Annotated in this window: 57 protein-coding genes; 13 read left to right on the plus strand and 44 right to left on the minus strand. The window is 52.9% G+C overall.

Annotated elements, in window-relative coordinates; translation table 11 throughout:
- Positions 1–32 precede the first annotated feature (32 nt).
- A complete protein-coding gene (gene arnE / locus NNO08_RS03385) occupies positions 33–263 on the plus strand; it encodes a 4-amino-4-deoxy-L-arabinose-phosphoundecaprenol flippase subunit ArnE (RefSeq protein WP_142879317.1) in 231 nt (76 codons plus the stop codon).
- Positions 263–649 carry a 4-amino-4-deoxy-L-arabinose-phosphoundecaprenol flippase subunit ArnF gene (gene arnF, locus NNO08_RS03390; protein WP_271456194.1) on the plus strand — a complete coding sequence of 129 codons (387 nt, stop codon included), beginning with the start codon at positions 263–265 and terminating at the stop codon, positions 647–649. Before arnE ends, arnF begins: the two co-directional genes overlap by 1 nt.
- A gap of 2 nt (positions 650–651) precedes the next feature.
- Here arnF and pmrD read toward each other — a convergent pair whose 3' ends face one another.
- The 9 genes from pmrD to NNO08_RS03435 all read right to left on the minus strand — a co-directional run bounded on the left by pmrD (position 652) and on the right by NNO08_RS03435 (position 9,009).
- On the minus strand, positions 652–915 hold the full coding sequence (gene pmrD / locus NNO08_RS03395) for a signal transduction protein PmrD (RefSeq protein ID WP_271456195.1): 264 nt from the start codon (positions 913–915) through the stop codon (positions 652–654).
- Positions 916–1,021: 106 nt separating this feature from the next.
- Positions 1,022–2,452, minus strand: coding sequence for an o-succinylbenzoate--CoA ligase (gene menE / locus NNO08_RS03400; RefSeq protein ID WP_271456196.1), 1,431 nt, complete (start codon positions 2,450–2,452; stop codon positions 1,022–1,024).
- Complete coding sequence (gene menC, locus NNO08_RS03405; protein WP_271440135.1) at positions 2,449–3,411, minus strand: o-succinylbenzoate synthase; 963 nt, start codon at positions 3,409–3,411, stop codon at positions 2,449–2,451. The genes menE and menC overlap by 4 nt, the downstream gene beginning before the upstream one ends.
- A complete protein-coding gene (gene menB, locus NNO08_RS03410; protein ID WP_137384147.1) occupies positions 3,411–4,268 on the minus strand; it encodes a 1,4-dihydroxy-2-naphthoyl-CoA synthase in 858 nt (285 codons plus the stop codon). The genes menC and menB overlap by 1 nt, the downstream gene beginning before the upstream one ends.
- A gap of 14 nt (positions 4,269–4,282) precedes the next feature.
- Entirely contained in the window at positions 4,283–5,041 is a 759-nt protein-coding gene (gene menH, locus NNO08_RS03415) for a 2-succinyl-6-hydroxy-2,4-cyclohexadiene-1-carboxylate synthase (RefSeq protein WP_271456197.1), read from the minus strand.
- Positions 5,038–6,708 carry a 2-succinyl-5-enolpyruvyl-6-hydroxy-3-cyclohexene-1-carboxylic-acid synthase gene (gene menD / locus NNO08_RS03420; protein WP_271456198.1) on the minus strand — a complete coding sequence of 557 codons (1,671 nt, stop codon included), beginning with the start codon at positions 6,706–6,708 and terminating at the stop codon, positions 5,038–5,040. The genes menH and menD overlap by 4 nt, the downstream gene beginning before the upstream one ends.
- Positions 6,709–6,795: 87 nt before the next feature.
- A complete protein-coding gene (gene menF, locus NNO08_RS03425) occupies positions 6,796–8,094 on the minus strand; it encodes an isochorismate synthase MenF (protein ID WP_271455128.1) in 1,299 nt (432 codons plus the stop codon).
- Between the two features lie 94 nt (positions 8,095–8,188).
- Entirely contained in the window at positions 8,189–8,494 is a 306-nt protein-coding gene (gene elaB / locus NNO08_RS03430; RefSeq protein WP_271456199.1) for a stress response protein ElaB, read from the minus strand.
- A gap of 53 nt (positions 8,495–8,547) precedes the next feature.
- Positions 8,548–9,009 carry a GNAT family N-acetyltransferase gene (locus NNO08_RS03435; protein ID WP_271455129.1) on the minus strand — a complete coding sequence of 154 codons (462 nt, stop codon included), beginning with the start codon at positions 9,007–9,009 and terminating at the stop codon, positions 8,548–8,550.
- Between the two features lie 67 nt (positions 9,010–9,076).
- Here NNO08_RS03435 and rbn point away from each other — a divergent pair, with 67 nt between their 5' ends.
- Entirely contained in the window at positions 9,077–9,994 is a 918-nt protein-coding gene (gene rbn / locus NNO08_RS03440; RefSeq protein WP_271456200.1) for a ribonuclease BN, read from the plus strand.
- A 64-nt stretch (positions 9,995–10,058) separates the two neighbouring features.
- Positions 10,059–11,063, plus strand: a complete 1,005-nt coding sequence (locus NNO08_RS03445) for a chemotaxis protein (RefSeq protein WP_271440141.1) — start codon at positions 10,059–10,061, stop codon at positions 11,061–11,063.
- 58 nt (positions 11,064–11,121) lie between these two features.
- Here the strand turns inward: NNO08_RS03445 and nuoN are convergent, their stop codons facing one another.
- The 14 genes from nuoN to lrhA all read right to left on the minus strand — a co-directional run bounded on the left by nuoN (position 11,122) and on the right by lrhA (position 27,946).
- The gene (nuoN, locus tag NNO08_RS03450; RefSeq protein ID WP_003027689.1) at positions 11,122–12,579 is read right to left on the minus strand and encodes an NADH-quinone oxidoreductase subunit NuoN; all 1,458 of its coding nucleotides are present in this window, start codon (positions 12,577–12,579) and stop codon (positions 11,122–11,124) included.
- Between the two features lie 6 nt (positions 12,580–12,585).
- Positions 12,586–14,115, minus strand: coding sequence for an NADH-quinone oxidoreductase subunit M (gene nuoM / locus NNO08_RS03455; protein WP_005129465.1), 1,530 nt, complete (start codon positions 14,113–14,115; stop codon positions 12,586–12,588).
- Between the two features lie 251 nt (positions 14,116–14,366).
- Positions 14,367–16,208: an NADH-quinone oxidoreductase subunit L gene (gene nuoL / locus NNO08_RS03460; protein ID WP_271456201.1), complete on the minus strand. Its 1,842-nt coding sequence runs from the start codon at positions 16,206–16,208 to the stop codon at positions 14,367–14,369.
- Positions 16,205–16,507, minus strand: a complete 303-nt coding sequence (gene nuoK / locus NNO08_RS03465) for an NADH-quinone oxidoreductase subunit NuoK (RefSeq protein WP_006683663.1) — start codon at positions 16,505–16,507, stop codon at positions 16,205–16,207. Before nuoK ends, nuoL begins: the two co-directional genes overlap by 4 nt.
- On the minus strand, positions 16,504–17,058 hold the full coding sequence (gene nuoJ / locus NNO08_RS03470; RefSeq protein WP_003028059.1) for an NADH-quinone oxidoreductase subunit J: 555 nt from the start codon (positions 17,056–17,058) through the stop codon (positions 16,504–16,506). The genes nuoK and nuoJ overlap by 4 nt, the downstream gene beginning before the upstream one ends.
- 11 nt (positions 17,059–17,069) lie before the next feature.
- A complete protein-coding gene (gene nuoI / locus NNO08_RS03475) occupies positions 17,070–17,612 on the minus strand; it encodes an NADH-quinone oxidoreductase subunit NuoI (RefSeq protein ID WP_005129470.1) in 543 nt (180 codons plus the stop codon).
- A gap of 14 nt (positions 17,613–17,626) precedes the next feature.
- A complete protein-coding gene (gene nuoH / locus NNO08_RS03480; protein ID WP_003028063.1) occupies positions 17,627–18,604 on the minus strand; it encodes an NADH-quinone oxidoreductase subunit NuoH in 978 nt (325 codons plus the stop codon).
- Positions 18,601–21,327, minus strand: coding sequence for an NADH-quinone oxidoreductase subunit NuoG (nuoG, locus tag NNO08_RS03485; RefSeq protein WP_271455131.1), 2,727 nt, complete (start codon positions 21,325–21,327; stop codon positions 18,601–18,603). The genes nuoH and nuoG overlap by 4 nt, the downstream gene beginning before the upstream one ends.
- 81 nt (positions 21,328–21,408) lie before the next feature.
- Positions 21,409–22,746 carry an NADH-quinone oxidoreductase subunit NuoF gene (gene nuoF / locus NNO08_RS03490; RefSeq protein ID WP_202038192.1) on the minus strand — a complete coding sequence of 446 codons (1,338 nt, stop codon included), beginning with the start codon at positions 22,744–22,746 and terminating at the stop codon, positions 21,409–21,411.
- Positions 22,743–23,243: an NADH-quinone oxidoreductase subunit NuoE gene (gene nuoE, locus NNO08_RS03495; protein ID WP_271456202.1), complete on the minus strand. Its 501-nt coding sequence runs from the start codon at positions 23,241–23,243 to the stop codon at positions 22,743–22,745. Before nuoE ends, nuoF begins: the two co-directional genes overlap by 4 nt.
- Before the next feature lie 2 nt (positions 23,244–23,245).
- Positions 23,246–25,048: an NADH-quinone oxidoreductase subunit C/D gene (gene nuoC / locus NNO08_RS03500; protein ID WP_137384160.1), complete on the minus strand. Its 1,803-nt coding sequence runs from the start codon at positions 25,046–25,048 to the stop codon at positions 23,246–23,248.
- Positions 25,049–25,259: 211 nt separating this feature from the next.
- On the minus strand, positions 25,260–25,922 hold the full coding sequence (gene nuoB, locus NNO08_RS03505) for an NADH-quinone oxidoreductase subunit NuoB (protein ID WP_003028075.1): 663 nt from the start codon (positions 25,920–25,922) through the stop codon (positions 25,260–25,262).
- 15 nt (positions 25,923–25,937) lie between these two features.
- Entirely contained in the window at positions 25,938–26,381 is a 444-nt protein-coding gene (gene nuoA, locus NNO08_RS03510) for an NADH-quinone oxidoreductase subunit NuoA (protein ID WP_040230134.1), read from the minus strand.
- 626 nt (positions 26,382–27,007) lie between these two features.
- Positions 27,008–27,946, minus strand: coding sequence for a transcriptional regulator LrhA (gene lrhA / locus NNO08_RS03515; RefSeq protein WP_271440146.1), 939 nt, complete (start codon positions 27,944–27,946; stop codon positions 27,008–27,010).
- 924 nt (positions 27,947–28,870) lie between these two features.
- On the opposite strand from lrhA, the gene alaA reads away from it, so the two are divergent.
- Both alaA and yfbR read left to right on the plus strand, forming a co-directional pair.
- Positions 28,871–30,088, plus strand: coding sequence for an alanine transaminase AlaA (gene alaA, locus NNO08_RS03520; protein WP_005129483.1), 1,218 nt, complete (start codon positions 28,871–28,873; stop codon positions 30,086–30,088).
- An 83-nt stretch (positions 30,089–30,171) separates the two neighbouring features.
- Positions 30,172–30,771, plus strand: coding sequence for a 5'-deoxynucleotidase (gene yfbR, locus NNO08_RS03525; protein WP_137384161.1), 600 nt, complete (start codon positions 30,172–30,174; stop codon positions 30,769–30,771).
- 146 nt (positions 30,772–30,917) lie between these two features.
- Here the strand turns inward: yfbR and NNO08_RS03530 are convergent, their stop codons facing one another.
- The 4 genes from NNO08_RS03530 to yfbV all read right to left on the minus strand — a co-directional run bounded on the left by NNO08_RS03530 (position 30,918) and on the right by yfbV (position 34,531).
- Positions 30,918–32,750 (minus strand): SLC13 family permease, encoded by a 1,833-nt coding sequence (locus NNO08_RS03530; RefSeq protein ID WP_137384162.1) that lies wholly within the window; start codon positions 32,748–32,750, stop codon positions 30,918–30,920.
- 77 nt (positions 32,751–32,827) lie between these two features.
- Positions 32,828–33,505 (minus strand): sugar phosphatase, encoded by a 678-nt coding sequence (locus NNO08_RS03535; RefSeq protein ID WP_271440258.1) that lies wholly within the window; start codon positions 33,503–33,505, stop codon positions 32,828–32,830.
- Positions 33,498–33,992, minus strand: coding sequence for a YfbU family protein (locus NNO08_RS03540; protein WP_003028086.1), 495 nt, complete (start codon positions 33,990–33,992; stop codon positions 33,498–33,500). The genes NNO08_RS03535 and NNO08_RS03540 overlap by 8 nt, the downstream gene beginning before the upstream one ends.
- Before the next feature lie 83 nt (positions 33,993–34,075).
- A complete protein-coding gene (gene yfbV / locus NNO08_RS03545) occupies positions 34,076–34,531 on the minus strand; it encodes a terminus macrodomain insulation protein YfbV (protein ID WP_003028087.1) in 456 nt (151 codons plus the stop codon).
- 339 nt (positions 34,532–34,870) lie between these two features.
- Here yfbV and ackA point away from each other — a divergent pair, with 339 nt between their 5' ends.
- The 3 genes from ackA (at position 34,871) to yfcC (ending at position 40,027) form a co-directional block, all read left to right on the plus strand.
- On the plus strand, positions 34,871–36,073 hold the full coding sequence (gene ackA / locus NNO08_RS03550) for an acetate kinase (RefSeq protein WP_006683648.1): 1,203 nt from the start codon (positions 34,871–34,873) through the stop codon (positions 36,071–36,073).
- 75 nt (positions 36,074–36,148) lie between these two features.
- Positions 36,149–38,290, plus strand: coding sequence for a phosphate acetyltransferase (gene pta / locus NNO08_RS03555; protein WP_137384163.1), 2,142 nt, complete (start codon positions 36,149–36,151; stop codon positions 38,288–38,290).
- A 216-nt stretch (positions 38,291–38,506) separates the two neighbouring features.
- Positions 38,507–40,027: a putative basic amino acid antiporter YfcC gene (gene yfcC, locus NNO08_RS03560; protein WP_271440251.1), complete on the plus strand. Its 1,521-nt coding sequence runs from the start codon at positions 38,507–38,509 to the stop codon at positions 40,025–40,027.
- A gap of 85 nt (positions 40,028–40,112) precedes the next feature.
- On the opposite strand, the gene yfcD is transcribed toward yfcC, so the two are convergent.
- Genes yfcD through yfcF form a run of 3 tightly spaced genes read right to left on the minus strand, consistent with a single transcriptional unit; the run spans position 40,113 to position 41,975 of the window.
- Positions 40,113–40,667: an NUDIX hydrolase YfcD gene (yfcD, locus tag NNO08_RS03565; protein WP_048211064.1), complete on the minus strand. Its 555-nt coding sequence runs from the start codon at positions 40,665–40,667 to the stop codon at positions 40,113–40,115.
- A 56-nt stretch (positions 40,668–40,723) separates the two neighbouring features.
- Positions 40,724–41,275 (minus strand): phosphodiesterase, encoded by a 552-nt coding sequence (gene yfcE, locus NNO08_RS03570; RefSeq protein WP_271440250.1) that lies wholly within the window; start codon positions 41,273–41,275, stop codon positions 40,724–40,726.
- Between the two features lie 55 nt (positions 41,276–41,330).
- On the minus strand, positions 41,331–41,975 hold the full coding sequence (gene yfcF / locus NNO08_RS03575) for a glutathione transferase (protein ID WP_271440249.1): 645 nt from the start codon (positions 41,973–41,975) through the stop codon (positions 41,331–41,333).
- Between the two features lie 134 nt (positions 41,976–42,109).
- Between yfcF and yfcG the strand changes: the two genes are divergently transcribed.
- The 4 genes from yfcG to NNO08_RS03595 all read left to right on the plus strand — a co-directional run bounded on the left by yfcG (position 42,110) and on the right by NNO08_RS03595 (position 44,662).
- Positions 42,110–42,745, plus strand: a complete 636-nt coding sequence (yfcG, locus tag NNO08_RS03580) for a GSH-dependent disulfide bond oxidoreductase (protein ID WP_271454968.1) — start codon at positions 42,110–42,112, stop codon at positions 42,743–42,745.
- A 54-nt stretch (positions 42,746–42,799) separates the two neighbouring features.
- Entirely contained in the window at positions 42,800–43,162 is a 363-nt protein-coding gene (gene folX, locus NNO08_RS03585; protein WP_271456203.1) for a dihydroneopterin triphosphate 2'-epimerase, read from the plus strand.
- A gap of 19 nt (positions 43,163–43,181) precedes the next feature.
- The gene (locus tag NNO08_RS03590; protein ID WP_271456204.1) at positions 43,182–44,075 is read left to right on the plus strand and encodes a TIGR01777 family oxidoreductase; all 894 of its coding nucleotides are present in this window, start codon (positions 43,182–43,184) and stop codon (positions 44,073–44,075) included.
- Between the two features lie 71 nt (positions 44,076–44,146).
- On the plus strand, positions 44,147–44,662 hold the full coding sequence (locus NNO08_RS03595; protein ID WP_271440247.1) for a GNAT family N-acetyltransferase: 516 nt from the start codon (positions 44,147–44,149) through the stop codon (positions 44,660–44,662).
- Between the two features lie 33 nt (positions 44,663–44,695).
- Here the strand turns inward: NNO08_RS03595 and hisP are convergent, their stop codons facing one another.
- From hisP to NNO08_RS03665, 14 genes are all read right to left on the minus strand, one after another.
- Positions 44,696–45,469 carry a histidine ABC transporter ATP-binding protein HisP gene (gene hisP, locus NNO08_RS03600; protein WP_271440246.1) on the minus strand — a complete coding sequence of 258 codons (774 nt, stop codon included), beginning with the start codon at positions 45,467–45,469 and terminating at the stop codon, positions 44,696–44,698.
- Positions 45,470–45,482: 13 nt separating this feature from the next.
- The gene (gene hisM / locus NNO08_RS03605; protein WP_271440245.1) at positions 45,483–46,190 is read right to left on the minus strand and encodes a histidine ABC transporter permease HisM; all 708 of its coding nucleotides are present in this window, start codon (positions 46,188–46,190) and stop codon (positions 45,483–45,485) included.
- Positions 46,187–46,873: a histidine ABC transporter permease HisQ gene (locus NNO08_RS03610; protein ID WP_271440244.1), complete on the minus strand. Its 687-nt coding sequence runs from the start codon at positions 46,871–46,873 to the stop codon at positions 46,187–46,189. Before NNO08_RS03610 ends, hisM begins: the two co-directional genes overlap by 4 nt.
- A gap of 186 nt (positions 46,874–47,059) precedes the next feature.
- Positions 47,060–47,842: a histidine ABC transporter substrate-binding protein HisJ gene (hisJ, locus tag NNO08_RS03615; protein WP_271456205.1), complete on the minus strand. Its 783-nt coding sequence runs from the start codon at positions 47,840–47,842 to the stop codon at positions 47,060–47,062.
- 247 nt (positions 47,843–48,089) lie between these two features.
- A complete protein-coding gene (gene argT, locus NNO08_RS03620; RefSeq protein ID WP_271440243.1) occupies positions 48,090–48,872 on the minus strand; it encodes a lysine/arginine/ornithine ABC transporter substrate-binding protein ArgT in 783 nt (260 codons plus the stop codon).
- 287 nt (positions 48,873–49,159) lie between these two features.
- Entirely contained in the window at positions 49,160–49,729 is a 570-nt protein-coding gene (locus NNO08_RS03625) for a UbiX family flavin prenyltransferase (protein ID WP_271456206.1), read from the minus strand.
- 95 nt (positions 49,730–49,824) lie between these two features.
- Positions 49,825–51,342 carry an amidophosphoribosyltransferase gene (purF, locus tag NNO08_RS03630; RefSeq protein WP_137384176.1) on the minus strand — a complete coding sequence of 506 codons (1,518 nt, stop codon included), beginning with the start codon at positions 51,340–51,342 and terminating at the stop codon, positions 49,825–49,827.
- Positions 51,343–51,375: 33 nt separating this feature from the next.
- Positions 51,376–51,864 (minus strand): colicin V production protein, encoded by a 489-nt coding sequence (gene cvpA, locus NNO08_RS03635; protein ID WP_005129678.1) that lies wholly within the window; start codon positions 51,862–51,864, stop codon positions 51,376–51,378.
- Between the two features lie 202 nt (positions 51,865–52,066).
- The gene (gene dedD / locus NNO08_RS03640) at positions 52,067–52,729 is read right to left on the minus strand and encodes a cell division protein DedD (protein ID WP_271440241.1); all 663 of its coding nucleotides are present in this window, start codon (positions 52,727–52,729) and stop codon (positions 52,067–52,069) included.
- Entirely contained in the window at positions 52,719–53,987 is a 1,269-nt protein-coding gene (folC, locus tag NNO08_RS03645; RefSeq protein WP_271456207.1) for a bifunctional tetrahydrofolate synthase/dihydrofolate synthase, read from the minus strand. Before folC ends, dedD begins: the two co-directional genes overlap by 11 nt.
- A gap of 69 nt (positions 53,988–54,056) precedes the next feature.
- Positions 54,057–54,971, minus strand: coding sequence for an acetyl-CoA carboxylase, carboxyltransferase subunit beta (accD, locus tag NNO08_RS03650; RefSeq protein WP_137384179.1), 915 nt, complete (start codon positions 54,969–54,971; stop codon positions 54,057–54,059).
- Between the two features lie 149 nt (positions 54,972–55,120).
- Positions 55,121–55,780: a DedA family protein gene (locus NNO08_RS03655; RefSeq protein WP_003028140.1), complete on the minus strand. Its 660-nt coding sequence runs from the start codon at positions 55,778–55,780 to the stop codon at positions 55,121–55,123.
- 24 nt (positions 55,781–55,804) lie between these two features.
- Positions 55,805–56,617 carry a tRNA pseudouridine(38-40) synthase TruA gene (gene truA / locus NNO08_RS03660; protein WP_271454958.1) on the minus strand — a complete coding sequence of 271 codons (813 nt, stop codon included), beginning with the start codon at positions 56,615–56,617 and terminating at the stop codon, positions 55,805–55,807.
- Entirely contained in the window at positions 56,617–57,630 is a 1,014-nt protein-coding gene (locus tag NNO08_RS03665; RefSeq protein WP_271456208.1) for an aspartate-semialdehyde dehydrogenase, read from the minus strand. The genes truA and NNO08_RS03665 overlap by 1 nt, the downstream gene beginning before the upstream one ends.
- Between the last annotated feature and the right edge of the window lie 41 nt (positions 57,631–57,671).

Here is a 57,671-nt window from a genome sequence, read left to right on the forward strand (position 1 = left end):
GCCCGGTACCCGCCCACGCGCGAACACGCTATATCGCGCAGTGGATTGGTCTGGCGCTGGCCTGTCTGGGACTGGCCATGCTGCTCTGGCTGGCAGTATTGCAGAATATTCCCGTCGGTATCGCCTACCCAATGCTAAGCCTGAACTTTGTATGGGTCACGCTGGCGGCATGGAAAATCTGGCGCGAACCTGTCACAACGCGTCACTGGTTGGGGGTTGGGCTACTCATCACCGGCATCTTTATTCTTGGGAGCGCGGTGTAATGGGCATCTTTTGGGGGCTGTGTAGCGTGATTATTACGTCGGTTGCTCAGCTAAGTCTGGGGTACGCGATGGATAATCTGCCACCCATGCTGCAACCGCTGGCGTTTATCTCCGCCGTTTTTTCAACCAGCAACAGCGCATTCGCCTTATATGGCGGGCTGGTAGGTTATTTACTGTCAGTGATGTGCTGGCATAAAGCCCTGCATCAGCTCGCGCTGAGCAAAGCCTATGCCTTGCTCAGCCTCAGCTATGTGCTGGTGTGGATAGCATCAATGATTTTACCAGGCTGGCAAGGAACCTTCTCAGTAAAAGCCCTGGTGGGTGTGCTGTGTATTATGGCGGGATTAATGACCATATTCTTACCTGCCCGCCAACAGACGCCCTGAGATCATTTATCGTCAGACAGTTGTCGCAGACGCTCCCATTCTTCGCAGAGATACTGTCTGGCATCAATGATTTTTATCACTCGCGATGTGTCACGGTTAATACAATACTGGGCATCTTTTAGCGGTGACAGCAGATCGCCGACTTTTACACGCTCGCAGGCTTGCGCTTCAGCCAGCATTTTCAACGAACCACCGGTATCACAAAGTACAATATAGAGCCTCCCTGCTTTTTGGTTACAGCAAGACTTCTTCACATGCCATTCCATAGCGCACCTTTTGCTATTGATTTTCACAATAGGTTACACTTTAGCAGATAAACCAAAGGACAATGGCCAGGGAATGGCAATTATGCGAGATAAATTTAATGTTTTCTTAAGCTTTACCGTGGGTACGAACCCATTCCAGCAGCGCCCGGCGAGAAATCTTGATACCACCGCTTTTCAATTCTGCGGGTAAGGTTAGCCAACGAACGGGTTGCTGGAAACGTGCCAGCTTATCTTTCACCCATTCCGCCAGATCAATACTTCCGGCTTCGGCATCGTACTCCACAACCGCAACAGGGCGATGACCAAACTCTTCATCTTCGATTGGCACAATAAAAGCCTGCAGAACATGGGGATGCGATACAATTACGCGCTCCACCTCTTCCGGTTGGATCCCTTCTCCGCCACTGAAAAACAGGTTGTCCATCCGCCCGACAATGGTTAACTTGCCATCATGCACGATGCCACGATCGCGGGTGGCAAACCAGCCTTGCGCATTAACCAGCGGATAAAGCTGCCCGTTACGCCAGTAACCTTGCGCCATGCTGGCGGCACGAAGCCAGACTTCATCATCAACAATCCTGACTTCTCTGCCCGGTAGTGCAGAGCCGACATCTGCCTTACCATCGGCCTCTTTCGCACACACCGTGGAGGCAAATTCCGTCAACCCGTAACCGCACCAGCAGCGAATACCCAGCTCACGCGCTTGTTCAGTCAATTCAACAGGAATCGCGGCACCGCCCAGCAACACGGCCTTTAGCGATACCGGTGTGTTATTGACCAACAGTCGCCAAAGCTGCGTGGGAACCAGCGAAGCATGGGTACAACCCGCCAGCATCTGCTCTAACGGTTGCTTATCGCGCACGGTCATACGTGCGCCCGCAAACAACCAGCGCCACATAATCCCCTGACCGGAAACGTGAAATAACGGTAGCGAGAGCAACCAGTCATCGTCTTCGCCAAATGGCATCAGTGACAGCACCCCCTGCGCACTCGCCAAATGCGCCTGACAAGTATGTACCGCCGCTTTAGGCAGTCCGGTTGAGCCGGAGGTTAACGTCATTGTGCTCAAGCGCTGAGGCAACCAGACGGCAGCATGCTCGCCAGACTGTTCCAACATCCGCAGCGGTGTCAGGCCCGGAAGCGGACTTTCGCCTTCCAGATCCAGCGCAAAACGCAGCGTCAGATCCGGAATTAACACATCCAGCAACGACTGTGGCAACTGCGGGTTCACAGGTAAAATTCGTGCCCCGCACTGCAACAATGCCAGCCAGGCCAGCAGCGGACGGGGATGATTCCAGGCGCGGAGCAATATGCCATCGCCCTCTTCCACCCCTTGAGCCGCAAAGCCGCTTGCCAGACGATCGACTCGTGCACAGAGTTCGCCCCAGCTTAACACCTCATCGTTGAGGCGTAAGGCTGTCGCGTCCGCACGAGCCTGTCGCCAGTGACGCCACGGCCAGTCAGTAAAATCAGGCGTATCGGACAATCGCTCCAGGCCCGATGCGCTTGCGCCATCGGGCATTTCCCACTGGGTCATAGCAATCGTTCCAGCGCATCTATCTCAATGCACGGCAACGTACTGCCCGGCCAGGTGCGCACCTGCTGGCACTGCATCAGGCTGAGCGTATCCAGACCAGGGATAGTCTGTGGCGTCAACCAGGCAGCAATGCGCGCCAGCTGGGTTAAGCCCAGGCTCGATTCGATAGAGGAGCTGATCACGGCGGTGAGACCGAGCGCGTGTGCGGCTGCAACCTGCTCACGAACCTTGTCGAGGCTACCCGTCAGCGTAGGCTTGATGACGACCGCCTTCACGCCCTCTTCGGCCATAAAGGTGAAATCGGCTTCACGCAGACTTTCATCCCAGGCAATGGCAATCCCTGTTTCACGTGAGAACGCGCGGGAATCATCACGGGTTTTACACGGCTCTTCGAGGAAGGCAATGCGCCCGCGATACTCAGGATTGACATATTTCGCAAACTGCTGGGCTTTCAGCGGCGTCCAGGCACGATTGGCATCAAGCCGCAGGTGCAGTTCCGGGATCGCCTCCAGCAACAGGTTGACGACCATACCGTCGCGAACAGCTTCATACAGACCGACTTTTACCTTCGCAACTTTCTCGCCAGGCATGTCTGCCAATTGCAGCACCAGATCGTCAGGATCACCGGTACACAACGGCGCAGCACGATAGTCCGCCGCCTCAGGCAACGTACCCGCAAGCTCGGCCAGCGCACAGCTAACACCAAATGCAACGGCAGGCAGCTGTGGCAAGGATGAATCCCCCTGCAGCCAACCGTTGACCCAGGCCAGCAGCGCAGTTTGCGCCTCTTCCCAGGTTTCCTGGCTGAAGCCCGGTAGTGGAGAGATCTCTCCCCACCCTTCGCGCTCGCCGTCACGAAGACAAACGTACAGCCCGTCACGCGTTTTTAACCGCCTGTCACGCAAAATCACCCCCGCGTCCATGGGGATCTGCCAACGGTATACCTGCGCGCTACGCATTACGGATTCCGTTTGAATTTGCTGAAGTCAGGCTGGCGTTTCTGGTTAAAGGCGTTACGGCCTTCCTGACCTTCTTCAGTCATGTAGAACAGCATGGTCGCGTTACCGGCCAGTTCCTGCAGACCCGCCTGACCATCGCAGTCGGCATTCAGTGCAGCTTTCAGACAACGCAGCGCCATCGGGCTGTTTTGCAGCATTTCACGACACCAGCGCACCGTCTCTTTTTCCAGATCGACCAGTGGAACCACGGTATTGACCAGGCCCATATCCAGCGCCTGTTTTGCATCGTATTGACGGCACAGGAACCAGATTTCACGTGCTTTTTTCTGACCGACGATACGCGCCATGTAGGACGCACCCCATCCTCCGTCGAAGGAACCGACTTTCGGGCCAGTCTGACCAAAGATGGCGTTTTCAGCCGCAATAGTCAGATCGCACATCATGTGCAGCACATGGCCACCACCGATGGAATACCCTGCCACCATCGCGACAACCGGTTTCGGACAGGTACGAATTTGGCGCTGGAAGTCCAGCACGTTCAGATGATGCACGCCGGAGTCATCCTGGTATCCGCCGTAATCGCCACGTACTTTCTGATCGCCACCCGCGCAGAACGCTTTATCGCCCGCACCGGTCAGAATAATCACGCCAATATTGTCATCATAGCGAGCATCCGCCAGCGCCTGAATCATCTCTTTGACGGTGACAGGACGGAAAGCATTGCGTACCTGCGGACGATTAATGGTGATTTTTGCGATACCGTCGGTGGATTTCTCATAGCGAATGTCGGTGTAGCCTTCAGAGCAGTCGAGCCATTCTACCGGTGCGTAAAGCATTGTTTCATCAGGATAGATCATAAAATGTCCTATAGTCAGCGACGCAGAATCTGAGCCAGACAGTCCACCACGCCAGCGGGATTGTCCCGATGCGCGTTGTGTCCGGCGTTACGAATCACATGGTTCGGTACGGATATTTCCGCCGCCAGAGCGCGGAATTTATCGTCACGTTCACCACATAAATAATAAAACGGAAATGTGCGCGTTTTTAGTTGCACACGTAAATCAGGTTGTACGGCCAGCGAGGTGGCTTCCAGCATTGCCGCCAACGTTTCACCCTTATTCTGGCAGCGTAAAGCGACCAGCGCCTCTCTTTCGGTCGTATCCAGCGAAGCGAAAACCGGTTGCTGGTACCAGTCATTAAACACATCGTGCAACGGCTCACGGCGAAAACGTGCGGCCCAACGACCATCTGAAAGACGACGCTGAACGCGCTCATCTTCATGTTGTAAGCCAGGGTGCCCACCTTCAACAACCAGACCGCAGAGTCCCGGCATCCCCTGACAGGCCGCCATCATTGCGGCTCTGCCGCCAAGGGAATATCCCACCAGCCAGTAGTTAAGTATGTTGTAACTAAGCAGCGTGTTACGCAGCAAATCGCTGACGTCATCAAATCCGTTCACGCTGATATCAGCAGAACCGCCGTGGCCAGGCAGGTCGATATACAACCGCGAATAGTCGGGGAATGCTTCACCGACCGCCTGCCATTCCCGGCGATCGCCGGAAAATCCGTGCAGGAAAACCAGCCAGGGGAAATCCACCTGACCCGTGTTCGCCTGCGCGTGCAGGATCATAGATGACTGACCTGCGCCAGCAGTTGCTGCAGGGTTTGCGCCCCGTCAGTTTCATTCACTACCAGCTCAATCACCGTTGCCGCCGGAGTACGCCAGGCGTTCGTCAGCGCGCTCTCCAGTTGCGCCCAGTTCTCCGGGCGGTGATATTTGAGGTCAAACATAGCCGCGGCATGCTCAAAATGGACGTTCTGCGGCATCAGATAGAACCGTTCGCGCTCGCTTGCTGGCGTCGGCAGCAGGGAGAAAATCTGTCCGCCGTTATTATTCACCACAATCAGGACAAACGGTGCGGAAACCTGGCGCAAAAGCGCCAGCGCATTCAGGTCATACAGCGCGGATAAATCGCCAACAATAGCCAGCGTTGATTTCGCACTGGCACGCTGTACGCCTGCCGCCGTTGATAGCAGACCGTCAATGCCGCTCGCACCGCGATTGCTGTAAACCGGGAAACCTGCCGGAAGCTGAGACAGTGCATCAATCAACCGTACAACCAGGCTGTTCCCCACAAACAGCTGCCCCTGCTCCGGTAAGTACTCACGGATACGGTGGGCTAATTGCGCTTCACCAAACGTGTCACGGCGGGCTTCTACCGCCTGCCATGCTTGTTGCGCCAGCCGCGGGATCTCCACACACCAGGGCTGGCGTTTCTCTGCCGGATGCAGCTCCAGCCAGTCGCCCACTTTTGCCACCAGCCGGCGTCCACGATGATGAGCCGGATCCAGACGTCCTTCGATATTGTCGACAATCCAGAATTCCTGTGGGTCGCAATTGGCCTGCCATTGCAGCAGTCGTTTACCGGTCAGACTACTGCCGAGCTGCACCACAATCTGCGCCTGCTCTAATTCAGCGACCGCTTTCGCGTTCCCCAGCCACAGATCGGCGCAGGGCAACGGCTGTCCGGTTTGCGACAGCACATCACCAATGAGTGGCCAGCCTAACGTCTGCGCCCAGAGCGCAACTTTCTTGCCCTCTTCGGCGCTCATGCGCCCGGCAAGTACCACCCCACGTTTTTGCCGCCAGAAGAACCAGTCGCGCTGTTTGTCGCTTTCCAGCCGACGCGCTTCACGCAACCAGGGTTTGTCATCCTGCCACCAGTCGCCCAGGCGCTGCTGCCACTCAATGCCCGTGTCGTCCATCTCGCCATACAGCGGCTCCGCAAACGGGCAGTTAATATGTACCGCACCGCTGTGCAGTGAGGCCAGGGCGTTATCGAGGGTAGACACCAGCCAGCTTGCCGGAATGTCCTGCGTCGGACGCGGTAAAGAGAGCGTTTGCGACGGATGTGACGCAAACATGCCGGCCTGACGAATCGCCTGGTTAGCGCCACAGTCAATAAGCTCAGGCGGTCTGTCAGCAGTGAGTAAAATCAGTTTTTCACCGGTCAGCCCTGCTTCAATCAGCGCCGGATACAAATTCGCTACCGCCGTACCAGAGGTGACAATAACGGCAACAGGTTGCCTGCTGACTTTCGCCAGGCCTAAGGCGAGATGTCCCAGTCCGCGCTCGTCAAAATGGGTATGATGAATGAAAGCGGGATTTTCCGCTGCCGCTAAAGTCAACGGCGTCGAACGAGAGCCAGGGGCAATGCAAACATGCCTGACGCCGTGGCGAGTGAGTGCTTCCAGAATGACCGCCGCCCAGCGTCGGTTAAATGCGCTTACTGACATGAGATTGTCCGGTATCAATATTGCGACACAGTATAAAGAATCGAATAAATGGATTTTTGATATGAGTCGGGAATATACACGAAATCATTATCCTTCCATCTGTAATAAAGTACGTAACCCTGCCGCTTTATTATCTATTTCTTGCCATTCTTGCTCAGGATCTGAACCGCGCACGATCCCCGCCCCGGCATACAGGCGTACGACGTTTGCGCTAATTTTCGCTGAACGTAATGACACGCAAAACTCGCTCTGACGCAATGAAAGATAACCCGCGGAACCGGCATACCACTCGCGTTCAAAGGGTTCATTATGTTGGATAAATTCACGCGCCAGCTCGCGCGGAATACCCGCTACGGCTGCAGTAGGCTGTAGTTGTACCAGGCAAAGCGTATCGTCCGCCTGATTGAGCGCAGTCCAGATACAGCGGCGCAGATGCTGTACTTTGCGCAGTCTGAGTACCTGCGGCGGCAGGACATCGAGGGTTTGCGTACAGTTTTGCAGCCGTTGGCAAATATCTTCCACCACCAACATGTTCTCACGCTGATTTTTATCGTCCTTCATCAGCCATTCACCAAGTTGCCAGGCGCGATGATCGTCAGGGTGATTGGCGACTGTTCCGGCCAGCGCCTCAGTGCGCAGTGCCGTGTCTCGCCGTCTATACAGACGTTCAGGGGAAGAACCAAGAAAAGCAGATTCGGCGGAAAACGCCATATAGAAGTGGTAACAGTTGAGATTTAAACGACGACTGGAGGCCATAACCGCCGCGGCATTAACTGGCTGAGAAAACTGTAAATCGGTCGCACGCGCCAGCACCACTTTGTCGAGTTCTTCCTCAGCAATGGTCTGCGTGGCAAGCTCAATAAGGTGAACCCAACCGTCTTTATCCGGCCAGTGCTGTTCTCCCGTCAAAAACAAACGCAATGCGGGAAGCGGTTTTACCTGCGCAAGTGTTGAAATAAATGCAGCGGCCTGCGCGGCATCTTCACGCAACGACACGTCGCTATACAGATGTAGTCGTAAGGTCGCAACCCCGGCACAGCGTCGCCATTCCAGGCGAGGCAGCAATAAATTACCGCGCTGCGGCTCAAACGCATTCAGGCCCCAGACACGCAGTTCGGGGTGATTATCATGTTGGCGTAAAAACCGTTGGGCGGATTCCAGTGAGGTGAATGTCGCAACGGCGCCCAGCACAGCCGCTTCTTCATCGCCGTTACGTTGCTGCCAGTAAAACTGAGGCCAGACGGGCTGGCTGGCCAGCCATCCTAAAGCGTCAAAAGCATCGTTCAGTGGGAAAGGTATGTCGTAAATACGAATGCCAGGTGCTGCCGGTATCTCTTGCGACAAAATGCGCATCAGATTTTCCAGCGCAGTAGTGATTGAATGCACGCGGACCTCTCCCTGTTAAAAACCTCTCATTATACGGGGTACTGAGCAGAAAAAGCAGTACCCCCGTATAGGGAGTGCGATGACAGCGCTATATTTATCGCCGTGCCAGCAATAATCCCATCACTAAACCAACTGTCGCCCCCACGCCGATCCCACGCCAGGGTTTTTCGTGTACATAGTCATCTGCCCGGCAAACTGCCTGCTTTGCTCGATAATAGTAACTGTCAGAGGCGTGACTAACGCGGTTTCTCACCTCTTCTAACGCCTGCTCAGCCCGCGCTTTCAACTCAAGGTATTTCTGGTCGGAAGGATCGCCGGAAGAACGTAGCACTTCTGCCAACGTTTCGCTCAACAATTCCAAATCGTCATCAATACGTGATTCGTAAGAATGAAAAGACATTATATTCTCCCTTTCTATTGACGTACCCGCTAACTATAGACGACAGGGGCTGTTTACGCTTGATGACCCTCACGCGCCATGCCGATGTGTGGAATACCATCTTCGTCATAGATCTCCGTGACTGGAACAAAACCAAATTTTGCATAAAACGATTGCAGATGCGCCTGGGCCCCCAGGTATAACGCCTTATGCGGCCAATGCTGCGTACAGGAGGCCAGCGTTTGCGTCATTAACTGCTGTCCCAATTTTTCGCCGCGTAGCGCTTCGCTGACAATCACCCGGCCAATCACTACCGGCTCCAGATCATCGTCACTTTTCAGAATCCTCGCATACGCCACCAGTTCATCATTATGCCATCCCAGAATGTGACGGTTCTCGCCGACTAAGTCGTCGCCATCCACGTCCTGATACGGACATTGCTGCTCAACAACAAATACCGCGCAGCGAAGCTGAAGAATGGCATACAGCTCCTGAACACTCAGCTTTGCATGATGGAGATCTTGCCAGTGGATCATTGTCTGCCCCTTTGTTGTGATAACCTGAACACCCTGCCTCATTAATGGCGAAAAGTGTAACGTAAAGATGGAATTACTATTTTTAGGTACGTCTGCGGGAGTTCCCACACGTTCTCGCAATGTAACGGCAATATTACTGAATCTGCAACACCCTACTCAGGCAGGTTTGTGGCTTTTTGATTGCGGCGAAGGGACGCAGCATCAAATGCTTAGCACCCCGTTCAACCCGGGCAAACTTGATCGTATTTTTATCAGTCATCTGCATGGCGATCACCTTTTTGGTTTGCCGGGGTTGCTGTGCAGCCGTTCAATGGCGGGAAACGTCCAGCCATTGACGCTTTATGGCCCGAAAGGGTTACGAGAATTTACCGAAACAGCCTTGCGACTAAGCGGCTCCTGGACCGATTACCCGCTGGATATTGTAGAAATCACCGCCGGTGAGATTGTGGATGACGGCCTGCGCAAAGTGACCGCGTTTCAACTGGAACATCCGCTGGAGTGCTACGGTTTTCGTGTTGAAGAACACGACAAACCCGGCGCGCTTGATGCCAACGCGCTCAAAGCGGCAGGCGTTAAACCAGGCCCTTGTTTTCAAGATCTCAAAGCGGGAAAAACTATCGTGCTGGAAGACGGGCGCACCATTAACGGGGCCGATTTTCTCGCCCCGGCGATTAAGGGAAAGTCCGTCGCCATTTTCGGTGATACCGGACCCTGTGCGAGCGCTATCGAACTGGCAAAAGGGGTGGACGTGATGGTACATGAAACCACGCTGGATTCGTCAATGGAGGAGAAAGCCAACAGCCGCGGGCATAGCTCCACCCGGCAGGCCGCACAACTGGCACGGGACGCTGGTGTGGGCAGACTCATCATGACCCACGTCAGCTCACGCTACGATGCAAAGGGCTGCCAGCGGTTACTTGAAGAGTGCAGAGCGCTGTTCCCGGCAACGGAACTGGCTCACGATTTCGCCATTTTCACCGTTTAACGCTTTATTTTTCCGCCTCAATGCCGATAACAGTGGAAAGGCTGGCTTTCACACTGAGGACAGGATGAACAATTTCCAGAAAGATATTGATGACAGGACCAATCTAACCTTGTCTAACCGCTTTGAGCTGCTGCTGTTTCGCCTCGGCAAATCGGTTGAAGAGCAAAAATCAGAGCTGTTTGGCATCAACGTTTTCAAACTCCGTGAAATCGTTCCGATGCCGACATTTACACGCCCTGCCGGCATGAAGGCTCCGCTGTTAGGCATGGTGAATATCCGGGACCAGGTGATTCCGGTGATCGACCTGCCTGCTGTCGCCGGATGTAAACCCGAAACCGGGCTTAATATCCTGTTGATCACAGAGTACGCCCGCAGCGTACAGGCGTTTGCGGTGGAGTCAGTAGAGAACATTATGCGCCTCGACTGGCAGCAGGTGCACACTGCAGAGAAAGCCGTCAATGGTCGATACATCACCAGTATTGCTTGTCTGGACGACGACAAAGAAACCAACAATTTGGCACTGGTGCTTGATGTCGAACAGATCCTGTATGACATTGTGCCGTCCAACCACGATTTACGTGCAACCGACCTGAAAACCAGCAAATTCAATATCACGCCGGGTGCGGTGGCCATTGTTGCGGAAGACTCCAAAGTTGCGAGGGCGATGCTGGAGAAAGGACTGAACGCGATGGAAATTCCGCATCTGATGCATGTCACCGGCAAAGATGCCTGGGACAAAATTCAGCAACTCTCCGAAGAGGCACAAGCGGAGGGTAAGCCTGTCAGCGAGAAAATCGCCCTGGTGCTTACCGATCTGGAAATGCCGGAGATGGACGGTTTCACACTGACCCGTAAGATTAAAACCGACGAGCGTCTGAAGAAGATCCCGGTTGTCATCCACTCTTCACTGTCCGGTAGCGCCAACGAAGATCACGTTCGCCGGGTTAAGGCCGATGGCTACGTGGCAAAATTCGAGGTCAACGAATTATCTTCTGTGATTCAGGAAGTGATGGAGCGCGCAGCAAAAGATGTTAGTGGTCCTTTGGTGAGCCGTCAGCTTTCCGCCTGATAGCCCTGACCCCATAAAAAAACCCGCCGAGGCGGGTTTTTTCGTTTCAGCGTATCGCTTACATCAGCGGCGTCGCCAGCTGCACGATGCTGATCAGCGGTTGTGGGTAGATACCCAGCACCAGCACCAGCAGTGCAGAGATCAGCACCACGATACCGCCCGCGCTGTACTGCCAGTTAGACGGTGCATCGCGGTTCAGTTGCTGCGGTGCGCTCAGATACAGGCTCACAGCAACGCGCAGGTAGTAGTACAAACCAATCGCGGAGCCGACCACCACAGCGGCAACCAGCCACCACAGGTTAGCCTGCACACCGACGGCCAGTACGTAGAATTTACCGATAAAACCCAGCGTCATCGGGATACCCGCCAGAGACAGCATCATCACCGTCATCACTGCCGCGAGGATCGGACGATGCCAGAACAGACCACGGTAGGAGAACAGAGAATCTGCATCCGGACCACGGTACGGGCTGGACATCAGGCTGACCACACCGAACGCGCCGAGGCTGCTGAACAGATAACCAGCCAGATACACGCCTACTGCTTCCATTGACATCTCGCCGCTCTGCAGAGCAATCAGCGCCACCAGCAGGTAGCCGAGGTGAGAGATAGAAGAGTAACCGAGCAGACGTTTAATGTTGGTCTGGCTCAGCGCCATCAGGTTACCGAAGATGATAGAAGCAAAGGCAATCACGCCCAGCACGATACGTACCGCTTCGCTGTCGCCAACCGGCGCATACAGGAACAGACGCATCACCACGCCGAAGATAGCGATTTTGCTCGCCGTCGCCAGGAAGGTGGAAACCGGGGCCGGAGCACCCTGGTATACGTCTGGCGTCCACAGGTGGAACGGAACCAGCGAGAGTTTAAAGCCGAGGCCCACGATCATCAGACCGAAGCCCGCCAGCAGCAGCGGCTCATGCAGCATGCCGTCACCGAGGCTCTTACCAAGTGCAACGAACGACAGGTTGCCGGACTGTGCGTACACCAGCGCCATACCAAACAGCAGGAAGGAAGACGCTGCGGCAGACAGGATGGTGTACTTGATACTGGCTTCCAGTGAACGCTTCTGACGGAAGGCATAACCGACCAGGCCAAACAGCGGCAAAGAGATCAGTTCGATACCGAGGAACAGCGCCGCCAGATGGTTAGCATTGGCGAGCAGAATTCCACCCAGCGCGGCAATCAGCACCAGCAGGTAGAACTCTTCCCGGTTGTCGTCGTAGCCTTCCAGCCATGGGTAAGCAAAGGTACAGGTAGCAAGACTCGCCAGCAGTACCAGCCCGGTGTAGAGCATGGCGAAACCGTCGACCCGCATCAGCGGGGTGACGTCCATGGCGCCCGCCTGGCCAACAAACCAGAGCGAAACCAGCGCGGCGTTAAGCCCAATGACCGACAGAGTGGCATTGAGGAAGTGATTGCGTCGCCACGCAATGGAGAGCATCACAACCACCACCGTCAAGCCGACGATCAGCAGCGGTAGCAGCGCAATCAGGTGTTGTGGAGTTATTGTCATGGCGATTTACGGCCTTGTAGTAGTAACGGAATTAACAAACCACTGCTGGATGTTGCTCATCGCAGAATGCGAGGTATCCAGAATCGGCTGCGGATAGAAGCCAAGCAGTACCAGAAGCACGACCAGCAACAGGATGATAAACAGCTCACGCAGCGACATCCCTGGCAGTTCAACACTGGCAATCTGGCTCTTCGCTTTACCGAAGTAAGCGCGATGCAGCATCGCCAGCGAGTATACAGAAGCAAACACCAGACCAAAGGTTGAGATCACCGTAATGACCGGAACCACCTGGTAGCTGCCGAACAGAATCATGAATTCGCCAACAAAGTTACCTGTACCCGGCATACCCAGCGTACAAACGGCGAAGAACATGGACAGTGCAGGCAACCATTTCATTTTGCCCCACAGGCCGCCCATCATACGCATATCACGCGTGTGCAGACGTTCGTACAACTGTCCACACAGAATGAACAGACCGGCTGCGGACAGACCGTGAGCGATCATCTGGATAACCGCACCCTGGTACGCCAGCTGGCTGCCGGTGTAGATAGCAATCAGTACGAAGCCCATGTGCGATACGGAGGTGTAGGCAATCAGACGTTTGATATCGTACTGATTAAAGGCCATCCACGCGCCGTAGAAGATACCGATAACACCCAGCCACATCGCGATAGGTGCGAACTCCGCCGACGCGTTAGGGAACAGTGGCAGAGAAAAGCGCAGCAGGCCGTAAGCCGCGGTTTTCAGCAAAATCCCCGCCAGGTCAACGGAACCTGCGGTCGGTGCCTGGGAGTGTGCATCTGGCAACCAGCCATGCAGCGGAACCACCGGCATTTTCACCGCAAACGCGATGAAGAAGCCCAGCATCAGCAGATATTCCACACCGTGGGACATCGGGGTATTCAGCAGCTCTTCATAGTTGAAGGTCCACACACCGGTCGCTTTATAGTGCACAAACACCAGCGCCAGGATGGCAATCAACATCACCAGACCACTCGCCTGGGTATAAATGAAGAACTTGGTCGCCGCCGTGATACGCGTTTTACCGTCAGAGGCTTTATGCCCCCACAACGCGATCAGGAAGTACATCGGCACCAGCATCATTTCCCAGAAGAAGAAGAACAGGAACATGTCGATGGCAAGGAACACGCCGATAACGCCGCCCAGAATCCACATCAGGTTCAGGTGGAAGAAGCCCTGGTATTTTTCGATTTCATTCCAGGAGCACAGTACCGCCAGAACACCGAGCAGACCGGTCAGCACTACCATCAGCAGCGATAAACCGTCGATTGCTAAGTGAATAGAGATGCCGAAACGCGGGATCCACGGCAGGATAAACTCAGACTGCCACTGCGGAATGCCAGCGGATTGCGTCAGTGAATAGCCACCCTGCAACCACAGTTGCAGGCCAAGCGCCAGCGTCAGCCCCATGGTAATCAGCGCTATCCAGCGCGGCACCTTCACGCCAAAGCGTTCGGTCTGCCAGCACAGGAAGCCACCGATAAAGGGGATTAATATCAACCAGGGTAATAACATAGCTAAGTATGTCCCTTATATTTACTCCTGCTCAGGCTGTCTCACGCGTCAGCCCAAATCCCGGCAGTGCTCGCAATCCTCACGTACTTCAGTACGCTCCGGTTGCTCTGCGCTGGCGGTATTCGGTCTGACTTCGCCGATGACGCCTGTACTTCAGGAACAGATTTTCAACGAATTCTAAAAATTATTTTTGGGTTTGTAGGCCGGATAAGCGAAGCGCCATCCGGCAATCGTTCATCCAGCCAACAAACTCAACGCAGTACCATCAACAGTGCCAGTACAACGACAGCGCCAATGCTCATTGATGCCACATACCAGCGCAGATAGCCGTTCTCGCTTAACAGCAGGCCTTTACCTGCAAAGCGGGAAAGGATAGCCGGGATGTTCATCATTGCGTTCAGCGGATCGCGTTTCAGCAGCCAGGCGATGCCGAGGAACGGCTTAACGAACACTTTGTCGTACAGCCAGTCAAAGCCCCAGGCGTTATACCACCAAGTCCCCAGCAGACGGCCTGGCGCACTGTTGGCAATCGACGTCACCAGCGTACGTTTACCCAGCCACAGCCATGCCGCGATCAGGATGCCCGCAATCGCTACGATACCGGAGGTAATTTCCAGCGTCATGACGCGACCATGCTCAAGCTCGGTCGTTGTAGGCAGAACACCCTGCAGCGGCGGCACAATCAGCGCACCAACGAAGGTGGACAGGATCATCAGCACAATCAGCGGCAGATGATGGGTAATCCCCTTCCCTGCGTGAGCGTGAATTTGTTCTTTACCGTGGAACACGATGAAAATCATACGGAAGGTGTACAGAGAGGTCATGAACGCACCGACCAGACCTGCAACCATCAGATTGATATGACCGTTCGCCATCGCACCGGCCAGAATCTCATCCTTACTGAAGAAGCCTGCGGTAATCAGCGGCAGAGCCGACAGCGCCGCGCCACCAATCAGGAAGCAAAGATACACCAGCGGAATAGACTTACGCAGGCCGCCCATCTTGAAGATATTCTGTTCGTGGTGGCAAGCCAGGATAACCGAGCCGGATGCCAGGAACAGCAACGCTTTAAAGAAGGCATGCGTCATCAGGTGGAAAATCGCCGCATCCCATGCCTGTACGCCAAGCGCCAGGAACATGTAGCCAATCTGGCTCATAGTGGAGTAAGCGAGCACACGTTTGATGTCGGTTTGGACCAGCGCGGCAAACCCTGCCAGCACCAGCGTGATAGCACCAATAATCCCTACCAGATGCAGAATTTCCGGGGTCATCAGGAACAGACCATGGGTACGTGCAATCAGGTAGACACCGGCGGTAACCATCGTCGCGGCGTGGATAAGCGCGGAAACAGGCGTCGGGCCCGCCATCGCGTCTGCAAGCCAGGTCTGCAACGGCAGCTGCGCAGATTTACCCACCGCACCGCCCAGCAGCATCAGGGTTGCCCACATCAGCATGTTGTTACCGTCTGCAAAGTGCGCAGGCGCCAGTTCCACCATTTCGCGGAAATTCAGCGTACCCAGCTCGTTGTAGAGGATAAACAGTGCGAAGGCGAGGAATACGTCACCGACACGGGTTACCACGAAGGCTTTCATTGCCGCTGCGCCATTCTTCGGATCAGTATAATAGAAACCGATCAGCAGATAGGAGCACAGCCCTACGCCTTCCCAGCCGAGATACATCAGCAGCAGGTTATCCGCCAGTACCAGAACCACCATGCTGGCGATAAACAGGTTGGTGTAGGCGAAGAAACGAGAGTAGCCCTCTTCCCCGCGCATGTACCAGGAGGCGAACATGTGGATCAGGAAACCAACGCCGGTTACCACCGAGAGCATAGTCAGCGACAGGCCGTCCAACACCAGGTTAAAACCGATGTTGAAGTCGCCGACCGACATCCACGTCCACAGCGGCTGGCTGTAGGCTTGTTGACCATTGGCAAAGAAGTCAACGCCAACAAACGCCGTCACCAGCGCAGCCAGGCCAATAGAGCCAACGCCCACGGTAGCGGACAGATTTTCTGACCAACGACCGCGAGAGAACGCCAGTAATACAAAGCCAATAAATGGCAGAATAATGGTTAAAGCAAGCATGTTCATCCACGCATCTCACTTACTGAATCGATGTTCAGGTTCTGGCGACGGCGATGAAGTTGCAGCAACAGTGCAAGTCCAATGCTCGCTTCAGCAGCCGCGAGGCTGATGGCAAGAATGTACATCACCTGACCATCGGTCTGGCCCCAGTAGCTCCCGGCGACCACGAAGGCCAGCGCGGAGGCATTAATCATGATTTCCAGCCCAATCAGCATAAACAGCAGATTGCGGCGGATAACCAGACCAGTTAAACCCAGTACGAATAAGACAGCCGCGAGGATCAGTCCATGTTGTAAGGGGATCATGCGTGCTCCTCCGTTTTTCTTTTCGCGCGGTCATCAGTGCGATTGCTCAGCACTTCACCGGAACGCTCTTCGCGACCGACGTGGAAGGCCACAACCAGACCCGCCAACAACAGCATCGAAGCCAGTTCAACCGCCAGAACATAAGGTCCAAACAGGGAAATGCCGACTGCTTTCGCGCTGATTGGCGTACCGTCAATGCCCTGATCGTTAACACCCAGGATGGCATACACAATCACCACCAGCATGATGGCCGACAAAATCGCCGGGCCAATCCACACCTGCGGCTTCAGCCACTGACGTTCCTGTTCGATTTCAGAACCACCGAGGTTGAGCATCATCACCACGAACACGAACAGCACCATGATGGCACCCGCGTAGACGATAATTTCCAGCGCACCCGCGAAGTAAGCGCCTAACGAGAAGAACACCCCAGAAATCGCCAGCAGCGAAATAATCAGGTACAGCAGTGCGTGTACCGGATTGGTGTGGGTGATCACCCGCAAGGTTGCGAGAATGGCTATCAGGCCACAGATATAAAAAGCGAACTCCATTGCCCCTCTCCTTACGGTAACAGGCTCTTGACGTCGATAGGCTTAGCTTCGTTCTCTGCTTCGCCTTTATCTTTGCCGTCGATTGCCATACCTGCCATCCGGTAGAAGTTATATTCCGGGTATTTGCCCGGACCGGAGATCAGCAGATCCTCTTTCTCGTAAACCAGGTCCTGGCGCTTGTATTCACCCAGCTCGAAATCTGGAGTCAGCTGAATAGCCGTTGTCGGACAGGCTTCTTCGCACAGACCACAGAAAATGCAGCGTGAGAAGTTAATGCGGAAAAACTCCGGATACCAGCGGCCATCTTTGGTCTCTGCTTTTTGCAAAGAGATACAGCCAACCGGACACGCTACCGCACACAGGTTACAGGCAACGCAGCGCTCTTCACCGTCTGGATCACGGGTCAGTACGATACGACCACGAAAACGGGGCGGTAGATAGACCGGCTCTTCCGGGTACATCTGCGTTTCGCGTTTTGCGAACGCATGCAGGCCGATCATCCAGATACTACGTACCTGGGTGCCGAAGCCTACTAACAATTCTTTTAAGGTCATGGTCTTTGTGTCCCTTATTGCGCCTGCCACAGAATGACAGCCGCCGTTACCAGCAAGTTGACGAGCGTCAGCGGCAGACAGACTTTCCAGCCGAAGGACATTACCTGGTCATAACGAGGACGCGGTAACGACGCACGAATCAAAATGAACATCATCATGAAGAACGCGGTTTTCAGCGCGAACCAGACGAATGGCGGTAAGAACGGGCCATGCCAGCCACCGAAGAACAGGGTAACCATCAGTGCAGAAATGGTAACGATACCGATGTACTCACCCACGAAGAACAGACCGAATTTCATACCGGAATATTCAATGTGGTAACCGTCGGCCAGTTCCTGCTCGGCTTCTGGCTGGTCAAACGGGTGACGGTGGCACACCGCTACGCCCGCGATGGCAAAGGTAACAAAACCAAAGAACTGCGGAATAACGTTCCAGATATCGGCCTGGTTATTGACGATGTCGGTCATGTTAAATGAACCGGCCTGCGCCACCACACCCATCAGGGACAATCCGAGGAACACTTCGTAGCTCAGCGTCTGCGCAGACGCACGCATCGCACCGAGCAGCGAGTATTTGTTGTTGCTCGACCAACCGGCGAACAGCACCGCGTAGACCGCGAGGCCTGCCATCATCAGGAAGAACAAGATCCCGATGTTCAGGTCAGCAACCACCCAGTTCGGACTCACTGGCACAATAGCAAAGGCCAGCAGCAGCGAGGTGAAGGCGATCATCGGTGCCAGAGTAAAGATGACGCGATCCGAGAATTTCGGGATCCAGTCTTCTTTAAAGAACATCTTGATCATATCCGCAACCAGCTGGAGTGAACCACCCCAGCCCACACGGTTCGGTCCGTAACGGTTCTGGAACAGACCCAGCAGACGACGTTCACCAAAGCTCATGAATGCCCCGCAGGTGACCACCACCAGCAGGATCACCACCGCTTTGAGAATGCTCAGCAGGATCTCAATCAGATCGGGTGTAATCCAACTCATTGTTGTGCCTCCTGCAGATCCTCAAGACGCGCACCTGCCAGAACCGGCGCGATGCCAGGCATGCCCATCGGCAAACCAACCTGCCCTGCCGTTAAGCCTTCAGCGATTTCAACCGGCAGCGTGACCGTGTTGCCATCGTAGCTGAAAGAAACGCGCGTGCCGGCATTGACACCCAACTTCGCGGCATCTGCCGGGTTGAGTTTGATGTACGGCTGCGGCATGCGGGTCTGGAAGACCGGTGCACGCTGGGACATTTCATCACTACCAAACAGATGGTAGTACGGTGCGATACGCCACTGACCATCCTGAGCCTTGAAGCTGTCCGGAATGGTGGTGAAGTAATCCAGGCCACCTTCAGATGCTTCAATCAGACGCACGCCCGGATCGCCATGACGCAGTTTACCGCCCACTTCATCCTGGAACTTGTTCCACGCTTGCGGGGAGTTCCAGCCTGGTGCCCAGGCAAACGGAATTTGTGAACGCGGTGCAGACGGCTGGTTGTTCCCTTCCATCGAGAAGGCGAACATGGTGTCTTTATCCTGCGGCTGGCGCGGTTCGTGCACGCTGATGTTAGCGCGCATTGCCGTACGACCGCTGTAACGGTGTGGCTCACGCGCCAGTTTCTGCCCACGAATACGGAAGCTGGCATCCGGTGCGGCATCTTTAATACCCGCCAGCTGCGGCAGCTTCTCAACGACCGCATCGATAACGTGGTCGAGCTGCGTCCAGTCCACTTCACGGCTCTGTACGGTGCTGTGCAGCGAATGCAGCCAGCGCCAGCTTTCCAGCATGATGGTGTTGCTGTCGTAATAGGACGGGTCATAGACCTGGAAGAAACGCTGTGCACGGCCTTCGTTGTTGATAACCGTACCGTCGCTTTCGGCAAAGCTAGCGGCGGAAAGCACCAGATGGGCATTTTCCATGATTGCTGTACGCTGATGGTCAACGACCAATACCAGCGGCGCTTTAGCCAGCGCAGCATTTACGCGAGTCGCTGAAGCATGGCGATGCAAATCGTTTTCCAGCACCACAACGGCGTCAGCACGACCTGTTTCCAGTTCAGTCAGCGCATCGTCAAGGGAACCACCGCCAATCATGCCCAGGCCCATGCTGTTAACAGAGCGGGCAATCATGGTGATGCCAACATCTGCGCCACGGCCTTTTAGCGCCTTCGCCACGTTAGCAGCAGCCTGAATCACTTCGGCGCTACCGGCGTTGGTGCCGGAAATAATCAGCGGTTTCTTCGCCCCGGCCAGTGCCTGAACGATAACATCAATTTTGTTCTGCAGGTCACGGTCGATGCCGTCAACCGCCGGTGCGTTGTTATCCAGCGCATGGGCGATAGCGAAACCTAAACGCGCCTGATCTTCAACCGGTGCACGGTAGGTCCATGCCGCGATATCATCCAGACGCGTGTTATCGACGTTGGTCACGAACAGCGGGTGTTTGGCACGCTGGCCAATGTTAAGGATTGCGGCGATCTGCCAGTCGGCCACTTTCTGTGCCGCTGCCATTTCACGCGCTTTCCCCTTCACCGCCTGACGCACAGCCAGCGCAACACGCGCCCCGGTCTGGGTCACATCTTCACCCAGCACCAGGACCGCGTCGTAAGATTCGATTTCGCGCAGAGCCGGGGTATGAATACCGCCGTCACGCAGCACGCTCAGCGCCAGTTGCAGACGTTCCTGCTCACCCTGGGCGATACCGGTATAGAAGTTATCCGCACCCACCAGTTCACGCAGCGCGAAGTTGCTTTCAACGCTGGCACGCGGGGAGCCGATGCCGATCACTTTCTTCGACTGACGCAGAATATCTGCCGCCCCCTGCATCGCCTGCTCAGCGTTCAGGGTGATCAGGTCATCACCACGACGCTGGACCGGCTGACGCGGACGGTCTTTCAGGTTCACGTAGCCATAGCCAAAACGACCACGGTCGCAGAGGAAGTAGTGGTTAACGGTACCGTTGTAGCGGTTTTCGATACGACGCAGTTCGCCGTAGCGCTCGCCCGGGCTGGTGTTACAGCCAATGGAACACTGCTGGCAGATGCTCGGCGCAAACTGCATATCCCATTTACGGTTATAACGCTCGGAGTGCGTTTTATCAGTGAACACACCGGTCGGGCAGATTTCTACCAGGTTACCGGAGAATTCGCTCTCAAGCGTACCGTCTTCCGGACGACCAAAATAGACGTTGTCATGTGCGCCATACACGCCCAGATCCGCGCCGTCCGCATAATCTTTGTAGTAACGCACGCAGCGATAGCAGGCGATGCAGCGGTTCATTTCGTGAGAGATGAATGGCCCCAGATCCTGATTGCGGTGAGTACGCTTAGTAAAGCGGTAGCGACGGAAGCTATGACCGGTCATAACGGTCATATCCTGAAGGTGGCAGTTACCCCCCTCTTCACAGACCGGACAGTCGTGTGGGTGGTTAGTCATCAACCATTCCACCACGCTTTCACGGAATTGCTTCGCTTCTTCGTCGTCGATAGAAATAAAAGTGCCTTCGGTAGCCGGTGTCATACATGACATCACCAGGCGACCACGCGTATCTTCCGCGTTTTGATATTGCTTCACCGCACACTGGCGGCAAGCACCGACGCTCCCAAGCGCCGGGTGCCAGCAAAAGTATGGAATATCAAGGCCGAGAGACAGACAAGCTTCCAGCAGATTGTCCGCTCCGTTGACCTCATATTCTTTGCCGTCTACATGAATCGTAGCCATAGTCAGCATGCTTCCAGTTATCTTAGTCAGGGACTAAGCGTTAATCGAATTACTTATCGCGATGCAGGAGTAAACCCGCAATTACCAGCGCTCTTTCAGCAGGTTCGGCTGAATACCACTAATTACGTGGGTATTGCTGAAAGTCTGCTTAATGCCAGCTTCGAATTCTTCGCGGAAATATTTAATGGCGCTCTGCAGCGGTTCAACCGCGCCCGGTGCGTGTGCACAGAAGGTTTTACCCGGACCGAGGAAACGACACAGTTGCTCAAGTGTCTCGATATCCCCTGGCTGGCCTTCACCACGCTCCAGCGCACGCAGAATTTTCACACTCCACGGCAGACCGTCACGGCACGGCGTACACCAGCCGCAGGACTCGCGGGCAAAGAACTCTTCGAGGTTGCGCACCAGCGGTACCATGCCAATCTCGTGGTCAACCGCCATCGCCAGTGCTGTACCCAGACGGCTACCTGCTTTACCGATGCTTTCGAATTCCATCGGCAAGTCGAGATGTGCCTCAGTGAGGAAGTCGGTTCCCGCACCACCTGGCTGCCAGGCTTTGAACTTCAAGCCATCACGCATGCCGCCCGCGTAATCTTCGAGGATTTCACGCGCAGTCGTGCCAAATGGCAGCTCCCACAGGCCCGGATTCTTCACGCGACCAGAGAAGCCCATCAGTTTGGTGCCCGCGTCTTTGCTCTTCGAAATGTTCTGGTACCACTCCACGCCATTTGCGAGGATAGCCGGTACGTTACACAGGGTTTCGACGTTGTTCACGCAGGTCGGTTTACCCCATGCACCAGAGCTTGCCGGGAACGGCGGCTTGGAGCGCGGGTTCGCGCGGCGACCTTCGAGGGAGTTAATCAGTGCGGTTTCTTCACCGCAGATGTAACGCCCTGCCCCGGTGTGCACGAACAGTTCGAAATCGAAACCGGTGCCCATGATGTTTTTACCAAGCAGACCGGCTTCGGTCGCTTCGGCAATCGCGCGGCGCAGATGCACAGCCGCTTCGATATACTCACCGCGCAGGAAGATGTAACCACGGTACGCTTTCAGCGCAAACGCGGAGATCAACATACCTTCTACCAGCAGGTGCGGCAGCTGTTCCATCAGCAGGCGGTCTTTATAGGTGCCCGGCTCCATTTCATCGGCGTTACACAGCAGGTAACGGATGTTCATGGATTCGTCTTTCGGCATCAGGCTCCACTTCAGACCGGTGGAAAAACCTGCGCCGCCGCGCCCTTTCAGGCCAGCGTCTTTTACCTGATTGACGATTTCATCCGGTGACAGCCCGGTCAGGGCCTTACGCGCACCTTCATAACCGTTCTTGCTACGGTATTCGTCCAACCAGACTGGCTGTTTATCATCGCGCAGACGCCAGGTCAGCGGATGTGTTTCGGGAGTACGGATAATGTCTTTCATTTATACCGCTCCAACAGTTCGGGAATGCCTTCCGGGGTTAAGTGAGCATGGGTATCGTCATCGATCATCATGTTCGGCCCCTTGTCGCAGTTCCCCAGGCAACAGGTCGGCAGCAGCGTAAAGCGACCATCAAAGGTCGTCTGCCCCGGCTTGATGTTGAGTTTTTTCTCCAGCGCAGCCTGGATCCCCTGGTAGCCATTAATATGGCACACGACGCTGTCACAATAGCGGATCACGTGGCGACCGACCGGCTGGCGGAAGATCTGGCTGTAGAATGTCGCAACACCTTCGACGTCGCTTGCCGGGATACCCAGCACGTCAGCGATCGCGTAGATCGCCCCATCCGGCACCCAACCACGCTGTTTCTGAACGATTTTCAGCGCTTCAATGGACGCCGCACGCGGGTCTTCGTAGTGGTGCTTCTCGTGCTCAATCGCTTCACGCTCAGCCGCACTCAGCTCAAAAGCCTCGGTTTGTGATTGTTGATTCTCGTGCATAATTAGCGGTCCACATCTGACATTACAAAATCGATACTACCCAGATGGACGATAAGGTCGGACACCAGGCTGCCACGTACTGCTACCGGGATCTGCTGCAAGTGCGCATAACTCGGGGTACGGATACGAGTACGGTAACTCATGGTGCTGCCATCGCTGGTCAGGTAGTAACTGTTGATACCCTTGGTCGCTTCCACCATCTGGAAGGACTCGTTCGCCGGCATAACCGGGCCCCACGAAACCTGCAGGAAGTGGGTGATCAGGGTTTCGATATGTTGCAGCGTGCGCTCTTTCGGCGGCGGCGTGGTCAGCGGGTGATCCGCTTTGAACGGGCCTTCCGGCATATTATTGAGGCACTGCTCAAGGATGCGCAGACTCTGGCGCAGCTCTTCAACTTTCAGCATGACGCGGGTATAGCAGTCGGACACACCACCACCAACCGGAACTTCAAAGTCAAAGTTCTCATAACCAGAGTACGGACGTGATTTACGCACGTCAAAATCAATACCCGTCGCACGCAGCGCAGCACCGGTACAGCCCCAGTCCAGCGCTTCTTTTTTGCCGTATGCGGCAACGCCCTGAGAACGACCTTTCAGGATGGTGTTACGCAGTGCTGCTTTCTCGTAGGAATCCAGACGCTTCGGCATCCAGTCAAGGAAGTCACGCAGCAGTTTGTCCCAACCGCGCGGCAGATCGTGTGCGACACCACCGATACGGAACCAGGCCGGGTGCATACGGAAACCAGTGATCGCTTCGACAACGTCATAGATTTTCTGACGGTCGGTAAAGGCGAAGAATACCGGAGTCATTGCGCCGACGTCCTGAATGAACGTGGAGATGTACAGCAGGTGGCTGTTGATGCGGAACAGTTCGGAGAGCATGACGCGAATCACGTTCACGCGATCCGGTACGGTAATGCCCGCCAGCTTTTCGACTGCCAGCACGTACGGCATTTCGTTTACGCAGCCGCCGAGGTATTCAATACGGTCAGTGTACGGAATATAGCTGTGCCAGGACTGACGCTCACCCATCTTTTCAGCACCACGGTGGTGGTAGCCGATGTCAGGTACACAGTCGACGATTTCTTCGCCATCAAGCTGCAGGACAATACGGAACGCACCGTGAGAAGACGGGTGGTTAGGACCGAGGTTGAGGAACATGAAGTCCTCATTTTCGGTGCTACGCTTCATGCCCCAATCTTCTGGCTTGAAGGTCAGTGATTCCATTTCCAGATCCTGTTTGGCTTTGGTCAGCTCAAACGGATCGAATTCAGTCGCACGCGCTGGATAGTCTTTACGCAGCGGATGGCCTTCCCAGGTATGCGGCATCAGTAGACGCGTCAGGTGTGGGTGGCCTTCGATATCGATGCCAAACATTTCCCAGGTTTCACGCTCATACCAGTTGGCGTTCGGGAACAGTTTGGTGAAGGTCGGTACGCGCAGGTCGTTTTCAGACAATGCCACCTTGAGCATGATATCGCGATTGCGTTCAATGGAGATCAGGTGGTAGAAAACGGAAAAATCCGCGGCAGGTAATCCTTCGCGGTGCGTACGCAGACGTTCATCCATGCCGTGTAAGTCAAACAGCATGACGTAAGGTTTCGGCAGTCTCTTTAAGAAATCGCCAACTTCGAGTAACTGTTCACGCTTGACCCAGACAACGGGTACCCCGGTGCGAGTCGCCTGAACGGTAAAGGCATCCGGCCCAAAACGGTTGCGCAGTTCGCCAATGACCGGGTCATCGAGGTGATCCCGTGTTTGCCATGCAGCGTCTTGCGCGGTTAAGTCGGTCATATTGTTCACCATTGCAAATGGTTCGTGGTAGTCGGCAGTGCTTCGCGCTGTTTATCCACTTCATCCTTCAAGCTGTCTCGGTGTTGGCTGCCTTCCCTCACCCCAGTCACTTACTGATGTAAGCTCCAGGGGATTCGCTCAGTTGCCGCCTTGATACACCTTGAATGATTTTGTGTATGTCTAATAGTTCACGAAGCGCAATGTTGCTGCCGACAGGCGCAAATTAAATCTCGTCTGGTGTACGAAGATTCGTTACAGCAATACGTTCGCCGCGTTTACGCTCGCGTTCTGACTGCATATTGGCGCGATAAACGCCCTGATCGCCAACCACCCAGGAGAGCGGACGGCGTTCTTTGCCAATGGAGTCTTGCAGCAGCATCAGTGCCTGCATGTACGCTTCTGGACGCGGCGGACATCCCGGGATGTACACATCTACCGGAATAAATTTATCAACGCCCTGCACTACCGAGTAGATATCGTACATACCGCCGGAGTTGGCGCATGCGCCCATGGAAATAACCCATTTAGGTTCCAGCATCTGATCGTAGAGGCGCTGAATAACCGGGGCCATTTTGGTAAAGCAGGTTCCGGCTACGACCATCAGGTCAGCCTGACGCGGTGATGCACGCAGAACTTCCGCACCAAAACGGGCCACGTCATGCACGGCGGTAAACGAAGTCACCATCTCTACGTAGCAGCAGGAAAGGCCAAAGTTGTATGGCCAAATTGAGTTTTTACGGCCCCAGTTAACCATGTCATGCAGCTTGCCCATGAACACGTTTTTGTTAACTTCTTGCTCCAGGGGGTCGGTTACGATCTCCTGTTTTTGCAGGGGGTAACGGTCGTTCTCACCGTTAGGATCTATGCGGGTGAGCGTATAATCCATCTTAATGCCTCGCGGTTAGCGTTGACGATTAGCGATACTGTTCGTTTCCGGGTTCATACGCTCGCGGCGTGAACGCGCGGGCGTCCAGTCCAGCGCGCCAATACGCACCAGATAAACCAGACCTGCCAGTAACACAAAAATAAAAATTGCAGCTTCCACAAAGCCAATCCAACCGCTTTCACGGATAGAAGTTGACCATGCGAACAGATACAGCGCTTCAACGTCGAAGATAACGAAGAACATGGCTACCAGATAAAACTTGGCAGACAGGCGCAAGCGGGCGGTGCCGACCGAGTCGATACCTGATTCAAACGGCACGTTTTTAGATCTCGCGCGTGCGCGACCACCTAAAAACCAACCGCCGACGAGCATCAGGCAGCACAGGCCAATGGCGACAATAAGAAAGATAGCGAATGCCCAGTGATGAGCGATGACTTCAGTGGATGTTGACATACTCATTGCTTACTCATCAAAAGTAGCGCCAAATTCTCTGCTCTTTTCGGCAGATGAACGCCACATCGATTCATGGGGAGGAATAAAAAAAACCTTACAATCACTGTAGAAAATCATTTATACAGCCAATTGATGGGGTTTTTTACTCCTTTCTATAACCTTTTGTCAACTTTAACAAAAGTTTCCTCACATTATTTTACACTACTCCAACTTCATTAACATAAAGTGCTCTTTAGACTAATTTCGATCGCATCATCAGTCATTTTTAATGTTGTTGAATCGTGTCCGTTGTGAAGTAAAAAAGATAATACACGTCTATTTTGACAGGAATTCGCACAGATGCCTCCCCCTAAATGGGAGTATTTTCTTGATCTGTGACACGCTTTTGTTAATTCACCATAAAAAACAGCAACAATTTCTCTAGTTTTTTAACATGGGAATGAACAGCGCCTCGAATGATTATTTTTTGCACTATTTGCAGGTGATTTTTTTACCTACTGATTTTGTTAAGTTTAGGTATACAAAATGGCTTCTCCGACCATTATTTGCATAAAAAAAGAGCCGCTGGATGTTTTTTCATCACCAGCGACTCTTTTTTGCACTTACATTTTATAACGATTATTTATGGTACATCACTCAAAATCGCCTTCAACGATCAGCGAGTCGTCTCCCCCTTCAGGAGTAAACTGGTTGTATTGCCAAGGATTTTGATAGGTCTGCATCGACTTAAAGATTACCTGAGCCAGCTCATTTTGTGAGGCAGGGTCGCAGCACAGCAAGTACTCCGTTTCCGGCAACGGTGGCAATCCGTCCGCCGCGCCCAGTACGCGTAAATCAGGGCTCATCATTTCTACAGGACGAGCAGTCACGCCCAACCCCGCCTTCACAGCCGCACGCACAGCCGCTAATGTTGAAGCAACATAGGCCAGACGCCACGGGATCTGCGCAGCGTTCAGTGTTGCCAGTACCATATCGCGGAACGGGCTCGGATCGTCCAGCAGCACCAACGGTACCGGTTCACCTTTTTGTAAAATATATTCGGCCGCACAATACCAGTGCGTCGGTGAGGTACGCAGATTCAAACACTCGAAATCGCCTGGCCGATTAGTCGTCACCACCAGATCAACTTCTTGTGACTTCAGCATATCCACCATGTAGGCGTTACGTTTCACTCTGACATCCAGCGCAAGCTTCGGATAAACCGAACTTATCCGGTTCAGCAGAAAAGGAAGGATGGTATCCGCTGACTCATCAGAAGCGCCAATAGTTAACACTCCCTGAAGATTGTTAAACATCAATGATGAGCATGCCTCATCATTAAAACGCAATATTTTTCTGGCGTAACCCAACAGCTGAATCCCATGCTCGGTCAGTAGTTTGTTACGTCCATGGCGCGCGAACAACTCTTTCCCCACAAGTTGTTCGAGGCGTTGCATTTGCTGACTCACCGCAGACTGAGTGCGACATACCGCAGCTGCCGCAGCCGCGAAGGTATTCAGATCGGCAACAGCAACGAAGGTTCTCAGCAGATCGAGGTCGAGGTTAATTATCGGACGATTTGCATTTATCATAATTTTTCACTTACTCGCGGGTCATACCGGGTTAATGCTGTGCATTCAGAAACAAACAACTCCATTTGTAATGGACCTCCCTCGCCGTTTCACCAAGTGTAACCGGGTGAAAATAAGGATGTATTTGCTTTAACAAACGAAACAATTCCTCTTCAGCGCTATTTAATACCCGTGGTACTCATCGGAATATAGCAACGAGAAAGAGTCACTTTTTAGCTATTGGATGATTCTGACTAATGGAGAACATGTAAACTTTGTAAATTTAAAAAATAGTTAACGAACACTAATTTACACATTAAAAACTAACTTTTCAGTATGTTAGAAACTCTCAACTAACATTGGAATTATCGCAAAACACAAGTTGCGCGCCATTTCATGGGACTTATCTTAACCTAAAACCACTATATTTATAAGTGTTATCGCGAATTAATCGAAGCAAAAAGGTGTTAACTCAGACTGCCGGTTTTCGTATTATTAACGCGTTCAATAAATACTGTTTAAATATTAAATAATAATTAATTAAGAATGCCACCATTCATTAATTATACTTAACAATAGATTCACACCGCGCCGTTGTCAGATCAGGTCGATAACAGTTTGTCAGGCTAAGACCTCAGTATTTTCGAATTGCGCAAACAGCAGATACTGCCAACCACGCACCGCTTTGCACATCTCACTATTTTTCGCCAAACAAATCACCATACCCAAGCTGCCACAAAGATACATATAACCATAAAATACAAGATATCAAGATTATAATTCCATATTAATTTCATTATTTAGTTGTTAACAGTTAATTATAACCTCGCAACTTTCGAAATCTTCTACTAAAGACCCTTCAAAACTCACCGTCGGGGGAGTACATTGTTCTGTGCTGACTTCCACGGCAGGGAGTGGCATTCACAGCTAAAAAGGTCAAGATTCATGTCCCCCATTGAAAAATCCAGCAAATTAGAAAATGTCTGTTATGACATTCGTGGCCCGGTTCTGAAGGAAGCAAAGCGCCTGGAAGAAGAAGGCAATAAAGTTCTGAAACTCAACATCGGCAACCCTGCGCCATTCGGGTTTGAAGCACCAGATGAAATTCTGGTCGATGTGATCCGCAATTTACCTACCGCACAAGGGTATTGCGATTCAAAAGGTCTTTATTCAGCCCGCAAAGCGATCATGCAGCATTACCAGGCCCGCGGGATGCGCGATGTTACCGTGGAGGACATTTATATCGGTAACGGCGTTTCTGAATTAATCGTTCAGGCGATGCAGGCGTTGCTGAACAGTGGGGACGAAATGCTGGTTCCTGCACCTGATTACCCGCTGTGGACAGCGGCAGTATCGCTCTCTGGCGGTAATGCCGTGCACTACCTGTGTGATGAATCGTCAGACTGGTTCCCGGACCTTGATGATATTCGGGCAAAAATCACCCCGCGCACGCGTGGGATCGTCATCATCAACCCAAACAACCCTACCGGCGCCGTCTATTCCAAAGAGCTGCTGATGGAGATTGTTGAGATTGCTCGCCAGAACAACCTCATTATCTTTGCTGACGAGATTTATGACAAAATTCTCTATGATGATGCCGAGCATCACTCAATTGCGGCAATGGCCCCGGATCTGCTGACTATTACCTTCAACGGCCTGTCAAAAACTTACCGTGTCGCGGGGTTCCGTCAGGGCTGGATGGTACTGAACGGACCGAAGAAACATGCCAAAGGGTATATTGAAGGTCTTGAAATGCTGGCCTCCATGCGTTTATGCGCCAACGTTCCAGCGCAACACGCCATTCAAACCGCGCTGGGTGGATACCAGAGCATCAGCGAATTTATCATGCCAGGCGGACGTTTGTATGAACAGCGCAACCGGGCCTGGGAATTACTTAATGATATTCCGGGCGTTTCCTGTGTGAAACCGCGCGGTGCGCTGTATATGTTCCCGAAAATTGATGCCAAACGCTTCAATATTCACGATGACCAGAAAATGGTACTCGATTTCCTGCTGCAGGAAAAAGTCCTGCTGGTCCAGGGCACAGCATTCAACTGGCCGTGGCCGGATCACTTCCGTATCGTCACGCTACCGCGTATTGATGATATTGAAATGTCGCTGAGCAAGTTTGAGCGTTTCCTGTCCGGTTATCACCAGCTGTAATCATGCAAAGTGCTACCGGGTTTGCATCCGGTAGCACTCTCTGCGCAAAATACCGTTACTGAAGTCACAGAGTAAGGGTCGTTATGAAGCAGAGCCACTTTTTTGCCCACTTATCCCGTCTGAAGCTCATCAACCGCTGGCCGCTGATGCGTAACGTACGCACCGAAAACGTCTCCGAACATAGCCTGCAGGTCGCCATGGTCGCCCATGCACTGGCCGCGATTAAGAACCGGAAATTTGGTGGTCAGGTTAACGCAGAGCGCATCGCGCTACTGGCGATGTACCACGACGCTTCCGAAGTACTGACCGGCGACCTCCCTACCCCGGTAAAATACTTCAACTCACAAATTGCTCAGGAATATAAAGCCATTGAGAAAATTGCCCAGCAGAAGCTGGTCGATATGGTTCCGGATGAATTACGCGATATCTTTGCGCCATTAATTGATGAGCACGCCAGCAGCGATGAAGAGAGATCGATTGTGAAGCAGGCCGATGCCCTGTGCGCCTATCTGAAATGTCTGGAAGAGCTTTCGGCCGGTAACAACGAGTTTCTGCTGGCGAAAACACGGCTGGAAAAAACGCTGGAGTCACGGCGTAGTGAAGAGATGGACTACTTTTTAGCGGTCTTTGTCCCAAGCTTCCATCTGTCGCTGGATGAAATCAGTCAGGATTCACCGCTGTAAGTTTGTGGCGACGCTACCTTTGTAGGCCGGATAAGATCCGGCATCGTGCGCCATCATGCCTGATGGCGCTACGCTTATCAGGCCTACAAGACTGGAGACGCCGTAGGCCGGATAAGGCGTAGCCGCCATCCGGCGCATAATAAAAATCAAAACGGGAACAGCATCGGGATCATCACCACACACACCGCCATCACGATCACCGTAAATGGCACCCCAATTTTCACGAAGTCGCTAAAGCTATAGTTACCCGGCCCCAATACCAGCGTGTTGACGGGTGATGAGACTGGCGTCATAAAGGCCGCGGATGCCGCCATTGCAATCACCATCGCAAAAGGATACGGCGAAACCCCCATCGACTTCGCCGCCGCCAGCGCAATCGGCGCCATCAGCACTGCTGTTGCGGTATTCGAGATAAATAAGCCAATGGTCGCGCACAGGACAAACAGACAACCCAACATCATGTACGGGCCATATCCCCCACCGACGTCCATGAGTCCTTTTACCACCAGATCGACACCGCCGGTTTTTTGTAAAGCCAGCGCGAAAGGCATCATCCCAACGATCAAAATAATGCTTGGCCAGTGGATCGCCTTATAGGCGCTCTCTGCATCAATACACCGGAATTTCCCCATCAGCAGGCAGGCGATAATTGCGGCCACCGTATTGGGGATTTCATCCGTCAGCATTAACGCAACCATCAGAACCAGGCAAAAAATCGCGTGGGGTGCCTGACTGTGTGCCGGAGACGCTTCACTGACTTCAACCGGCATGTTCAACACCACAAAATCGCGGCCTTTTTTCCCAAGCGCGGTGATGAGTTTCCAGTTACCCACCACCAGAATGATATCGCCCATCAGCAACGGTTCATCCACCACCGCGCCGTCCATCGCCGTACCATCACGCTTCACCCCGACGACGTTCAGGCCGTAACGTGTACGAAACGCGATTTCCCGTACCGTTTTACCGATCAGTTCTGATTCAGGGATCAACGAAATCTCAGCCATCCCCACATCGAGCGCCTGTTCGGAAAAATACTCGCCGCGCAACACCATCGGCTCCAGCAATTGTTCACTGCAGAATTCGCGCAGATCGACATCGGCCGCGGACATATCAATGAGCAAAACGTCGCGGGCACGGAACTCAGAGACCCCATTAACGTCCACAATCACGCGCCGAAAGCGACGCCAGCGTTCAACACCAATAACGTTTGCCCCATAGCGCTCACGCAGCTTCAGGTCGTCAAGACGCTGGCCAATCATCGGCGAGCCTGGACGAATCGCCAGGCGGCGGGCGCGCCCCGTCAGACGATACTCTTTGATCAGATCGCGAAAGGTCCGGCGTTTCCAGCCATCCCCCTGCTGCCCGGAGTCCTCACCCTTGAGCATAAAACGCATCAACAGCATGTAAATAATGCCGAGCACCAGAACAACCAGCCCCAACGGAGTCACGCTGAAAAAACTGAAACCGTTTAGTCCTTCGCGCAGTAACTCACTGTTGACGACCAGGTTCGGTGGCGTCGCCACCAGCGTCATCATGCCGCTGATAAGCCCCGCGAAGCTAAGCGGCATCATCAGGCGTGAGGGAGAGGTTTGCATGCGCATAGATACGCTTAAAACAACAGGAATAAAAATCGCGACTACACCGGTGGAACTCATAAAAGCGCCGAGCCCGGCGACGGTGATCATCAGCAAAACCAGCATCTTGACTTCACTACTACCGGCAACCTTCACCAGCCAGGCCCCCATCACCGTTGCGACCCCGGTACGCACCAGGCCGTCCCCAATGATAAATAAGGCCGCTATCAAAATAACGTTAGGATCGCTGAAACCAGAAAAAGCCTCTGAGATGCTCAGTGTTCCACTCAGAACAAAGGCAATGATGACCAACAGAGCAACTGCATCCATACGCACTCTGCCAGTGGCAAACAAAACGACGGCAATAGCCAACAATGAGAGAACCCATATCAATTCACCGTTCACAACATATCCTTGTTAAATGAGAGGGATGGATTGAGTTTGCCATAAAAAAGCCCCAACAGTCTGGGGCTAAATCACGATCAGGTATTTCTTATAACAACCACATTTCCGTTGGGTTGCTTGGTCACGGAAATCTGTTCCAGACTGGTCAACGAAAAGTCGACCTCATCCAGACGCGGCGTGTCCGACGGCGCGTTGACCGCGATCACATGACATCCGGCAGCCAGGCCAGAGAGTACCCCAGCGGGCGCATCTTCAACCACCGCACACTCCTGCGGTGCAAGACCTAGCAGTTGAGCACCTAACAGATATGCATCTGGCTCTGGTTTGCCTCTCTTTACCCGCTCAGCAGTGACAAACACTTCAGGCGCGGGAAGGCCAGCAACACGATGGCGTGCCCGCGCAACGGGCATCGACCCCGAGGTCACAATCGCCCAAGGGATACCCGCTTTATTCAGGTGATTGAGTAAATCAATCGCCCCGGGTAGCGCGGTGATTCCATCCGTTTCAGTCGCTTCGATATGCTCCAGACGCGTGAATTCCGCCGCAATCTCCGCGTCAGACTTGCCAGGCATAAAGTGCCGCAAGGAGGTAATTGCCTGCTTGCCGTGAATAAAACCGAGTACCTCGTCATGATCGAGACCAAAACGATCGGCCCAGTTACACCACGCACGTTCTACGGCTGGTAAGGAATCGACCAGCGTCCCATCCAGATCAAACAGAAAGCCTTTGCACTGCACGCTCGCCCCCTCAGGCATTAATGATTTGGTTAATTTCATTCGCGCTCAGGTGATACTGACGCGGGCAGGAGTGCCAGACATTCAGCATGCGCTGATATTTTTCCCACATTGGGGTCTGAGCGTTGAAGCCATGTGTACCGGCATCAAAGTGGGTATAACGGCCTTCCACGTTCACCATAAAACGAACGTACCCGAGGAAACGGGCTTCCGTTGCGGCATCAAAGCCAAGGAACGTCACGCGGCGTTCATCAATAGCCTGTGCATCTTTAAGATTAGTCCAGGACACGTGTAATGCGTGATACATCTCCATAATATCGATAATCGTACGACAGGTTTCTTCCGTCAGCTCACCAAACTCACGATCCAGCTCGCGCATCTGCAAGCCGTAACCGCGTTCAATAATCGTCTGCAAACGACGATAACGCTCGGCGTTGGTCGGATCGAGCATGGTCATCATTTTGTACTGGTTCGACAAAATAAGACGTTGAGCGTTGGTCATTTCCATTTGGGACTCCTGTATCACTACTACTGCGATGAAAAAAAAGAAGGCAACTTGTGCCTTCTTTTATATGCGTAATCAGGGGTCAATTACAAATCATCGAGGAAAGTTTTATCCAGTTGTTTGAAGGCGCGCTTAAGCGTGTCAGCCAGCGCCTGGTAATCCGGCTTCCCTTCAACCGGCGATAACGCCTGTCCGGCTTCTTGTAATTTTCCCCGAACTTCGTAGAACCAGTTGAGAATCGAAGGCGGCAGTGGCGTAACGGAACGTTTACCCAACCACCACATGCCCTGCATTGGCAGGCTCAGCGCAAACAGCGCCGTTGCCACAGCCGGTCCCAACTGACCACCTAACGCAATTTGCCAGCATAACGTGAAGACGGCGATAGGTGGCATAAAGCGAATCGCATAGCGCGTCATGCGGATCACGCGATTCTCAACAAACACAGGCGCCAGGCGCTTTTCCATTGGCCACGTCTTTGCGTAGTGCTGTCCCCGGCGAAACAAGCTAAAAAAATTGACGGAGCGATTATCCGGTGTCGACATGGCGATTACCTCAACTTCACATATAAAAATTAAAAAATTCGTGCAAAACAACAACTGCAAAGGACATCGTTCAAAACATTTTGTCTTTGATACCCACATTCAGGTATCCTGTGCCGGCCTGTAAGGCCTTTAGTCCAAAATCATTGAGTCGTCAAATTGGCATACAGTATGCCATTGGCTGAAAAATACGCAAAATGGCATAGACTCAAAGGTATTTATTCCATCGTGCCCAAAAAGACCCTGGCGCATGATGTTAATCATAAACGTCGGTGTCATCATGCGCTACGCTCTATGACTCCCTGACGTTTTTTTAGCCACGTATCATAAATAGGTACTTCCATGTCGAGTAAGTTAGTACTGGTTCTGAACTGCGGTAGCTCCTCACTGAAATTTGCCATCATCGATGCAGTAAACGGTGAAGAATACCTCTCTGGTTTAGCCGAATGTTTCCATCTCCCAGAAGCACGTATCAAGTGGAAAATGGACGGCGGTAAACAAGAAGCGGCTTTAGGTGCAGGAGCCGCTCACAGTGAAGCGCTGAACTTTATCGTTAACACTATTCTGGCACAAAAACCAGAATTGTCCGCGCAATTGACTGCAATTGGTCACCGTATCGTACACGGCGGCGAGAAGTATACCAGCTCCGTGGTTATTGACGATTCCGTTATCCAGGGCATCAAAGATTCCGCCTCTTTCGCACCGCTGCACAACCCGGCTCACCTGATCGGTATCGCAGAAGCGCTGAAATCCTTCCCAAGCCTGAAAGACAAAAACGTGGCTGTGTTCGACACCGCGTTCCATCAGACTATGCCGGAAGAATCTTACCTCTACGCTCTGCCGTACAGCCTGTACAAAGAGCATGGCGTTCGTCGTTACGGCGCGCACGGTACCAGCCACTTCTTCGTGACTCAGGAAGCGGCAAAAATGCTGAACAAACCGGTTGATGAACTGAACATCATCACTTGCCACCTGGGCAACGGCGGTTCTGTTTCTGCAATCCGTAATGGTAAATGTGTTGATACCTCCATGGGTCTGACCCCGTTGGAAGGTCTGGTGATGGGTACGCGTTCCGGTGACATCGACCCGGCGATTATCTTCCACCTGCACGACACTCTGGGCATGAGCGTTGACCAGATCAACAAAATGCTGACCAAAGAGTCTGGCCTGCTGGGTCTGACCGAAGTCACCAGCGACTGCCGTTATGTTGAAGACAACTACACCACCAAAGAAGACGCTAAACGTGCAATGGACGTTTACTGCCACCGTCTGGCGAAATACATCGGTTCCTACACCGCGCTGATGGATGGTCGTCTGGATGCGGTTGTCTTCACCGGTGGCATTGGTGAAAACGCAGCGATGGTTCGTGAACTGTCTCTGGGCAAACTGGGCGTTCTGGGCTTCGAAGTTGACCACGAACGTAACCTGGCCGCACGTTTCGGCAAATCTGGTTTCATCAACAAAGAAGGTACCCGTCCTGCGGTGGTTATCCCAACCAACGAAGAACTGGTTATCGCGCAAGACGCGAGCCGTCTGACTGCCTGATTTCACACCGCCAGCCTAGCTGGCGGTGCTGTTTTGTAACCCGTCTAAATTGGCGGTAACGAAAGAGGATAAACCGTGTCCCGTATTATTATGCTGATCCCTACCGGAACCAGCGTCGGCCTGACCAGCGTCAGCCTTGGCGTGATCCGTGCTATGGAACGCAAAGGCGTTCGTCTGAGCGTCTTTAAGCCAATCGCTCAACCTCGTGCCGGTGGCGATGCACCAGACCAGACTACCAGCATCGTGCGTGCTAACTCCTCTCTGCCAGCCGCTGAGCCGCTGAAGATGAGCCACGTGGAATCTCTGCTGTCCAGCAATCAGAAAGATGTGCTGATGGAAGAGATTATCGCGAACTACCACGCGAACACCAAAGATGCTGAAGTTGTACTGGTTGAAGGCCTGGTCCCAACCCGTAAACATCAGTTCGCCCAGTCTCTGAACTACGAAATCGCGAAAACGCTGAACGCGGAAATCGTCTTCGTGATGTCTCAGGGCACCGATACTCCGGAACAGCTGAACGAGCGTATTGAACTGACTCGCAGCAGCTTCGGCGGCGCGAAAAATACCAACATCACCGGCGTTATCGTTAACAAACTGAACGCACCGGTTGATGAGCAGGGCCGTACCCGCCCGGATCTGTCCGAGATTTTCGACGACTCTTCCAAAGCGAAAGTGATCAAAGTTGATCCGGCTAAACTGCAAGAATCCAGCCCGCTGCCAGTACTGGGCGCGGTGCCGTGGAGCTTCGATCTGATCGCAACGCGTGCAATCGATATGGCGCGTCACCTGAACGCTACCATCGTTAACGAAGGCGATATCAATACCCGTCGCGTGAAATCCGTAACGTTCTGCGCACGCAGCATTCCGCACATGCTGGAACACTTCCGTGCAGGTTCCCTGTTGGTAACGTCCGCCGATCGTCCTGACGTGCTGGTTGCAGCATGCCTGGCGGCAATGAACGGCGTAGAAATCGGCGCCCTGCTGCTGACTGGCGGCTACGAAATGGACGCGCGCATCAACAAACTGTGCGAACGTGCATTCGAAACTGGCCTGCCGGTATTCATGGTGAACACCAACACCTGGCAGACCTCTCTGAGCCTGCAGAGCTTCAACCTGGAAGTGCCGGTTGACGATCACGAGCGCATCGAGAAAGTTCAGGAATACGTTGCAAACTACATCAACGCTGACTGGATTGAATCTCTGACCGCGACCTCTGAGCGCAGCCGTCGTCTGTCTCCGCCAGCGTTCCGTTATCAGCTGACCGAACTGGCGCGTAAAGCCGGTAAACGTGTTGTTCTGCCAGAAGGTGACGAACCGCGTACTGTTAAAGCAGCGGCTATCTGTGCTGAACGTGGGATCGCAACCTGCGTACTGCTGGGTAACCCGGATGAGATCACCCGTGTTGCCGCGTCTCAGGGCGTTGAGCTGGGTGCTGGCGTAGAAATCGTTGACCCGGATGTGGTTCGCGAAAGCTACGTTGCTCGCCTGGTCGAACTGCGTAAAAACAAAGGCATGACCGAAACCGTTGCTCGCGAACAACTGGAAGACAACGTGGTTCTCGGTACTCTGATGCTGGAACAAGACGATGTTGACGGTCTGGTTTCTGGTGCCGTGCACACGACAGCAAACACCATTCGCCCACCGCTGCAGCTGATTAAAACTGCGCCGGGTAGCTCTCTGGTGTCTTCTGTGTTCTTCATGCTGCTGCCGGATCAGGTTTATGTTTACGGCGACTGCGCGATCAACCCAGATCCGACCGCAGAACAGCTGGCAGAAATCGCGATTCAGTCTGCTGATTCCGCGATTGCCTTCGGCATCGAACCACGCGTTGCAATGCTCTCCTACTCCACCGGTACATCTGGTGCAGGTAGCGATGTAGAGAAAGTACGTGAAGCAACACGTCTGGCGCAGGAAAAACGTCCTGACCTGATGATCGACGGTCCTCTGCAGTACGATGCGGCTGTTATGGCTGATGTAGCAAAATCCAAAGCGCCGAACTCTCCGGTTGCAGGTCGCGCTACCGTGTTCATCTTCCCGGATCTGAACACCGGTAACACCACCTACAAAGCGGTACAACGTTCTGCTGACCTGATCTCCATCGGGCCGATGCTGCAGGGTATGCGTAAGCCGGTGAACGACCTGTCTCGTGGCGCGCTGGTAGACGATATCGTCTACACCATCGCTCTGACCGCGATCCAGTCCTCCCAGCAGCAGTAATCTGCTGTGTACGCCGGATGGTGACCTAAACGCATCCGTTGCAACCTACATAGCGTGATTCTTGAAACCGGAAATAGCTGATATTTCCGGTTTTTTTATGCCCGTCCCTTTCATTAACAAATTCTGAAATATTTGCTTAGATGCGCTGCATCAATGAATAACTATTCTCCTGTTTGCATACTTAGCCTCTTTGCTTTGCAACAGGGATAGTCCTTTATGTCTGCAGTAACAGAATCACAACCCGCGAAAAAATGGGCCATGCCCGACACGCTGGTCATTATTTTTTTCGTCGCCATTTTAACCAGTCTGGCAACATGGGTCGTTCCCGTCGGAATGTTCGACAGCCAGGAAGTGCAGTACCAGGTCGATGGACAAACCAAAACGCGTAAAGTGGTCGATCCCCACTCTTTTCGTATTCTGACCAACGATGCGGGTGAAGAGCAATATCACCGGGTTAAGTTCTTCACCACCGGCGATGAAAGCCCTGGTCTGATGAATTTTCCGTTTGAAGGGTTAACCTCCGGTTCAAAATTTGGCACCGCCGTTGGCATCATTATGTTTATGCTGGTGATTGGTGGTGCATTCGGCATCGTAATGCGCACAGGAACCATCGATAACGGCATCCTGGCGCTGATCCGTCATACACGGGGTAATGAGGTCTTGTTTATCCCGGTACTGTTTATTCTCTTCTCGTTAGGCGGTGCCGTCTTTGGGATGGGGGAAGAAGCGGTCGCCTTCGCCATTATCATTGCGCCGCTAATGGTGCGGTTAGGTTACGACAGCATCACCACCGTTCTGGTGACCTATATTGCCACCCAAATTGGCTTTGCCAGCTCATGGATGAACCCATTCTGTGTGGTTGTCGCACAGGGTATTGCGGGTGTGCCCGTGCTCTCGGGTTCGGGTCTGCGCATCGTCGTGTGGGTTGTGGCGACGATGATCGGCCTGACGTTCACGCTGGCCTACGCGGCACGTATCAAGAAGAATCCATTGCTGTCCCGGGTGCATGAATCGGACCGTTTCTTCCGTGAGCAGCAGGACGAGGTCGTCGAGCGACGTTTCACACTGGGTGACTGGCTGGTCCTGATCGTGTTGACCGCAGTGATGATTTGGGTGGTCTGGGGCGTTATCGTCAACGCGTGGTTCATTCCTGAAATTGCCAGTCAGTTTTTCACCATGGGGCTGGTGATTGGCATTATCGGGGTTGTTTTTCGACTCAACGGTATGACGGTCAATATCATGGCCTCCTCGTTTACTGAGGGTGCGCGAATGATGATCGCGCCTGCCCTGTTGGTCGGCTTTGCCAAGGGAATATTACTGCTGGTTGGTAATGGCGAAGCGGGTGATGCCAGTGTGTTAAATACCCTGCTGCACAGTATCGCCAACGGTATCAGTGGCCTGGACAACGCGATTGCGGCCTGGTTTATGCTGCTTTTCCAGGCTGTGTTTAACTTCTTTGTCACATCCGGTTCGGGTCAGGCAGCACTGACTATGCCGCTACTGGCACCACTGGGCGATCTGGTTGGGGTAAACCGCCAGGTCACCGTGTTGGCTTTTCAGTTTGGTGACGGCTTCAGTCATATTATCTACCCAACCTCTGCGTCGCTGATGGCGACATTAGGAGTATGTCGGGTGGACTTCCGCAACTGGTTGAAGGTGGGTGCCACGCTGCTGGGCCTGCTGTTTATTATGTCCAGCGTAGTGGTTATTGGTGCGCAAATGATGGGCTACCATTAAACAACAAGGCCGGATAATGCACATCAGCGGCTTATCCGGCCTACAACGAGTCCCGATCCGTCATCCAGGATCGGTGGCGCTGAGTTTACTCAGCTTCTTCGTGTTTTTCGGCTTTCGCACTTTCATTCTTGGCATTGCGTGTCATCCACAGCGCCAGTGCTTTCAGTGAGTCCGGTGTAAATTCATCACAGCGCGCGGTAATTTCTTCCGGCGTCAGCCAGCACACTTCACTAATCTCTTCTTCCTGCAGCGCAAACGGTCCGTGAGAAACGCAGCTAAACAGCCCGCCCCAGACGCGACAGTTCTGGTCTTCAAAATAAAACTGACCGTGCTCGGCAAACGGGACACCGGCAATGCCCAATTCTTCTTCCGCTTCACGACGCGCGGAGTCCAGAAGCTGCTCATCAGCCTGCACAACCCCCCCCGCGGTAGCATCCAGCATACCGGGCATAAAGTCCTTTGTCTCAGTGCGACGTTGAACCAGAATTTTACCCATACCATCGTGTACAACGATATACGTTGCACGGTGGCGCAAGCATTGTGCCCGCATTTGTTCCCGGCTGGATTGTGCGATGACTTCATTGTCTTCATTCACAATATCCACCCATTCAGTACTTGCCAAACGACGCTGTTCCACCATCAGGAAACCTTCTTTTTTCTAGCGCTCTTACGGCGCGTTTACGTTTGTGGGGTAAATTACGGATTAATCTCGACCTGCGCAATAATACTTTGATCATTGAGTGCCATCACGCTGAGAACATTATCATCCAGAATCCCGTAGCTTGCCGTAAATCCCCCTTTCGGGATGCTTACCGAACCTGGATTAAACTGGTAGATATCCCCACGTCGCTCTGCCACCGGCAAATGCGTATGCCCATAAACCAGCACATCGCCGGCGTTGAGCGGTGGTAAGTTATCCGGACCAAAAAGATGTCCGTGCGTCAGAAAGAGTCGCTGGCTGTCAGTCAGAATTTGCTGCCACGGCGCGGTTATTGGAAAATGCAGGAGCATCTGATCCACTTCGCTGTCGCAATTTCCACGCACTGCAATTATCCGCGACGCTTGCTCATTCAAACGCTCGGCGACCTGTGCTGGCGCGTAGCCCTCTGGCAACGCATTACGCGGCCCATGGTTCAATACATCGCCCAGTATCACCAGCCATTGCGCACCACTTTGGGTAAACCGTTCAAGTACGCATTCCGTAGCCGGCAACGAACCATGAATGTCCGATGCGAACATCAGTTTCATCACTCACCCCTCGTTGAAAAATACCTTTCAATGATACTGGATTACGCCCCTACTTTCAGCAGGAACGCTTCGCTGAAAGCGCGATAAAACGTTGTACCGAAGCGCGCTGCCACTGGAAGGTGGCATACTCCGCGAGCTGTTCTGGTACATCATCGCCATTCAGAACCAATCGATTAAGCATTAGCGCCAAATCGCTGTCTGCGATACACCATTCACCAAACAAATTCTGCTTACCTTGCGCCAGTAAACTGCCCGCCGTGGCAAACAATTTTTCCGCACTGGCCCTTCCTGCTTCCGTCAACGGACCTTTCTTCACGCCACCAAAAACCACATCCGTCGAACGCTCTTCCCGGATAGGCATCAGATCGCTACGGAGCCAGGCCTGAACCTGGCGGGCACGAGCCCGTTTTTGTAGATCGTGCGGATAAATACGCTCCCATTGCGGTGGAGCGAAACGCTCTTCCAGGAACTCGGCAATCGCCGAGGATTCACTCAGTTCAAAACCGTCAATGTCCAGAACCGGTACACGACGCGTCAGCGCATACCCTTGCCATGAAGGTTGCAAGTGTTCACCACTATTGAGGTCGACAGTTTTCAGCGTAAAAGGCAGCCCTTTCTCTTGCAGAGCGACATAAACAGACAGCACATAAGGGGAGAAAAAATTGGCATCTGACCACAGCGTAATTGCAGGTTTGCTCATAATGTCCTCTGAAGTGTATTGGCTTGCTTTCAAAATATAGAGTCTTTCTCTCGCTGTCACTTGATGAAAACTCACGCACGTCAGCAGCTTCTATACTTGTAGTGACCCGGTTCATGACAAAACGGACGCTGAAAATGATCGACCTCTACTACACTCCATCGCCAAACGGGCACAAAATCACACTGTTTCTCGAAGAGACACAGTTAAAGTACCGCCTGATACATGTAGATATCAGCAGAGGCAGCCAGTTCCGCCCTGACTTTTTGCAGATTTCACCGAATAATAAAATTCCGGCCATCATCGACTGCGCCCCGGAGGATGGTGGAAAACCCATTAGCCTGTTTGAGTCTGGTGAGATTTTACTCTACCTGGCGGAAAAGAGCGGTAAGCTACTCAGCGGTGAATTACGCGAGCGCCACACCACGCTGCAGTGGCTCTTCTGGCAGGTTAGCGGACTTGGGCCAATGCTGGGACAAAATCATCACTTCAGCCACTTCGCACCGCAGACCATCCCCTACGCTATTGAACGGTATCAGGTGGAAACCCAGCGACTGTACAACGTCATGAATAAACGTCTGGAAATATCACCCTGGCTGGGTGGCGATCATTACAGCATTGCCGACATTGCCTGCTGGCCGTGGATTAATCTCCACCAGCGCCAGCGTATCGACCTCGACAACTATCCGGCGGTCAATAACTGGTACGAACGAATCCGTACTCGTCCCGCAACAGAACGGGCGATGCAGCAAGCGCAGAGCGAGAAAAGTTAACGCGATTCGGTTCTCGTGTATCATGAAAAGGTTCATACATGGAGGAAACCTGCAATGTCACAACCTGACGCAATTATTCGTATAAAAAGCCTTCGTCTGCGCACTTTTATCGGCATTAAAGAAGAAGAGATCCTGAACCGACAGGATATCGTCATCAATATTGCCATCCACTATCCCGCAGACAAAGCCCGGACCAGTGAAGATATCAACGACGCGCTGAATTATCGCACCATCACCAAGAGCATCATTTCGCACGTTGAGAGTAACCGCTTCTCATTGTTGGAAAAATTAACGCAAGATGTGCTCGATATCGCACGCGAACATCACTGGGTCACTTATGCTGAAGTGGAGATCGATAAACTTCACGCATTGCGTTACGCCGACTCCGTTTCCATGACATTGAGCTGGCAGCGCTAAACGTAACCCGGGAGGCGACATGCAGATTCTGATTACCGGCGGTACTGGCCTGATTGGACGTCATTTGATCCCCTGCCTGCTGGAACTGGGGCATCAGATTACCGTAGTGACACGTACTCCTGATAAGGCTCGTCAGATTCTGGACTCCCGGGTCACGCTATGGAAAGGGCTGGAAGAGCAGCAAAACCTCGATGGCATTGATGCTGTCATCAATCTTGCCGGAGAACCTATCGCTGACAAACGCTGGAGCGCTGAGCAAAAAGAGCGTTTGTGCCAGAGCCGCTGGGGGATTACGCAGAAACTGGTCGATTTAATCAAGGTCAGCGACACGCCGCCTGCCGTACTCATCTCTGGTTCCGCTACGGGATACTACGGCGATCTGGGTGAAGTCGTTGTGACGGAAGAAGAACCGCCACACAATGAATTCACCCATAAGTTGTGCGCCCGGTGGGAACAGATCGCCAGCGCTGCGCAAAGCGACAGAACGCGCGTATGTTTGCTGCGTACTGGCGTTGTATTGGCCTCTACGGGCGGGATCCTCGCTAAGATGGTCCCACCGTTTCGTCTGGGGCTTGGCGGTCCTATCGGCAATGGGCGTCAATACCTGGCCTGGATCCATATTGACGATATGGTCAATGGGATTATCTGGCTGCTGGATAACGATCTGCGCGGTCCCTTCAACATGGTTTCGCCGTACCCGGTTCGCAATGAGCAGTTTGCCCATGCGCTGGGTCATGCCCTGAATCGCCCGGCGATCCTGCGCGTTCCAGCGGCCGCTATGCGGCTGCTGATGGGCGAATCCTCGGTGCTGGTCCTCGGGGGTCAGCGTGCGTTGCCCAAACGCCTGGAAGCGGCCGGTTTTGCGTTTCGTTGGTACGATTTGGAAGAAGCGCTGGCCGATGTCATCCGATAATGTCTGATATCCCTTCACTGTTGCCATTGTGGTGGTATGGTTAAAAAACCGAATACCACGATGGCGACGTTATGGCGATAATATCAACACCCCGACTTACCCTCTCTTTGTACCAACTCGCTGACTGGCCTTTTTTCCAGCGGCTACGAGAAAATCCTGACGTCATGCGTTTCATGGGGGATATCGCCCCAACCAAAGATACTCGCCTGCTCTTCGCCAGACGCCTTTCCGCTCGACATACCTTTGTTATCCGTGAGCACAACAACACGGCGCAACTGGGTGATATTGGCTTACAGATAAGCCATCTTTATCCTCAGGAAGCGGATATTGGCTATGCCATCACGCCGCGGGCGCAAGGAAAAGGTATTGCCAGCGAAGCCGTACGTGCCGTGTGCGATTATGCCTTTCAACAGGCTGGCGTAACGGCGATAAATGCCTATGTATTAGCTGGGAATACCGGATCGATACGCATTCTGGAAAAAACAGGATTTACACGCACTCAGGTGCTTGAAAAAGCCTATGAAGTGAACGGCATAGCGCATGACGACTGGGTTTATCGTCTGGAGTACAGCGCGTTAAAACGGTAGGCCCGGCAAGCGTAGTGCCTCCGGGCAACTCAATTACTTCAGCGATCCTTTAAGGAACTGCTGTAAACGCGGGCTTTGTGGGTTCCCGAACACCTGCTCCGGATTGCCCTCTTCTTCTATTTTTCCCTGATGCAGGAAAATAACGTGTGAGGAAACGTGGCGGGCAAACCCCATTTCATGCGTCACGACCACCATGGTTTTCCCTTCCTCAGCCAGTTGTTGCATGATGCGCAGCACTTCGCCGACCAGCTCTGGGTCTAGCGCCGAGGTGGGTTCATCAAACAGCAGAACTTCCGGCTCCATCGCCAGCGCACGGGCAATTGACACACGCTGCTGCTGACCGCCGGACAGATGCACCGGGTATTTCCCCTGCGCGCGCTCATCAATACCGACTTTGGCCAGATACTTCACCGCACGCTCGCGGGCTTCATGCTTGCTCAGCCCCAGCACCTGGATAGGTGCTTCCATGACGTTTTCCAGCACCGTCATGTGACTCCACAGGTTGAAGTGCTGAAAAACCATCGTCAGTCGCGTACGTAACAGACGCAGCTGATTTTTATCTGCAACCTTCAACTGACCGTCTTTGTCGCGTACCAGACCAATATTCTGACCGCTAACCACAATCGTTCCGGCGCTCGGTTTTTCCAGAAAGTTAATGCAGCGCAGGAAGGTACTTTTACCTGAACCTGACGAACCAATAATGCTGATAACATCACCCGCATTGGCCTGCAGCGATACCCCTTTCAGCACTTCATGTTCGCCGTAGTGCTTATGTAAATCGATAACGTTTAATTTATTCTCAGGCATCGTGTTACTCGAACTATTTAGAGGATACATGCTGCAACCAGCGTTTTTCCGCTTTACGGAACAAACTGATCAGGACATACGAAATCATCAAATACAGTACAGCGGCAATACCGAATGCGGTAAATGGCTGGTAGGTTGCCGAGTTGATGTCACGGGCGATTTTCAACAAATCCGGCACCGTCGCAGTAAACGCCAGCGCCGTGGAATGCAGCATTAAAATGACTTCGTTGCTGTATGCCGGTAACGCGATACGCAGTGCGGAAGGCAAGATAATGCAGCGGTACAGTTTGAAGGAAGAGAAACCGTAAGCTCGTGCGGCTTCAATCTCGCCATGCGGCACGGAACGGATGGCCCCGGCAAAAATCTCCGTCGTGTAGGCACAGGTATTCAGCGTCAGCGCCAGTACGGTACAGTTCAGCCCGCTGCGGAAAAACGCGTTGAGAAAATCTGTCCCTTTCACAATCTCCAGCGTATACATGCCGGAATAAAACACCAACAACTGAACATACAGCGGCGTTCCACGAAAAATATAGGTGAACAACCAGATAGGAAACTGGATAAATTTATTGCTTGATACACGACCAATCGCCAAAAACAGTGCCAGAATCCCGCCCATCACCACCGATGAGATCAGCAACCACAATGTGATCGCCACGCCGGTAAAGCGATAGCCGTCAGTCCACAACAGGGATTTCCAGTACTCCTGAATAATTTCAATCACAGGTCAGCCCTCTTCACACCCACGGAGTAGCGGCGCTCAAGGTACAGCAGCACACCATTAGACACGGTGGTAAACACCAGATAGATGACCCCACATACCACGGCAAAATAGAACGGCTCCCAGGTGCTTTTTCCGGCAAGCTGAGTGGCTTTCACCACATCTTCAAGTCCAAGCAGTGACACCAGCGCCGTGGCCTTCAGAATAACCTGCCAGTTGTTGCCAATCCCCGGCAAGGCAAAGCGCATCATTGCCGGAAACATAATGCGGCGAAAAATTTGCGAACGGGTAAAACCGAATGCCGTCGCCGCTTCAATATGACCTTTCGGTACTGCCATAAACGCGCCACGGAAGGTTTCCGTAAAATAGGCTCCGTAGATAAATCCGAGCGTAATAATCCCTGCAACCATCGGATCGATATCAATCTGACTGATACCCACTGCGTCGGTAATCGTATTCAGCGCGATTTGTAATCCGTAGAAAATGAGCAGCATTAAGACGAGATCGGGAACCCCGCGGATAAGCGTGGTGTACCCTTCGAAAATAAGCTCCATTGCCCGGTTTTGCGAAAGCTTCGCTGCCGCGCCAACAAGGCCTATCATGACCGCCAGCACTACCGAGCTGAGAGCCAGCTCCAGCGTAACAATCGCGCCCTGTAAAATAACACCTGAAAAGCCATACAACATGCTGCCTGTCCTGTCGTGTGTGGTGGAGTAATAAGCCTCTTTTGATTTCAGACTAACCGTTAAATGCCGGATGGCGGCTTTGCCTTATTCGGCCTACACAATCACCGTAGGCCTGATAAGCGCAGCGCCATCAGGCATAAATTCAACGCGTTAAAAATCTACGGGCTTTATCAGCACCTGCGGTGATTAACCGCCGTAAACATCAAAATCGAAATACTTTTTCGCCAGCTTCTCGTAAGTACCGTCAGCACGCATCTCTGCAAATGCTTTATTCAGTGCTTCGCGCAGTTCATTATCGTCTTTGCGCAGCCCCATACCGGTACCGACGCCGAACAGTTTCTCGTCTTTCACTGACGGGCCGCCGAATTTGTAATCTTTACCTACTGGCTGCTTCAGGAAGCCTTCGCTGGCCGCGACTTCATCCTGGAATGCGGCATCAATACGCCCGGCAGTCAGGTCAGAATAGATATTGTCTTGCCCCTGATAAGAGACGATTTCAATGCCTTTTGGCGCCCAGTGTTCGTTACCGAACGTTTCCTGAGTCGTGCCCTGCAGCACACCGACACGCTTACCTTTCAGAGACTCGATGGTCGGCTGAATAGCGGAATCTTTAGCAACCACCAGACGAGAGTCTGCTGCATAAAGCTTGTCGGTAAAGGCAATCTCTTGCTGACGTTTTTCAGTAATGGAAAGCGACGATATGATGGCATCGATCTTCTTCGCTTTTAACGAAGGGATCAGCGCATCCAGCGGGTTTTCCACGAAGGTACATTGTGTATTGATGCGTTTGCAGAGCTCTTTAGCCAGATCGATATCAAAACCGACCAATTCACCCTGTGCATTTTTCGATTCGAACGGTGCATAAGTAGGATCTGTACCGATACGAATTTTTTGCGGGATGGCCGCAAATGCTGCGGTAGCACTGGAGAAAGCCAGAACCAGAGAAAGAGACAACACCAGTTTTTTCATAACTATCCTCAACAGACTGTCTTTTATAGGGGATCTTTACAGGACCAGGTGCAGTTATCGTGCCATTAATCAGGCCGACAAGGCAAAGCATTCTACCTTGTCAGCGGTATTTATTTGCATGAAAAGCGCTTAAGTATGCAATCATGCTTATTAAGACCACGATAAAAGCACCAAAACAGTGCACTGAAATCATTATGCACCGTAATGGTTAACCCCTATGGTGCAGTTAATTCCCCGTTTCAGCGTATCAATCGCCGTAGACATTAAAGTTAAAATACTTACTCGCCATTTTGTCGTAGGTACCATCTTTACGCAGTTCGCCCAGCGCTTTATCAAACGCCGCTTTCAGCTCGACATCGTCTTTGCGTAAACCAATCCCGGTCCCGTCGCCAAAGTATTTTTTATCTTTTACTGAAGGACCGGCAAACGCGTAATCTTTACCTGCAGGTTGTTTCAGGAAACCTTCGCTGGCTGCGACTTCGTCCTGCAATGCCGCATCCAGACGGCCCGCCGTCAAGTCAGAATAGATCAGATCCTGGTTCGCATAGGCCACAACATCCACGCCTTTGCTGCGCCAGTTATCATTGGCATAGGCTTCCTGCGTCGAACCTTGCAGTACGCCAACATGTTTACCCTTGAGTGAATCCAGAGTCGGTTGAATTGGGGAGCCTTTCGCCGCGATCAGACGTGAATCTGCTGCGTAAAGTTTGTTTGAGAAAGCAATTTCTTGCTGGCGTTTCTCGGTGATGGAAAGCGAAGAGATGATGGCATCAATTTTTTTCGCTTTCAGCGACGGGATCAGCGCATCAAAATCACTGGCGACCCAGGTACATTTGATCTGCATACGTTTACACATCTCATTTCCCAGATCGATATCAAAACCGACAAAATCGCCTTTGGCATCTTTAGAGGAAAAAGGAGCGTACGTTGTATCTGTACCAATACGAACCGTCTGCGGAAGTGCTGCGTAGCTGGCCGCGGTGGCGGAGAGTCCTACCAGCAAAGACAAAGCAAGAACCGTCTTCTTCATACATAACCCTCAAGTGGCGTAATTTTATTATGTTTTACGTTGTGTTGTGTGTTTGCAGACTTTTTCATGCAGGTCTTATGCCATTTTCGCATCGATGAGGATATTCGACGTTAAATATGTTAATAAAACGTTGCAATATTGTCCTGATTTTGAAGATAGCAGGTCTGACGGTTGAACCGCAGCGTTTCGTTGCGTTTTAACGAATTAAATGTTGAGGATATGATCGCGGTTACAAAATTGCCCTGAAACAGGGCAACGGATGTTTCTTTGCACGCTGATGGAACGGCTTACGCCCCTTGCCAGCGAGTGAACAGGTCCTGCGGAAGAGTGATATCAAACTGATCAAGTACGCGATTAACCGTTTGATTAATCACATCATCAAGCGTCTGTGGCCGATGATAGAAGGCGGGAACGGGTGGCATAATCACCGCGCCAATTTCTGCCGCCTGAGTCATCAGACGCAAGTGCCCGAGATGCAGCGGAGTCTCACGTACACACAGCACCAGCGGACGGCGTTCTTTCAGCACCACATCTGCCGCACGGGTAAGCAGTCCATCTGTGTAGCTGTGAACAATACCTGAAAGCGTTTTAATTGAGCATGGCAGGATAACCATTCCCGCCGTCTGGAAAGAGCCAGATGAAATGCTGGCGGCAATATCACGCGTATCGTGTGTCACATTCGCCAGCGCCTGTACGTCACGCACAGAAAGGTCCGTTTCCAGCGCCAGCGTCTGTCGCGCCGCCTGACTCATCACCAGATGGGTTTCCACATCGGTAACGTCACGCAAAACCTGCAGCAGGCGCACGCCGTAAATTGCCCCGCTTGCGCCAGAAATACCAATGATGAGTCGTTTCATGTTTAATCGCCCTTGCTTGCTCAGGGCCGACTTTGCAGGAATTTACGGTGAGTTGCAAGCAAGGGTGCAGGTTGCCCCTTGCTTGCGATCAAACGTTAACCTTCGTTGTGCATCTCAAGATTTTCCGCTTCGTTCTGGCGCAATACCGCTTTGGCATCGTCATTACGCAAAGAGTCCAGGAAATCGAGATACTGCTGGTCAACATCTTTAGTGACATAGACGCCATTAAACACGGAGCATTCAAACTGCTGAATATCCGGGTTCTCAGCACGCACAGCATCGATCAGATCGTTCAGATCCTGGAAGATGAGCCCATCCGCGCCAATGATTTGGCGGATCTCGTCTACTTCACGACCATGAGCAATCAGCTCCGTCGCTGTTGGCATGTCAATGCCATAAACGTTAGGGAAGCGAATCTCCGGTGCGGCAGAGGCCAGATAAACCTTCTTCGCGCCAGCTTCACGCGCCATTTCGATAATCTGTTCTGAAGTCGTTCCACGCACGATGGAATCATCAACCAGCAGTACATTTTTATCACGGAACTCAGCGCGGTTGGCATTCAGCTTACGGCGCACGGATTTACGGCGCAGCTGCTGACCCGGCATGATAAAGGTACGCCCCACATAGCGGTTTTTCACAAACCCCTGACGATATGGCTTACCGAGGATCCGGGCAATTTCCAGCGCGATATCACAAGAGGTTTCAGGAATGGGGATCACCACGTCGATATCCAGGTCTTCCCACTCACGGGCAATTTTTTCGCCAAGCTTTGTTCCCATATTCACACGGGCGCTGTAGACGGAAATCTTGTCGATGAAGGAGTCAGGACGCGCGAAGTAAACATATTCAAACAGGCATGGGTTGCTGACCGGATTATCGGCACACTGGCGGGTAAACAACTGGCCTTTTTCGGTAATATACACCGCTTCACCAGGAGCAACATCACGCAGGAATTCAAAGCCCAGCGTATCCAGCGCCACGCTCTCAGACGCCACCATGTACTCGGTACGGCCGTCGCCGATATCGCGTTTGCCCAGCACCAGCGGGCGGATACCATTAGGATCGCGAAACGCCACCATACCGTGACCGATAATCATCGCCACACAGGCATAGGCACCACGGATCTGACGGTTGGTCGCTGCAATCGCGGCAAAAATATTGTCGGCTTCCAGCGGATAATGGCGGAAGTTATCCAGCTCGCTGGCGAAAATATTCAGCAGAATTTCTGAATCAGAAGTGGTATTGATGTGACGGCGCTTTTCTTCGAACAGCTTTTTACGCAGCTCATGCGCGTTGGTCAGGTTGCCGTTGTGGGCAAGCGTGATGCCATACGGTGAGTTGACATAAAAAGGTTGAGCTTCGGAGGCGCTGGAGCTGCCAGCCGTTGGGTAACGCACATGACCGATGCCCATATTGCCCTGCAAACGCTGCATATGGCGCGCTTCAAAAATATCGCTCACCATTCCGTTTGCTTTACGCAAACGGAAGCAGTTATTGGCATCAATGGTGATGATGCCTGCGGCATCCTGACCACGGTGCTGGAGCACCGTTAACGCGTCATAAATCGACTGGTTTACCGGCATAACACCGGCGATACCGACAATACCGCACATACGTCTTTTCCTCGTTCAGCAACGACCCAAAGTTTATACTTTGGGCAAGAAACTTGACGAGCTTTGCAGATAGTCAAAGAACCATCTGATGATGAAACTGAACTGCGGGATCAGCTGCGACTTACTCCAGTCTTCACTTTTCGACAGACCGGTAAATGTATCGAGAAAGAACAATATGGCGGCGACGATCAACGCCCCTCTCAGAGCACCGAAGCAGATCCCCAACACCCTGTCAGTACCCGACAGGCCTGTTTTCTCCACCAGCTGGCCTATCACAAAGTTAACGATAGCGCCGACGATAAGTGTCGCGATAAACAGTATCGCGATAGCAATCCCATTCCGAACCAGTTCGTCTTCAAAGCCCGTAAACCAGACAGACAGGTAAGTGTAGTAATGGCTGGCGACAAAGAAAGCACAACCCCAAGTCACCAACGATAATGCTTCACGTACAAAGCCACGGATCAGGCTAACCAGACAGGAAAAACCAATCACCGCGATAATGGCGTAATCAATCCAGACCATAAGTGTCCCACGATTTTACGCCCTGTCGTCCTGTTCGGGGCGCATTCTAACAGAAAAAGAAAACGTTTGCGTAGGGATTTCCTTTCCACGCGTAAATAAAAATGGCGCTGAAAAAATCTTCAACGCCATACGGTTTTATGCCTCTTCGGGCACTGCCGGATAGCGGTGTTAATACCGTATCCGACCGACATGAGACAGCCCCTTAATTAGGGGTATACCCCATCACAACCCCACTCAGGCCGGAGATTTTCTGCAGTTCCCCCAGCGAGTTTTTCAGCTTATCTCTGGACGCATCAGGCCCAACGAGAATTCGGGTTATTTTACCCTGTACCGGCGTTGACGGGGAAGTATATACCCGGAAGCCCGCACCACGTAACTTACCGACAATCTCATTGACCTTATCCGCATTTTTCAACGCACCAAGCTGCACAACGTAGGCTTTCCCGGTTGGTGCCGGCGCGTCTTCGACGACCGGTTTCGGTGCGGGTGCTGGAACGGGCGCCGGAGCAGCAGCAACAGGTTGCGGCTTCGGTTTAGGTTTTGGTGGCTCCACAGGCGCAGGGATAGGATCGAACTCTGCGTTGTTTGCTGCCGTCAAACGCGATGGATCCAACGACGGCGCGGCCGCATCACCGGCACGTACCTCTTCTGCGGCACCTTCCGGCGGTTGCGTTGGCAGTGCCTGCGTCGCCGCAGGCATCATGTCCGGTTCATCGCGATCGCCAGGTTTTGGTACCAGCGGGATCGCCGCAAACTCATCCTGATAATGTTTTTTCTGCCCGTCGAGCAGCCCGGGAAGCACAATCACCCCAAGCGCGACCAGCACAATCGTGCCAACTAATCGATTCTGAAACTTACTCGCCACCGCTTCTCCCCACGTCTAGTACTTCCATGACATGTGCGACAGTGTGAAACGATCCACACACCAACACGGTATCTTCTGGTTTTGCCGCGGCCAGGGCCGCAAGCCATGCCTGAGCCACGCTGTCATAGGCTTCGCCATTACCCAAGTGCTCCAGCAGTTGTTCTGCCGTTGCGCCACGCGGGCCTTCCAGAGGCGCACAATACCAATCGTCAACCACGCTTTTCAACCAGGCTAACGTACCGGCAATGTCTTTATCATGTAGCATACCGATAACCGCAAGTACGCGCCCACTTTTCACTAACTTTTTCAGACGTTCAGTCAAATATTCTGCCGCATGCGGATTATGAGCAACATCAAAAATCACCCGCGGTGACTCGCTCACAATCTGAAAACGCCCCGGTAAAATAGCCTGCTCGATACCTTCACGAATCGCCTGCTCGCTGACGTTAAGTCCGCTGGCTCTCAGTGCTGCCAGTGCGGTTGCGGCGTTAGGTTGCGGGACCTGCGGTAACGGCAGTTGCGTCAGCGTACCGTGGCTATCAGTGAATGACCAGTCGTTCTCTGTAGCCGAATAGCGCCAGTCCACACCACGGCGCTGCAGTATCGCCCCTGTCTCTTGCGCCACATCCGCGATGGTATAGGGCATTTCCGGTTCACCGACAATAGCCGGTTTCTCTGCACGGAAGATACCCGCCTTCTCGCGGCCAATGCTTTCGCGATCGGGCCCCAGCCAGTCAGTATGGTCAAGCGCAATGCTGGTGACCACCGCGACATCGGAATCGACGATATTGGTTGCGTCAAGACGGCCGCCTAAACCCACTTCCAGAATCACCACATCAAGCTGCGCCTGTTTAAACAGCCACAATGCTGACAGTGTGCCGTATTCAAAGTAGGTCAGGGAAATATCGCCGCGCGCCGCTTCAATCTCTGCAAACGAAGCGGTATGCGCAGATTCCGGCAACTCGCCCCCCTGCACGCGGACACGTTCTGTGTAGCGCACCAGGTGAGGAGAACTGTATACACCAACTTTATATCCGGCCGCGGTGAGCACGGACTCCAGCGTTCGGCAAGTCGTGCCTTTACCGTTGGTTCCCGCGACGGTAAAAACAAACGGCGCAGGTTTTAATACGCCCAGTTTTTGCGCCACCAGACTCACGCGTTCAAGACCTAAATCGATGGTTTTACTGTGCAGGTTTTCCAGATAAGAAAGCCACGAGGCCAGGGGCGACGTGGCTTGGGGAATACGTTTATTGTCCATGATGCCTGTAGATTCGTTACGTTGAGAAAAGCAAAAGGGCAGCGCCTGTGGCCCTGCCCTTTTCAGTTATCAGGCCTCTGATTCCTGATCGGGTACCGGAGGTACCACCTCACCTTCACGTGGTTCATCCGGATTCGGCGCGGGCAGATTCATCAGCTTCGCCAGAACACTTGCCAGTTTCAGACGCATTTCCGGGCGGCGTACGATCATATCGATAGCGCCTTTTTCAATCAGGAATTCACTACGCTGGAATCCCGGCGGCAGTTTCTCACGTACTGTCTGCTCGATAACACGCGGACCTGCAAAGCCGATCAGCGCTTTCGGCTCAGCAATGTTGAGATCGCCCAGCATCGCGAAGCTTGCAGAAACACCGCCCATGGTAGGGTCAGTCAGTACGGAAATGTACGGTAAACCGCGTTCCTGCATTTTTGCCAGCGCCGCAGATGTTTTTGCCATCTGCATCAGTGACATCAGCGCTTCCTGCATACGCGCTCCGCCAGACGCGGAGAAGCAGATCAGCGGGCAGTTGTCTTCCAGCGCCTGTTCAACCGCACGGACGAAACGCGCGCCGACGACAGAGCCCATGGAGCCGCCCATAAAAGCGAACTCGAATGCAGCTGCAACGACCGGCATGCCGTGAAGCGTACCCTTCATTACCACCAGCGCGTCTTTCTCACCGGTTTCTTTTTGCGCAGAAGCCAGTCTGTCTTTGTATTTTTTGGAATCACGAAACTTCAGCACATCTTTCGGCTCAAGCTCGCTACCCAGTTCCACAAGAGAACCTTCATCTAACAGGCTATGCAGGCGATTACGCGCCGACATGCGCATGTGATGGTCACACTTCGGACAGACCTCAAGATTACGTTCCAGCTCAGCACGGTATAAAACCTGACCGCAGCTATCACACTTGGTCCACACCCCTTCAGGAATGCTTGCCTTGCGGGTGGGAGTAATGTTGCTTTTAATTCGTTCAATCCAGCTCATTGGTGACCTTTCTGCCTGAACCCTAGTCAGCTTTGTTATAAGGGGCGCATAATGCCATTTTTGCCCCAAACAGACCATGAATGTTGCACATTAAAACATAACAGCCCGAAACTTTGGATAAAAAAGTGGTCGAACCGCTGAGTTACTTTCTATTTTGCAGCACGTGACGCAGCGCGCTTGTGGCGAATAACTTCAATTACGCCAGGCAATACCGAGAGGACGATAATCGCCACAATCAGTAATTTCAGGTTTTCCTGAACAATCGGCAGATCGCCAAACAAGTAGCCTGCATAGGTGAACAGCAATACCCACAGCAACGCGCCAACAACGTTATACATCGCAAAATGACGGTAGGACATGTGTCCCATACCCGCAACAAACGGTGCAAATGTACGCACAATAGGGACGAAACGTGCCAAAATAATCGTTTTGCCGCCATGACGCTCATAGAACGCATGGGTTTTATCCAGATAACTGCGGCGGAAAATTTTGGAATTTGGGTTGCTGAAGAGCTTCTCGCCAAACAACCGCCCGATGGTGTAGTTCACCGCATCGCCCACAATGGCCGCCACTATCATTAACGCCACCATCAGATGGACATTAAGATCGTTCGTTGGCAGTGCAGAAAGTGCACCGGCGACAAACAGCAGCGAATCTCCTGGCAGGAACGGCGTGACCACCAGTCCCGTTTCACAGAACAGAATCAAAAACAGAATAGCGTATACCCAGATACCGTATTCCGCGACCAGCTCCGCCAGGTGCACATCAATGTGCAGGATAAAATCGATGAGAAAGTAAATCAGATCCATAATTATGCCTTTATACGACTCAAATTAGTCCGCCAGAAATAGCGGGCCCATTGGCGGTTTTGGCAGATCAAATCGGTCAGGGTAATCCACCGCGACCAGATACAGACCTTCCGCCTTCGCCGTTGCTGCTGCTAACGTTCTGTCCTTTGCTGCTAACAGTTCTGCAATCCAGCTCTCCGGCTGGTTGTGGGCGCCTACTTCCATCAGGCTGCCGACAATATTCCTGACCATATGATGTACAAAGGCATTCGCTTTAATATCCACCACCACATAAGTGCCGAAACGCGTAACGTTTATATGCATCACATTACGCCACGGCGTGCGTGACTGACACTGCACTGCCCGAAACGAGGTAAAATCATTCTCGCCAATCAGGCACTGAGCCGCACGATGCATACGCTCAGCATCCAGCGGCTCATAGTAATGTGTCACGCCTTTACCCAAAACGGCGGGGCGCAACCGATGATTGTAGATGATGTAGCGATAACGGCGAGCCGTCGCGCTAAATCGGGCATGAAAATCATCCGGTACAGCTTTCACCCAGCGCACGGCAATGTCACCAGGTAAATTCGCATTTACCCCCAGCGTCCACGCCGCATCTTTACGTTGCGCGGTGGTTTCAAAATGCACCACCTGTCCCGTACCATGAACACCTGCATCCGTGCGGCCCGCACAAAATACAGTGATGCGTTCATTAGCAACCTGAGAGAGCGCTTTTTCCAGTTTTTCCTGAACGCTGCGCACTTCATTCTGGCGCTGCCAGCCATAATACTTGCTGCCGTCATACTCAATGCCCAGCGCAATTTTATGCGTTGACGGCTGTTGCAGGTCAGACATTAGTACAGGTACTCCTGCACCAGTTTTTCCGCAATTTTTACTGCCATCAATGCGCCGCCAAAGCGCACGTTATCCGCCACGGACCAGAACTGAACCTGCTCCGGCATACCATAGTCGTTATGTACGCAACCAATTGACAGGTGCGGTGTACCAGACGCATCGCCAACCTGGGTCGGGAAATCGGTCTCTTCTGACAGAACAATATCTTCACCACGAGAAAAGGCATCACGCGCCTCTTCTGCAGCCAGCGGGCGCAGCGCTTCAAAATTCACCATCTGCGCATGACCGTAGAACACCGGTGACTGCACGATGCTGGCTGAAATCAACAGACCATCATCTTGCATAATTTTACGGACTTCATCGACGATACGACGTTCTTCGCGCACACTGCCTTCGCGATCGGGCAACAGCGGCAGCATATTGAACGCCAGTTGGCGACCAAAGAAGTCATCCTCGTCAATCGGGATCCCGTTGAGCAATTTCGCACTTTGTCCGGCCAACGCGTCTACCGCTTTTTTACCGTGGGCAGAAGCCGAGATAATGTTGGTTACCGTAATCCGTGAAAGACCACCGTCATCGATCAGCGGTTTCAGCGCAGAAAGCAGTTGACTGGTCAGGCTGTTTGGCACCGCGATAACGTTGCGATTGCGGTAGTCCGCCAGTACAAATGGGTTAACGCCCGGGACGACCAGCGGAACGTCAGGTTCAAGCGCAAACAGGCCACTGCTGTCAATCACCAGACAACCGGCATTGGTTGCTTCTTCCACCCATGCCGCAGTGGCTTCAACTCCCGCAACAAAAAATGCCAGCTGTGCCTGGGTCCAGTCAAAGTCAGCGACATCCTGAACAATGACCGATTTACCGTTAAAACGCAGGTGTTCACCGGCACTTTCATTACGTGCCAGCGCATAGATTTCACCGACCGGGAACTGGCGTTCAGCCAGCGTATCGAGCAGGGCTTCGCCTACGGCGCCCGTTGCGCCCAGAATGGCAATATTCCAGCCTTCAGACATGGTGATTTACTCCAGAAATACATAAGCGTCCCTGTCGTATT

Source organism: Citrobacter sp. Igbk 17 (assembly GCF_028069775.1).
GTDB lineage: Bacteria > Pseudomonadota > Gammaproteobacteria > Enterobacterales > Enterobacteriaceae > Citrobacter.

Coding starts and splice junctions, on each gene's coding strand:
- NNO08_RS03655 (WP_003028140.1), bottom strand. CDS start 55,780: ATGGATCTGATTTACTTTCTCATCGATTTTATCCTGCACATTGATGTG.
- nuoM (WP_005129465.1), bottom strand. CDS start 14,115: ATGTTATTACCCTGGTTGATATTAATCCCCTTTATCGGTGGCTTCCTG.
- NNO08_RS03435 (WP_271455129.1), bottom strand. CDS start 9,009: ATGATCCACTGGCAAGATCTCCATCATGCAAAGCTGAGTGTTCAGGAG.
- menH (WP_271456197.1), bottom strand. CDS start 5,041: ATGATCCTGCACGCGCAGGCGAACACGGGTCAGGTGGATTTCCCCTGG.
- menE (WP_271456196.1), bottom strand. CDS start 2,452: ATGACCCAGTGGGAAATGCCCGATGGCGCAAGCGCATCGGGCCTGGAG.
- yfcG (WP_271454968.1), top strand. CDS start 42,110: ATGATCGACCTCTACTACACTCCATCGCCAAACGGGCACAAAATCACA.
- yfcD (WP_048211064.1), bottom strand. CDS start 40,667: ATGGTGGAACAGCGTCGTTTGGCAAGTACTGAATGGGTGGATATTGTG.
- NNO08_RS03665 (WP_271456208.1), bottom strand. CDS start 57,630: ATGTCTGAAGGCTGGAATATTGCCATTCTGGGCGCAACGGGCGCCGTA.
- nuoN (WP_003027689.1), bottom strand. CDS start 12,579: ATGACAATAACTCCACAACACCTGATTGCGCTGCTACCGCTGCTGATC.
- yfcC (WP_271440251.1), top strand. CDS start 38,507: ATGTCTGCAGTAACAGAATCACAACCCGCGAAAAAATGGGCCATGCCC.
- NNO08_RS03595 (WP_271440247.1), top strand. CDS start 44,147: ATGGCGATAATATCAACACCCCGACTTACCCTCTCTTTGTACCAACTC.
- yfcE (WP_271440250.1), bottom strand. CDS start 41,275: ATGAAACTGATGTTCGCATCGGACATTCATGGTTCGTTGCCGGCTACG.
- arnF (WP_271456194.1), top strand. CDS start 263: ATGGGCATCTTTTGGGGGCTGTGTAGCGTGATTATTACGTCGGTTGCT.
- yfcF (WP_271440249.1), bottom strand. CDS start 41,975: ATGAGCAAACCTGCAATTACGCTGTGGTCAGATGCCAATTTTTTCTCC.
- NNO08_RS03590 (WP_271456204.1), top strand. CDS start 43,182: ATGCAGATTCTGATTACCGGCGGTACTGGCCTGATTGGACGTCATTTG.
- nuoE (WP_271456202.1), bottom strand. CDS start 23,243: ATGCACGAGAATCAACAATCACAAACCGAGGCTTTTGAGCTGAGTGCG.
- NNO08_RS03625 (WP_271456206.1), bottom strand. CDS start 49,729: ATGAAACGACTCATCATTGGTATTTCTGGCGCAAGCGGGGCAATTTAC.
- alaA (WP_005129483.1), top strand. CDS start 28,871: ATGTCCCCCATTGAAAAATCCAGCAAATTAGAAAATGTCTGTTATGAC.
- menD (WP_271456198.1), bottom strand. CDS start 6,708: ATGTCAGTAAGCGCATTTAACCGACGCTGGGCGGCGGTCATTCTGGAA.
- NNO08_RS03535 (WP_271440258.1), bottom strand. CDS start 33,505: ATGCCTGAGGGGGCGAGCGTGCAGTGCAAAGGCTTTCTGTTTGATCTG.
- yfbV (WP_003028087.1), bottom strand. CDS start 34,531: ATGTCGACACCGGATAATCGCTCCGTCAATTTTTTTAGCTTGTTTCGC.
- yfbR (WP_137384161.1), top strand. CDS start 30,172: ATGAAGCAGAGCCACTTTTTTGCCCACTTATCCCGTCTGAAGCTCATC.
- elaB (WP_271456199.1), bottom strand. CDS start 8,494: ATGTCTTTTCATTCTTACGAATCACGTATTGATGACGATTTGGAATTG.
- folX (WP_271456203.1), top strand. CDS start 42,800: ATGTCACAACCTGACGCAATTATTCGTATAAAAAGCCTTCGTCTGCGC.
- cvpA (WP_005129678.1), bottom strand. CDS start 51,864: ATGGTCTGGATTGATTACGCCATTATCGCGGTGATTGGTTTTTCCTGT.
- lrhA (WP_271440146.1), bottom strand. CDS start 27,946: ATGATAAATGCAAATCGTCCGATAATTAACCTCGACCTCGATCTGCTG.
- nuoG (WP_271455131.1), bottom strand. CDS start 21,327: ATGGCTACGATTCATGTAGACGGCAAAGAATATGAGGTCAACGGAGCG.
- accD (WP_137384179.1), bottom strand. CDS start 54,971: ATGAGCTGGATTGAACGAATTAAAAGCAACATTACTCCCACCCGCAAG.
- hisP (WP_271440246.1), bottom strand. CDS start 45,469: ATGCCTGAGAATAAATTAAACGTTATCGATTTACATAAGCACTACGGC.
- folC (WP_271456207.1), bottom strand. CDS start 53,987: ATGGACAATAAACGTATTCCCCAAGCCACGTCGCCCCTGGCCTCGTGG.
- purF (WP_137384176.1), bottom strand. CDS start 51,342: ATGTGCGGTATTGTCGGTATCGCCGGTGTTATGCCGGTAAACCAGTCG.
- nuoC (WP_137384160.1), bottom strand. CDS start 25,048: ATGGTGAACAATATGACCGACTTAACCGCGCAAGACGCTGCATGGCAA.
- pmrD (WP_271456195.1), bottom strand. CDS start 915: ATGGAATGGCATGTGAAGAAGTCTTGCTGTAACCAAAAAGCAGGGAGG.
- NNO08_RS03445 (WP_271440141.1), top strand. CDS start 10,059: ATGAACAATTTCCAGAAAGATATTGATGACAGGACCAATCTAACCTTG.
- NNO08_RS03540 (WP_003028086.1), bottom strand. CDS start 33,992: ATGGAAATGACCAACGCTCAACGTCTTATTTTGTCGAACCAGTACAAA.
- nuoK (WP_006683663.1), bottom strand. CDS start 16,507: ATGATCCCCTTACAACATGGACTGATCCTCGCGGCTGTCTTATTCGTA.
- ackA (WP_006683648.1), top strand. CDS start 34,871: ATGTCGAGTAAGTTAGTACTGGTTCTGAACTGCGGTAGCTCCTCACTG.
- nuoF (WP_202038192.1), bottom strand. CDS start 22,746: ATGAAAGACATTATCCGTACTCCCGAAACACATCCGCTGACCTGGCGT.
- NNO08_RS03610 (WP_271440244.1), bottom strand. CDS start 46,873: ATGTTGTATGGCTTTTCAGGTGTTATTTTACAGGGCGCGATTGTTACG.
- nuoA (WP_040230134.1), bottom strand. CDS start 26,381: ATGAGTATGTCAACATCCACTGAAGTCATCGCTCATCACTGGGCATTC.
- nuoI (WP_005129470.1), bottom strand. CDS start 17,612: ATGACCTTAAAAGAATTGTTAGTAGGCTTCGGCACCCAGGTACGTAGT.
- hisJ (WP_271456205.1), bottom strand. CDS start 47,842: ATGAAAAAACTGGTGTTGTCTCTTTCTCTGGTTCTGGCTTTCTCCAGT.
- menC (WP_271440135.1), bottom strand. CDS start 3,411: ATGCGTAGCGCGCAGGTATACCGTTGGCAGATCCCCATGGACGCGGGG.
- nuoH (WP_003028063.1), bottom strand. CDS start 18,604: ATGAGTTGGATTACACCCGATCTGATTGAGATCCTGCTGAGCATTCTC.
- nuoL (WP_271456201.1), bottom strand. CDS start 16,208: ATGAACATGCTTGCTTTAACCATTATTCTGCCATTTATTGGCTTTGTA.
- rbn (WP_271456200.1), top strand. CDS start 9,077: ATGGAATTACTATTTTTAGGTACGTCTGCGGGAGTTCCCACACGTTCT.
- menB (WP_137384147.1), bottom strand. CDS start 4,268: ATGATCTATCCTGATGAAACAATGCTTTACGCACCGGTAGAATGGCTC.
- truA (WP_271454958.1), bottom strand. CDS start 56,617: ATGTCTGACCTGCAACAGCCGTCAACGCATAAAATTGCGCTGGGCATT.
- nuoB (WP_003028075.1), bottom strand. CDS start 25,922: ATGGATTATACGCTCACCCGCATAGATCCTAACGGTGAGAACGACCGT.
- argT (WP_271440243.1), bottom strand. CDS start 48,872: ATGAAGAAGACGGTTCTTGCTTTGTCTTTGCTGGTAGGACTCTCCGCC.
- nuoJ (WP_003028059.1), bottom strand. CDS start 17,058: ATGGAGTTCGCTTTTTATATCTGTGGCCTGATAGCCATTCTCGCAACC.